The 55,844-nt window shown below is 67.9% G+C and carries 59 protein-coding genes, 1 tRNA gene and 1 pseudogene (2 of these 61 running past the window's edge); 28 read left to right on the top strand and 33 right to left on the bottom strand.

Annotation, left to right across the window (positions count from 1 at the left end):
- The 4 genes from ponA2 to AC5Y7E_RS03035 form a co-directional block, all read left to right on the top strand.
- A protein-coding gene (gene ponA2, locus AC5Y7E_RS03050; RefSeq protein WP_499947379.1) for a transglycosylase/D,D-transpeptidase PonA2 crosses the window boundary here: on the top strand, positions 1-189 show its final stretch. It extends 2,241 nt beyond the left edge of the window; only the last 189 of its 2,430 coding nucleotides appear in the window; the start codon falls outside the window, past its left edge; its stop codon occupies positions 187-189.
- 57 nt (positions 190-246) lie between these two features.
- Positions 247-1,206, top strand: coding sequence for a metallophosphoesterase (locus AC5Y7E_RS03045; RefSeq protein WP_499917112.1), 960 nt, complete (start codon positions 247-249; stop codon positions 1,204-1,206).
- Positions 1,203-2,318: an L-cysteine desulfhydrase Cds1 gene (cds1, locus tag AC5Y7E_RS03040; protein WP_499947378.1), complete on the top strand. Its 1,116-nt coding sequence runs from the start codon at positions 1,203-1,205 to the stop codon at positions 2,316-2,318. The genes AC5Y7E_RS03045 and cds1 overlap by 4 nt, the downstream gene beginning before the upstream one ends.
- A 60-nt stretch (positions 2,319-2,378) precedes the next feature.
- Positions 2,379-2,452: transfer RNA gene (locus tag AC5Y7E_RS03035), tRNA-Pro, on the top strand.
- A 52-nt stretch (positions 2,453-2,504) separates the two neighbouring features.
- Here the strand turns inward: AC5Y7E_RS03035 and AC5Y7E_RS03030 are convergent.
- On the bottom strand, positions 2,505-2,738 hold the full coding sequence (locus AC5Y7E_RS03030) for a DUF7218 family protein (RefSeq protein WP_075234960.1): 234 nt from the start codon (positions 2,736-2,738) through the stop codon (positions 2,505-2,507).
- 304 nt (positions 2,739-3,042) lie between these two features.
- On the opposite strand from AC5Y7E_RS03030, the gene AC5Y7E_RS03025 reads away from it, so the two are divergent.
- Complete coding sequence (locus AC5Y7E_RS03025) at positions 3,043-3,732, top strand: GAF and ANTAR domain-containing protein (RefSeq protein ID WP_499947377.1); 690 nt, start codon at positions 3,043-3,045, stop codon at positions 3,730-3,732.
- A 55-nt stretch (positions 3,733-3,787) separates the two neighbouring features.
- Here the strand turns inward: AC5Y7E_RS03025 and AC5Y7E_RS03020 are convergent, their stop codons facing one another.
- From AC5Y7E_RS03020 to AC5Y7E_RS03010, 3 genes are all read right to left on the bottom strand, one after another.
- Positions 3,788-4,438 carry a restriction endonuclease gene (locus AC5Y7E_RS03020; protein WP_499947376.1) on the bottom strand — a complete coding sequence of 217 codons (651 nt, stop codon included), beginning with the start codon at positions 4,436-4,438 and terminating at the stop codon, positions 3,788-3,790.
- A 106-nt stretch (positions 4,439-4,544) separates the two neighbouring features.
- Positions 4,545-4,847, bottom strand: a complete 303-nt coding sequence (locus AC5Y7E_RS03015; RefSeq protein WP_499917116.1) for a DUF4193 domain-containing protein — start codon at positions 4,845-4,847, stop codon at positions 4,545-4,547.
- 237 nt (positions 4,848-5,084) lie between these two features.
- Positions 5,085-5,402, bottom strand: coding sequence for a hypothetical protein (locus AC5Y7E_RS03010; protein WP_499917117.1), 318 nt, complete (start codon positions 5,400-5,402; stop codon positions 5,085-5,087).
- Between the two features lie 240 nt (positions 5,403-5,642).
- On the opposite strand from AC5Y7E_RS03010, the gene AC5Y7E_RS03005 reads away from it, so the two are divergent.
- Positions 5,643-6,326: an HAD family hydrolase gene (locus tag AC5Y7E_RS03005; RefSeq protein WP_499947375.1), complete on the top strand. Its 684-nt coding sequence runs from the start codon at positions 5,643-5,645 to the stop codon at positions 6,324-6,326.
- Between the two features lie 13 nt (positions 6,327-6,339).
- Here the strand turns inward: AC5Y7E_RS03005 and AC5Y7E_RS03000 are convergent, their stop codons facing one another.
- Both AC5Y7E_RS03000 and AC5Y7E_RS02995 read right to left on the bottom strand, forming a co-directional pair.
- Positions 6,340-6,840, bottom strand: a complete 501-nt coding sequence (locus AC5Y7E_RS03000) for a DUF6328 family protein (protein ID WP_499947374.1) — start codon at positions 6,838-6,840, stop codon at positions 6,340-6,342.
- A 174-nt stretch (positions 6,841-7,014) separates the two neighbouring features.
- Positions 7,015-7,383 (bottom strand): STAS domain-containing protein, encoded by a 369-nt coding sequence (locus AC5Y7E_RS02995; protein WP_499917120.1) that lies wholly within the window; start codon positions 7,381-7,383, stop codon positions 7,015-7,017.
- 170 nt (positions 7,384-7,553) lie between these two features.
- On the opposite strand from AC5Y7E_RS02995, the gene AC5Y7E_RS02990 reads away from it, so the two are divergent.
- The 6 genes from AC5Y7E_RS02990 to AC5Y7E_RS02965 all read left to right on the top strand — a co-directional run bounded on the left by AC5Y7E_RS02990 (position 7,554) and on the right by AC5Y7E_RS02965 (position 13,224).
- Positions 7,554-8,456, top strand: a complete 903-nt coding sequence (locus AC5Y7E_RS02990; protein WP_499917121.1) for an STAS domain-containing protein — start codon at positions 7,554-7,556, stop codon at positions 8,454-8,456.
- 22 nt (positions 8,457-8,478) lie between these two features.
- Positions 8,479-8,883, top strand: a complete 405-nt coding sequence (locus AC5Y7E_RS02985; RefSeq protein ID WP_499917122.1) for an STAS domain-containing protein — start codon at positions 8,479-8,481, stop codon at positions 8,881-8,883.
- Complete coding sequence (locus AC5Y7E_RS02980) at positions 8,873-9,283, top strand: ATP-binding protein (protein ID WP_499917123.1); 411 nt, start codon at positions 8,873-8,875, stop codon at positions 9,281-9,283. The genes AC5Y7E_RS02985 and AC5Y7E_RS02980 overlap by 11 nt, the downstream gene beginning before the upstream one ends.
- A 46-nt stretch (positions 9,284-9,329) precedes the next feature.
- A complete protein-coding gene (locus tag AC5Y7E_RS02975) occupies positions 9,330-9,902 on the top strand; it encodes a SpoIIE family protein phosphatase (RefSeq protein ID WP_499947373.1) in 573 nt (190 codons plus the stop codon).
- Entirely contained in the window at positions 9,899-12,115 is a 2,217-nt protein-coding gene (locus tag AC5Y7E_RS02970; protein WP_499947372.1) for a SpoIIE family protein phosphatase, read from the top strand. The genes AC5Y7E_RS02975 and AC5Y7E_RS02970 overlap by 4 nt, the downstream gene beginning before the upstream one ends.
- A 68-nt stretch (positions 12,116-12,183) precedes the next feature.
- A complete protein-coding gene (locus AC5Y7E_RS02965) occupies positions 12,184-13,224 on the top strand; it encodes an iron-containing redox enzyme family protein (RefSeq protein ID WP_499947371.1) in 1,041 nt (346 codons plus the stop codon).
- On the opposite strand, the gene AC5Y7E_RS02960 is transcribed toward AC5Y7E_RS02965, so the two are convergent.
- The 6 genes from AC5Y7E_RS02960 to AC5Y7E_RS02935 form a co-directional block, all read right to left on the bottom strand.
- Positions 13,151-13,405 (bottom strand): CDGSH iron-sulfur domain-containing protein, encoded by a 255-nt coding sequence (locus tag AC5Y7E_RS02960; protein WP_499947370.1) that lies wholly within the window; start codon positions 13,403-13,405, stop codon positions 13,151-13,153. The genes AC5Y7E_RS02965 and AC5Y7E_RS02960 overlap by 74 nt on opposite strands.
- Positions 13,402-14,091, bottom strand: a complete 690-nt coding sequence (locus AC5Y7E_RS02955) for a HemK2/MTQ2 family protein methyltransferase (RefSeq protein ID WP_499947369.1) — start codon at positions 14,089-14,091, stop codon at positions 13,402-13,404. Before AC5Y7E_RS02955 ends, AC5Y7E_RS02960 begins: the two co-directional genes overlap by 4 nt.
- A gap of 103 nt (positions 14,092-14,194) precedes the next feature.
- Complete coding sequence (locus tag AC5Y7E_RS02950; protein WP_499947368.1) at positions 14,195-14,749, bottom strand: type 1 glutamine amidotransferase domain-containing protein; 555 nt, start codon at positions 14,747-14,749, stop codon at positions 14,195-14,197.
- 65 nt (positions 14,750-14,814) lie between these two features.
- The gene (locus tag AC5Y7E_RS02945; RefSeq protein ID WP_499947367.1) at positions 14,815-15,192 is read right to left on the bottom strand and encodes a malate dehydrogenase; all 378 of its coding nucleotides are present in this window, start codon (positions 15,190-15,192) and stop codon (positions 14,815-14,817) included.
- Between the two features lie 187 nt (positions 15,193-15,379).
- Complete coding sequence (locus tag AC5Y7E_RS02940; protein ID WP_499947366.1) at positions 15,380-16,366, bottom strand: LLM class F420-dependent oxidoreductase; 987 nt, start codon at positions 16,364-16,366, stop codon at positions 15,380-15,382.
- Positions 16,367-16,509: 143 nt separating this feature from the next.
- Complete coding sequence (locus AC5Y7E_RS02935; protein ID WP_499917130.1) at positions 16,510-16,974, bottom strand: GatB/YqeY domain-containing protein; 465 nt, start codon at positions 16,972-16,974, stop codon at positions 16,510-16,512.
- Between AC5Y7E_RS02935 and AC5Y7E_RS02930 the strand changes: the two genes are divergently transcribed.
- Genes AC5Y7E_RS02930 through AC5Y7E_RS02910 form a run of 5 tightly spaced genes read left to right on the top strand, consistent with a single transcriptional unit; the run spans position 16,973 to position 22,404 of the window.
- Positions 16,973-18,292, top strand: a complete 1,320-nt coding sequence (locus tag AC5Y7E_RS02930) for a DUF7847 domain-containing protein (RefSeq protein ID WP_499947365.1) — start codon at positions 16,973-16,975, stop codon at positions 18,290-18,292. The two genes, AC5Y7E_RS02935 and AC5Y7E_RS02930, sit on opposite strands and share 2 nt — an antisense overlap.
- Before the next feature lie 23 nt (positions 18,293-18,315).
- Entirely contained in the window at positions 18,316-18,969 is a 654-nt protein-coding gene (locus AC5Y7E_RS02925) for a DUF4129 domain-containing protein (protein ID WP_499917132.1), read from the top strand.
- Positions 18,969-20,108 carry a DUF4350 domain-containing protein gene (locus tag AC5Y7E_RS02920; RefSeq protein ID WP_499917133.1) on the top strand — a complete coding sequence of 380 codons (1,140 nt, stop codon included), beginning with the start codon at positions 18,969-18,971 and terminating at the stop codon, positions 20,106-20,108. Before AC5Y7E_RS02925 ends, AC5Y7E_RS02920 begins: the two co-directional genes overlap by 1 nt.
- On the top strand, positions 20,105-21,082 hold the full coding sequence (locus AC5Y7E_RS02915) for an AAA family ATPase (protein ID WP_499947364.1): 978 nt from the start codon (positions 20,105-20,107) through the stop codon (positions 21,080-21,082). The genes AC5Y7E_RS02920 and AC5Y7E_RS02915 overlap by 4 nt, the downstream gene beginning before the upstream one ends.
- Positions 21,082-22,404 carry a DUF58 domain-containing protein gene (locus AC5Y7E_RS02910; RefSeq protein ID WP_499917135.1) on the top strand — a complete coding sequence of 441 codons (1,323 nt, stop codon included), beginning with the start codon at positions 21,082-21,084 and terminating at the stop codon, positions 22,402-22,404. The genes AC5Y7E_RS02915 and AC5Y7E_RS02910 overlap by 1 nt, the downstream gene beginning before the upstream one ends.
- Positions 22,405-22,430: 26 nt before the next feature.
- Here AC5Y7E_RS02910 and AC5Y7E_RS02905 read toward each other — a convergent pair whose 3' ends face one another.
- Entirely contained in the window at positions 22,431-23,423 is a 993-nt protein-coding gene (locus tag AC5Y7E_RS02905; RefSeq protein WP_499917136.1) for a stage II sporulation protein M, read from the bottom strand.
- An 80-nt stretch (positions 23,424-23,503) separates the two neighbouring features.
- Here AC5Y7E_RS02905 and AC5Y7E_RS02900 point away from each other — a divergent pair, with 80 nt between their 5' ends.
- On the top strand, positions 23,504-24,436 hold the full coding sequence (locus AC5Y7E_RS02900; RefSeq protein WP_499917137.1) for an RDD family protein: 933 nt from the start codon (positions 23,504-23,506) through the stop codon (positions 24,434-24,436).
- Here AC5Y7E_RS02900 and AC5Y7E_RS02895 read toward each other — a convergent pair.
- On the bottom strand, positions 24,433-24,822 hold the full coding sequence (locus AC5Y7E_RS02895) for a hypothetical protein (RefSeq protein ID WP_499917138.1): 390 nt from the start codon (positions 24,820-24,822) through the stop codon (positions 24,433-24,435). The genes AC5Y7E_RS02900 and AC5Y7E_RS02895 overlap by 4 nt on opposite strands.
- Before the next feature lie 202 nt (positions 24,823-25,024).
- Between AC5Y7E_RS02895 and AC5Y7E_RS02890 the strand changes: the two genes are divergently transcribed.
- On the top strand, positions 25,025-25,735 hold the full coding sequence (locus AC5Y7E_RS02890; RefSeq protein WP_499917139.1) for a PadR family transcriptional regulator: 711 nt from the start codon (positions 25,025-25,027) through the stop codon (positions 25,733-25,735).
- A 43-nt stretch (positions 25,736-25,778) separates the two neighbouring features.
- On the opposite strand, the gene glpK is transcribed toward AC5Y7E_RS02890, so the two are convergent.
- Positions 25,779-27,305, bottom strand: coding sequence for a glycerol kinase GlpK (gene glpK / locus AC5Y7E_RS02885; protein ID WP_499917140.1), 1,527 nt, complete (start codon positions 27,303-27,305; stop codon positions 25,779-25,781).
- A 136-nt stretch (positions 27,306-27,441) separates the two neighbouring features.
- On the opposite strand from glpK, the gene AC5Y7E_RS02880 reads away from it, so the two are divergent.
- Positions 27,442-28,914, top strand: coding sequence for a glutamate-cysteine ligase family protein (locus AC5Y7E_RS02880; protein ID WP_499947363.1), 1,473 nt, complete (start codon positions 27,442-27,444; stop codon positions 28,912-28,914).
- A 10-nt stretch (positions 28,915-28,924) separates the two neighbouring features.
- A pseudogene (locus AC5Y7E_RS02875) lies at positions 28,925-29,002 on the top strand (SAM-dependent methyltransferase); the annotation flags it as partial.
- 43 nt (positions 29,003-29,045) lie between these two features.
- On the opposite strand, the gene egtE reads toward AC5Y7E_RS02875, so the two are convergent.
- The 12 genes from egtE to AC5Y7E_RS02815 all read right to left on the bottom strand — a co-directional run bounded on the left by egtE (position 29,046) and on the right by AC5Y7E_RS02815 (position 41,866).
- On the bottom strand, positions 29,046-30,152 hold the full coding sequence (gene egtE / locus AC5Y7E_RS02870; RefSeq protein ID WP_499917641.1) for an ergothioneine biosynthesis PLP-dependent enzyme EgtE: 1,107 nt from the start codon (positions 30,150-30,152) through the stop codon (positions 29,046-29,048).
- A gap of 47 nt (positions 30,153-30,199) precedes the next feature.
- On the bottom strand, positions 30,200-31,165 hold the full coding sequence (gene egtD / locus AC5Y7E_RS02865; RefSeq protein WP_499917142.1) for an L-histidine N(alpha)-methyltransferase: 966 nt from the start codon (positions 31,163-31,165) through the stop codon (positions 30,200-30,202).
- A complete protein-coding gene (egtC, locus tag AC5Y7E_RS02860) occupies positions 31,165-31,887 on the bottom strand; it encodes an ergothioneine biosynthesis protein EgtC (RefSeq protein ID WP_499947362.1) in 723 nt (240 codons plus the stop codon). Before egtC ends, egtD begins: the two co-directional genes overlap by 1 nt.
- The gene (gene egtB, locus AC5Y7E_RS02855; protein WP_499917642.1) at positions 31,887-33,203 is read right to left on the bottom strand and encodes an ergothioneine biosynthesis protein EgtB; all 1,317 of its coding nucleotides are present in this window, start codon (positions 33,201-33,203) and stop codon (positions 31,887-31,889) included. The genes egtC and egtB overlap by 1 nt, the downstream gene beginning before the upstream one ends.
- A 92-nt stretch (positions 33,204-33,295) precedes the next feature.
- Positions 33,296-34,609, bottom strand: a complete 1,314-nt coding sequence (gene egtA / locus AC5Y7E_RS02850) for an ergothioneine biosynthesis glutamate--cysteine ligase EgtA (protein ID WP_499917144.1) — start codon at positions 34,607-34,609, stop codon at positions 33,296-33,298.
- Positions 34,610-34,790: 181 nt separating this feature from the next.
- A complete protein-coding gene (locus AC5Y7E_RS02845; protein ID WP_499917643.1) occupies positions 34,791-35,438 on the bottom strand; it encodes a sensor domain-containing protein in 648 nt (215 codons plus the stop codon).
- Positions 35,439-35,476: 38 nt separating this feature from the next.
- Complete coding sequence (locus tag AC5Y7E_RS02840) at positions 35,477-36,925, bottom strand: catalase (RefSeq protein WP_499917145.1); 1,449 nt, start codon at positions 36,923-36,925, stop codon at positions 35,477-35,479.
- Positions 36,926-37,154: 229 nt separating this feature from the next.
- Positions 37,155-37,655, bottom strand: a complete 501-nt coding sequence (locus tag AC5Y7E_RS02835; protein ID WP_499947361.1) for a hypothetical protein — start codon at positions 37,653-37,655, stop codon at positions 37,155-37,157.
- Between the two features lie 149 nt (positions 37,656-37,804).
- Positions 37,805-38,230, bottom strand: a complete 426-nt coding sequence (locus AC5Y7E_RS02830; protein ID WP_499947574.1) for a hypothetical protein — start codon at positions 38,228-38,230, stop codon at positions 37,805-37,807.
- Between the two features lie 170 nt (positions 38,231-38,400).
- A complete protein-coding gene (locus tag AC5Y7E_RS02825) occupies positions 38,401-39,549 on the bottom strand; it encodes a DUF4185 domain-containing protein (RefSeq protein WP_499947360.1) in 1,149 nt (382 codons plus the stop codon).
- A gap of 7 nt (positions 39,550-39,556) precedes the next feature.
- Entirely contained in the window at positions 39,557-40,600 is a 1,044-nt protein-coding gene (locus tag AC5Y7E_RS02820; RefSeq protein WP_499947359.1) for an aspartate-semialdehyde dehydrogenase, read from the bottom strand.
- Positions 40,601-41,866, bottom strand: a complete 1,266-nt coding sequence (locus AC5Y7E_RS02815) for an aspartate kinase (RefSeq protein ID WP_499917149.1) — start codon at positions 41,864-41,866, stop codon at positions 40,601-40,603. It lies immediately after the preceding gene.
- A gap of 290 nt (positions 41,867-42,156) precedes the next feature.
- Here AC5Y7E_RS02815 and leuA point away from each other — a divergent pair, with 290 nt between their 5' ends.
- Entirely contained in the window at positions 42,157-43,959 is a 1,803-nt protein-coding gene (gene leuA / locus AC5Y7E_RS02810; protein ID WP_499947572.1) for a 2-isopropylmalate synthase, read from the top strand.
- Here leuA and AC5Y7E_RS02805 read toward each other — a convergent pair whose 3' ends face one another.
- The gene (locus AC5Y7E_RS02805; RefSeq protein ID WP_499947358.1) at positions 43,960-44,952 is read right to left on the bottom strand and encodes a DEDDh family exonuclease; all 993 of its coding nucleotides are present in this window, start codon (positions 44,950-44,952) and stop codon (positions 43,960-43,962) included.
- Positions 44,953-45,166: 214 nt separating this feature from the next.
- Here AC5Y7E_RS02805 and AC5Y7E_RS02800 point away from each other — a divergent pair, with 214 nt between their 5' ends.
- Genes AC5Y7E_RS02800 through AC5Y7E_RS02790 form a run of 3 tightly spaced genes read left to right on the top strand, consistent with a single transcriptional unit; the run spans position 45,167 to position 48,475 of the window.
- Positions 45,167-46,396, top strand: coding sequence for a MurT ligase domain-containing protein (locus AC5Y7E_RS02800; RefSeq protein WP_499947357.1), 1,230 nt, complete (start codon positions 45,167-45,169; stop codon positions 46,394-46,396).
- A gap of 4 nt (positions 46,397-46,400) precedes the next feature.
- Positions 46,401-47,096 (top strand): type 1 glutamine amidotransferase, encoded by a 696-nt coding sequence (locus tag AC5Y7E_RS02795; RefSeq protein WP_499917645.1) that lies wholly within the window; start codon positions 46,401-46,403, stop codon positions 47,094-47,096.
- Between the two features lie 59 nt (positions 47,097-47,155).
- Positions 47,156-48,475, top strand: coding sequence for an MFS transporter (locus tag AC5Y7E_RS02790; RefSeq protein ID WP_499917153.1), 1,320 nt, complete (start codon positions 47,156-47,158; stop codon positions 48,473-48,475).
- Positions 48,476-48,490: 15 nt separating this feature from the next.
- Here the strand turns inward: AC5Y7E_RS02790 and recR are convergent, their stop codons facing one another.
- Complete coding sequence (gene recR, locus AC5Y7E_RS02785; protein WP_499917154.1) at positions 48,491-49,102, bottom strand: recombination mediator RecR; 612 nt, start codon at positions 49,100-49,102, stop codon at positions 48,491-48,493.
- A gap of 14 nt (positions 49,103-49,116) precedes the next feature.
- Entirely contained in the window at positions 49,117-49,461 is a 345-nt protein-coding gene (locus AC5Y7E_RS02780; RefSeq protein ID WP_082971177.1) for a YbaB/EbfC family nucleoid-associated protein, read from the bottom strand.
- A gap of 98 nt (positions 49,462-49,559) precedes the next feature.
- Between AC5Y7E_RS02780 and AC5Y7E_RS02775 the strand changes: the two genes are divergently transcribed.
- Positions 49,560-50,321: an Rv3717 family N-acetylmuramoyl-L-alanine amidase gene (locus tag AC5Y7E_RS02775; protein ID WP_499917155.1), complete on the top strand. Its 762-nt coding sequence runs from the start codon at positions 49,560-49,562 to the stop codon at positions 50,319-50,321.
- A gap of 15 nt (positions 50,322-50,336) precedes the next feature.
- On the opposite strand, the gene AC5Y7E_RS02770 is transcribed toward AC5Y7E_RS02775, so the two are convergent.
- The gene (locus AC5Y7E_RS02770; protein ID WP_499917156.1) at positions 50,337-50,774 is read right to left on the bottom strand and encodes an SRPBCC family protein; all 438 of its coding nucleotides are present in this window, start codon (positions 50,772-50,774) and stop codon (positions 50,337-50,339) included.
- Positions 50,775-50,854: 80 nt separating this feature from the next.
- Here AC5Y7E_RS02770 and AC5Y7E_RS02765 point away from each other — a divergent pair, with 80 nt between their 5' ends.
- Both AC5Y7E_RS02765 and AC5Y7E_RS02760 read left to right on the top strand, forming a co-directional pair.
- Positions 50,855-52,246: an FAD-binding oxidoreductase gene (locus tag AC5Y7E_RS02765; RefSeq protein WP_499917157.1), complete on the top strand. Its 1,392-nt coding sequence runs from the start codon at positions 50,855-50,857 to the stop codon at positions 52,244-52,246.
- Positions 52,243-53,553 (top strand): class I SAM-dependent methyltransferase, encoded by a 1,311-nt coding sequence (locus tag AC5Y7E_RS02760; protein WP_499917158.1) that lies wholly within the window; start codon positions 52,243-52,245, stop codon positions 53,551-53,553. The genes AC5Y7E_RS02765 and AC5Y7E_RS02760 overlap by 4 nt, the downstream gene beginning before the upstream one ends.
- Before the next feature lie 4 nt (positions 53,554-53,557).
- Here the strand turns inward: AC5Y7E_RS02760 and AC5Y7E_RS02755 are convergent, their stop codons facing one another.
- Positions 53,558-55,393, bottom strand: a complete 1,836-nt coding sequence (locus tag AC5Y7E_RS02755; RefSeq protein WP_499947356.1) for a DNA polymerase III subunits gamma/tau — start codon at positions 55,391-55,393, stop codon at positions 53,558-53,560.
- An 87-nt stretch (positions 55,394-55,480) separates the two neighbouring features.
- Positions 55,481-55,844, bottom strand: partial view of an aspartate aminotransferase type Ic gene (locus AC5Y7E_RS02750; protein WP_499947567.1) — the 3' portion only. 929 nt of this gene lie beyond the right edge of the window; the window shows 364 of its 1,293 coding nt (coding positions 930-1,293); the start codon falls outside the window, past its right edge; the stop codon is at positions 55,481-55,483.

Raw genomic sequence — 55,844 nt, 5'->3', positions numbered from 1 at the left:
GGGGCGACGATCCCTGGCTCGATCATCACCATCCAAGTCAGCAACGGCATACCGCCTGCCCCGCCGCCACCGCCGGAAGGCGCCCCGCCGCCGGTCGGCTCGCAGGTCGTCGAGATTCCGGGGCTGCCGCCGATCACCATTCCGCTGCTGGCGCCACCGCCACCGGCACCCGGCCAGCCACCCCCATAGGCGTCGCGACGCCAAGAGTCACGTTGCCGGTCGGCGAGCGGCAGTAGGCTTGCCGGCATGGCTGACGTTTTGCCCGTCCTGATACGTGCTGGCGCCGCCGCGCTCGGTTCGAGCGTCGCCGGCCTTGGCTATGCCGCGGTCATCGAGCGCAACGCGTTCGTCCTGCGCGAGATCACCATGCCCGTGCTGACCCCGGGCTCGACCCCCTTGCGGGTGCTGCATATCAGCGACCTCCACATGACGCCCGGCCAGCGCCGCAAGCAGGCGTGGCTGCGCGAGTTAGCCGGCTGGGAACCGGATCTGGTGGTCAACACGGGTGACAACCTGGCCCACCCCAGGGCGGTGCCGTCGGTCATCCAGGCCCTGGGCGACCTGCTATCGCGACCGGGCGTCTTCGTGTTCGGCAGCAACGACTACTTCGGGCCGCGGCTGAAGAATCCGCTGAACTACGTGACCAACCCGTCGCACCGCGTTCGGGGCGAACCGCTTCCCTGGCAGGACCTGCGGGCGGCGTTCACCGAGCGGGGCTGGCTCGACCTCACCCACACCAGGCGCGAGTTCGAGGTGGCGGGTCTGCACATCGCCGCCGCGGGCGTGGACGACCCGCACATCGATCGCGACCGCTACGAAACCGTCGCCGGCCCGGCCAGTCCGGCCGCGAATCTGCGGCTGGGACTGACCCATTCGCCGGAGCCGCGGGTGCTGGACCGCTTCGCCGCCGACGGCTATCAGCTGGTGATGGCCGGGCACACCCATGGCGGTCAGGTGTGCCTGCCGCTCTACGGCGCACTGGTGACCAACTGCGGTCTGGACCGCTCCCGCGCGAAGGGGCCGTCCCGCTGGGGCGCGAACATGCGGTTACACGTTTCCGCCGGGATCGGCACCTCGCCGTTCGCGCCGGTGCGCTTCTGCTGCCGACCGGAGGCCACGTTGCTGACGTTGATCGCCGCCCCGATGGGTGACCGCGACGCGGCCAGCGATCTGAGCCGTTCGCAGCCAACAGCATCGGTGCGTTGACCGGCCAGACCCGGATCGCGGGCCGCAACCGGTCGCGCTGCTGGACAGACGACGCGATCCGGCTGATCCAGGCCGATGCGCGCCGTAGCGCCGACACCCATCTGCTGCGCTATCCGCTGCCCTGCTCGTGGAGCGCGGGCGGCCCCGGCGCTCAGGTCGCGCTGTACCTGAAAGACGAGACGACACACATCACCGGCAGTCTCAAGCACCGGTTGGCCCGCTCGTTGTTCCTCTACGCGCTGTGCAACGGCTGGATCGACGAGGGCACCACGGTGGTCGAGGCGTCATCGGGCTCGACGGCGGTCTCAGAGGCCTATTTCGCGGCACTGCTCGGCTTGCCGTTCGTCGCCGTGATGCCCGCGGCGACGAGCGCGTCGAAAGTGGCGCTGATCGAAGCCCACGGTGGCCGTTGCCATTTCGTGCAGAGCTCCGGCGAGGTCTACGCCGAGGCCGAGCGGGTCGCGCGCGAAACGGGCGGGCACTACCTGGACCAGTTCACCAACGCCGAGCGCGCCACCGACTGGCGGGGAAACAACAACATCGCCGAGTCGATCTTCGACCAGATGCGCGAAGAGCGTTACCCCGTCCCGGACTGGATCGTGGTCGGAGCGGGCACCGGCGGAACCAGCGCCACGATCGGCCGCTACATCCGCTACCGACGCCACGCCACCCGGCTGTGCGTCGTCGACCCGGAGAACTCCGCGTTCTTTCCCGCCTACGCCGAGGACCGCTACGACATCGTGATGCCCACCTCGTCGCGCATCGAGGGCATCGGCCGGCCGCGGGTGGAGCCATCGTTTCTGCCCGGCGTGGTCGACCGCATGGTGGCCGTTCCGGACGCGGCTTCGATCGCGGCCGCCCGGCACGTGAGCACCGTCCTGGGGCGCCGGGTCGGGCCGTCGACGGGCACCAACATGTGGGGGGCGTTCGGCCTGATCGCCGAAATGGTCGCCGAGGGCCGCGCCGGCTCGGTGGTGACGCTGCTCGCCGACAGCGGCGACCGCTACCGCGACACCTATTTCAGCGACGAATGGGTAGCGGAGCAGGGATTGGATCCGACGAGCGCGGCCCAGGCCCTGGTCGAGTTCGAGCGATCGTGCTCCTGGAAGTGATCGGGGCACCGCGATTTGGCCAGCCGACCGCCCGGTGCGATAGGCTGTCGAAGCTTCAAGCGGGGTGTGGCGCAGCTTGGTAGCGCGCTTCGTTCGGGACGAAGAGGCCGTGGGTTCAAATCCCGCCACCCCGACCCAGGAAGCCTGACCAGCAGTACTACGGTCAGTGCTTCTCCGCGATCAGGTCTAGCTCGACTTCTTGCCGCCTTTGCGCCCTGCGGCCTTCTTCTGGGACTGGTTGCCGCCGCTACCGCTACCGCTGCTACGGCTGCTCTGGCTGCTGCCCGAACTCTTGCCGCCCCTGCTGGAGGCGCCAGGCGAGTTCGATATCGCCGCCGCACGCGACTTGCTCATACCCTTCTTGCGCAGCCCCTCATATTGTTTGTCGTTCTTGACGCTCGACCCATGATCTTTCGTCACCTCGGACTCCTTTACCTCACGCAGCGGATACCCGTTTCCACCGCGGAGAACAGTTTTTGCGGAGTCGCGCCTCGAACACATCGCGTAGGTCGAGCCCCGGCACATCGAGCACTGATCAAAGCGCTGAGTCGGGCGCAATCACCCGAAACCGGGCCGATATAGTGGATCTCACCGTAATGCTGAGCAAACAGCATTGACATTCGTCGCCGTCAAAATCCGAAGTGATCGCCTCGCGAGACCGCAGGCTGCGCAAACGGCACGGGGTAATGCCTGCACCGGTCTCGAAGCAAGAGGGCGACACTCAGTGACCAATTTCGACGATCTCACCCTGCTCACCGACGTCTTGCGCGCCATCTATTCGGCGGACGCCGGGGCATTCCCCCGGGTGCTGGACGACCTGACCAGCGCCGCCGCGCGCTGGGTGCCGGGCGCGCAGGAAGCGGGGATCACCGTCACCAGCCGGCAGAACGAGGTCAGCACCCCGTCGGTCACGCACGAGTGCGCCCGGTTGCTCGACGAGTTCCAGCAGCGCCACCTCGAAGGGCCCTGCCTTCACGCCGCATGGACCCGCAAGGTCGTCGTCATCGACGACCTTGAAGCCGACGCCCGCTGGCCCAGGTATCGGGCCGACGCGCTCGCGCACACACCGATTCGCAGCGTGCTGTCGCTGCCCATGTTCGCCGACGAGTTGAGCATGGGTGCGCTGAACTTCTACGCCGAAAGCCCGCAGTCGTTCTCCGAAGACTCTCGCCGGGTCGCCGCCATGTTCGCGACGCTGGGCGCCCTGGCATGGAGCAACGTCGTGCGGACCCAACAGTTTCGGGAGGCGCTGAGCACCCGCGACACGATCGGACAGGCCAAGGGCATCCTCATCGAACGCTACGACCTCGACGATCAGACCGCCTTCAACACCCTGATCAAACTCTCGCAGAGCATGAACACCCCGCTGCGGGATGTCGCGCGCCGGGTGATCGAGGACGCTACTCGGCGGTGACGTCGCGGCGTGGCCGCCTTACCGGGCCGAACATGCTGTGACCCAACCTATCTCGCTAGGCTTCCCATTCCGGTTCAAGCCGCTGTGTCTTGACGTGCGGCGGCGAGATCCCCTGCGCCCGCCGCGAACCCCGCACGGCGATGGGCTGAATGCGCGTCCAGCTTTGCAATTGCGTGCGCCCCACCAGCCGGCACTGGTGGGTGCGTGCCAATCGGCGGGCCGCCTTCGTGAAGGTCTGGTTGGTGACGACGACAGTCCGGTTACAGCCGTGCTGCAGCGCCCCGGCCACGACCTGTTGGACGGCGGCGACACCGACGGCCTTGATCAGCCTTTTGCATTGGACCGCCATCCGGACGCCGTCTTTTCTGGCGATCAGATCCACGCCGTAGTCACCGGTGCTGGCCGTGGGTGCGACGCTGTAGCCCGCGATGCGAAGCTGTGCCGCAACGAATTCCTCGAACTCGATGCCGGACATCCGGTCGATTGCCCGCAGCCCCGACTTCGCGTATTTGAGATCGCGTCGCCGGTGCGCGTCGACCTCGTAGCGGTCCCGTTGCAACGAGAGCCACCACAGGAGGGCCACCGAGGCGGCGAGCCCACCGATCCCGGCCAAGCAACCAGCCGGCAGACTGCCGGTGGCGTTCTGCGTGAAATACCAAGGGAGCACTAATCCCAGCACGAGGAGCGACCCGAGTACCTTCTCCATTGGTCGCTGAACCTAGCGGATACCACTGACAATTCGGCGCAATCGGCGCACGTTCGCGGGGTCGGGCCACCGCATCGGGCGGCTCGGCCCGCCTAAGGAGCGGGTGTCAGGCGCAGTCGGCGCACACCGGTAGACCGGAGCTGGAGGCGCGCAGCCGGCTACGGTGCTGTACCAAAAAGCAGCATGAGCACGTGAACTCGTCGGCGCGTTGGGGGATCACCGTCACCGACAGCTCTTCCCCGGACAGGTCGGCGCCCGGCAGTTCGAAGAAGTGCACATCGTTGGGGTCCTCGTCGACCACGCCGGTCACGGACCCCTGCAGGGTCGGCGCCAGTTCGCGAAGCGAGGGCTTGTCCTGGGTGTCGGCGTCGGATACACGGCGTGCGTCGTAGTCAGTGGTGGTCGCCATCGGAGTTCCTTCCTGCTAGGAAAACGGGCTGACGCACTTTCCTGTACTCACCCGTGGCGCAGGCAGTACCCAGTTCGCGGGCGGACTACACCGATGCGGCCCGAAAAAGTTGCGGCGACCGAGAAACGGCCGACGGCGACGTCTCGCCCGGTGCTTGCCCGGGGAAGCGCGTCAGCGCCTGCCGATGATCGTTAGCTCGCGCGCGGTGCGTCGCACGCGCGGCAAACATTCGGATGCTCAGCTGCTGGGCGGCGGCGCGGGCTCATCGGAATGCGCAGCGTGCCACCGGAGTTCGGCGTCGCGGACCTTGCGGTGGGCACGCACCAGCCACGCTGCGCTCAGCGCACCGAGTGCGACCGCCACGATCAGGGCGATGGCGCCGGTCGCCAAATGCCCGGCCGCCACGGAGAACAAGCCCACGGTCAGCGCTATCACCGCGAGGGCCGAACCGGCCAGGCCGGGGACGTTGGCGCCGTTCTTGAGGGACTCGCCGGCGTGCTGACGAGTGGTCCGGGCGTGGTCGACTGGGGCGTCCTTGCGGTAATCCAACGTCATTCCTCGTCGAAGTCATTGTGTGCCAACCATTTTCGTCCCGCACATGGCTGTGGTCGGCTCCGCCCGCTAGGCGAGCCGGACCCCCGTGATGCGCGGATCACCATCGAGGTGTACCCGTCGGCCCGGTGGTCAAACGAAGCCACGGCCGTGTCAGCGATGGCAGGCATGGTATGCCGGACACATGACTTCACGATCGCACGCGGAAAACCGCCCCGAAACCGACGCAGGGAGCCCGCACTGATGGCGCGTGGGGACACACCCGCCGTCCTGTTCGACGTCGACGGCACCCTGGTGGATTCCAACTATCTGCACGTTCATGCCTGGCAGCGCGCATTCGACGACGAAGGCATGATGATGCCGTCCTGGCAAATTCATCGGTGTATCGGCATGGACGGATCCCGGCTGGTCCGGAAGCTTTCCGATGACGCCCCCGACGACGTGCGGGAGCGGCTCAGCGACAAGCACAGCGAGTACTACCGGGAAATCACTCCGCTGCTGCAGCCGTTGCCCGGCGCCCGCGACCTGCTGCACCGCGTCGCCGGCCTGGGCTTACAGGTCGTGCTGGCCAGCTCGGCGCCCGAAGACGAACTGGAAATTCTGCGCAAGGTGCTCGACTGCGACGACGTCATCTCCGAGACGACGTCCTCGCGGGACGTCGACACCGCCAAACCCGAACCCGGGATAGTGCAGGTGGCCCTGGACCGCGCCGGCGTCGATGCCGAGCACGCCGTGTTCGTCGGCGACGCCGTCTGGGACGCACACGCCGCGGCCGGTGCGCGATTGCCGTGCATCGGGCTGCGCAGCGGCGGCATCGCCCGCGCGGAGCTGCAGGAGGCCGGCGCCGACCCTGTCTTCGACGACCCCCGCGACCTGCTCGAGCACCTGGAATCCACCCGAATTGCCGCACTTGCGCAGCGAGGCTGACCGGCGACCTCGCTCACTCGCCGTGCGTGCGCAGCACCAGCGGCAGCACCCACCAGAAGAAGACGAACAGCGGCAGCGCGCACGCTCCGGCTATCAGGCCGACATTTGGCCCTGCCACCGCGGCGAAGATGATCGTGGTCAGGCCGATCACCGCCAGACCGAGCAAACCCAGGCCGGCGAAGGCACAACGGTGTGCGGCCGACACGAGGACCTGGAGCCGGTGGCGCCGAAAAAGCATCCGGTGCATGGCGACCGGCGCGATCAGCAACAAAGTCGCGCACACCGCGGATACCACGGTCGCCAGATAGATGATGCGCATCGGCGGTCCCAATACGTCGAAGCGCTGCTGGAACGGCAGTGTCAACAGGAATCCGGTCAGTAGCTGCACCCCGGTCTGGACGACCCGCAGCTCCTGCAGCAGGCTGTTCCAATTGCGGTCCAGCCGTTGAACTTCGGTTTCGTCCCGCTCACGGCGATCCCACCGCTGGTCTTCTTGCGGATGGTCGACGTCCATACCCTGATCATCGCACCTGAGTCGGGTGTGAACACCGGATCGGACGGGCCCGGCCTCGGTCAGCCCCGAAATCGATGCCATGCGCAACCGTTTTCGGCGTGCGTGCGCCAAACATGGTGTCAGGCAAGCGATGCATGCGGCATGCGAGACGGCGCGCGCCCGAGGGGCGAATCGCTAGCCGTTGAGTTGGCCGTCCCGAACCCCGGTCAACGCGTCGTCGAGCGTCGGGTACAGCGGGAAGGTTTTGTCCAGACCGGTCAGATGGATCGGCCTGCGGGTGGCCGGGCCTCGTGCGACCACCCCGAAGCCGGTCTGCTTACCCAGCTTCTCGTAGGTCGCCGCCAGGATCTTCAGCCCGACCGAACCGAGAAACTCGACAGCGGAAAGGTCGATGATCAGTGCCGTCGGGCTGTCTGCGACGACCGCGCTGATGGCTTGTTCCAGGGCCGGAGCCGTGACCAAGTCGATTTCGCCGCTGACGCTGACCACCGACACCCCGTCGTGGTCCTCAACCAACGTGGTAATCGAATCAGGAGCTGACAATGGCAATCCTTTGTCCTGGGCCTTGCGTGCCGTAAGCGTGCTACAACCCTAGCCTGCCGTTACGAACTGCGGGAAGAATATGCCCTCTATACGTGCCCCGCGACAACCCACGCTAGTCTCGCAAAAAGAACTGCACACCGCAGGGCGCGACGTGGCACTCGGGAGGCCAGATGTCAGATTCGCCGTCGGATTTCAACAGTACCGGCCCTGCGGCTCAGACCGTGGGCGTGTCCAGCGAGGGGCTGCTGCCACAGCTGGTTCAGCATCTGCGGCAGAATCGAACCGTTCTGCGCGAGGAGTGGGCTCGCCGGATCACCGAGGCCGAGCTGCTGACCGCGATGACCCCGGAGGAGCTCTTCTCCGAGGCGACGGCCGTCTACGACAACTACGTCGAGGTGCTCGAGACCGGTAGCGTCGAGGCGTTGCAGGCCTATGCGCGTGACCTGTCCGAACGCATCATTCCGCGGGGCGTCGAGACCGACGAGGTGCTGGGCATCGTCTTGCTGCTGCGCGACGTGCTCGCCCGCTCGCTGTTCGAGAAGTACCAAGCCGAGTTCGAGATGCTCAACCGCGTCCTCGACGCCTACGAGCCGGCGGCCAACCGCATCGCCAATACCGTGGGCGTGTCGTTCGTGCAGGAACGCGAGCGCATCATTCGCCAGCAGCAGGAGGCCATCCGCGAACTGTCGACGCCGGTGCTGCAGGTGCGTGAGCAGCTGCTCATCCTGCCGATCATCGGCGTGCTGGACTCTCAGCGCGCCCGCCAGGTCACCGAACAGCTGCTGCGCGCCATCCGCGCGAACCGCGCCAAAGTGGTGGTCATCGACATCACCGGTGTTCCGACGATCGACTCGACGGTGGCCAACCACCTGGTGCAGACGGTCGACGCGTCGGGGTTGATGGGTGCCAGCGTGATCATCACCGGCCTGTCCTCCGAGATCGCCCTGACGCTGGTGACCATCGGGCTGGACCTGTCCAAGATGAACGCCGTCGGTGACCTGCAAGGCGGTATCGAGGAAGCCGAACGCCTGCTGGGGTACGAGGTCACCCGCACGGGCGAACAAACCGGATAACCACAATCGACACGAGCGCCCCATGCCAGTACCGATCCTGAAACAGGGCTCGATTCTCATCGCGTCGGTACAGGCCGCCCTCACCGACTCCGACGCCGAACGCCTGCGCTACGACCTGATGGAACGGGTCAGCCAGTTCCGTGCCCAGGGCATCATCGTCGACGTCACCGCCATCGACGTGATGGATTCCTTCGCGGCCCGGTCGCTGCGGACGATTGCGCACATGACCCGACTGCGCGGCGCGGACACGGTGATCGTCGGGTTGCAGCCGGAGGTGGCCTTCGCGATGGTTCAGCTCGGTTTGGCGTTCGACGACATGAACACCGCGCTGGATCTTGAAGAGGGTCTCGCCCTGCTGAATCGCCAAGCTCTGAATCGCCAAGGCGGCGTGGGGAAATCAACGATCGGGCCCGACGGTGGCGGCTGATATCGTCGTCGCCATCGATCACCCCGACGACATCGTCGAAGCCCGCAAAGCCGGTCACCAACTCGCGCTTGATTTGGGATTCTCCCTCACCGACGTCACGATGATCGCCACGGCGATCTCGGAGATCGCAAGGAACATCACCAGTTACGCCGGCCGTGGCGCCGTCTCCGTTGCGATCGCCGACCGGGAAGGGCGTAAAGCCCTGGTGGTGCGCGCCGAGGACCAGGGCCCGGGCATCGCCGACATCGAGCGGGCGATGGAAGACGGTTACACCACCGGGCGCGGGCTGGGGCTGGGCCTGCCGGGTGCGCGCCGCCTGATGGACCGGTTGGTCGTCGAGTCCACGCCCGGTCGGGGAACCGTCATCGAAATGTGGAAATGGGTCCCCCCTCGTGCATAAAAACGGCCGCTTCGGACCGATCGAATGGGCAAGGGCGGGGCGGCCTTTGCCCAGCGAGTACACGTCTGGCGACCGCGGTATCGCGGTCGATGTCGACGGCGGGGCGGCGCTGTTCGGGGTGGTGGACGGGCTCGGCCACGGGCCCGCCGCCGCGGAAGCCGCGCTGCGCGCGGTCGATGTGGTCACACGCGCCAGGTTCGAGCCGGTCGAGGTTTTGATCCAGCTCTGCCACCGTGCGTTGGTCGGCACCAGGGGGGTCGCAATGACGTTGGCGCGCATCGATTTCGCCGCTAACACCGTCACCTGGACCGGCGTCGGTAATGTCACCGCGGACCTGGTGGCCAAGGCCCCCACCGGTATCCAGGTTCGGTCCAGTGCACTGCTTGCCGGGGGTATCGTCGGCTACCGGATACCGGAAACCACACCGGCACACGTGGTTTCCATTCGCCCCGGAGATCTGCTGCTGATGAGCACTGACGGCATCGCCGAAGACTACCTCGACCACATCGACTTCTCGGCCACCGCTGTCGCTATCGCCGAAGGGCTCCTCGGCAAGGACGCGAAAGAGACCGACGATGCGATGGTGCTGACGGCGCGTCACAGGGGAGCAACGATTTGAGCGGCGACAGTGACTTCCACGGTCAGTACGAGGCTGCGCTGCGCGCCTATCTGAACTCGCACGACGAGGCCGACCTGTCGATCGGCAACGAGCTCGGGCGCAGGGCCTTGCAGGAACAGATCAGCCTGCTCGACCTCGTCGAACAGCACGTCCGGCTGGTCTTCGAAATCTCGCAGGACGTGCGCCTGGATGCGCCGATCGCGCTGGAATTCCTGCTGCAGCTGCTGGTCCCGCTCGACGTCGCGACGCGCGGCTTCATCGACGGCAACCGACGCTATGCCGAACAACGCGCCCGCGCCGAAGGGCTGGCCGACCGCGACAAATTCCGCACCGCGCTGGTCAATTCGCTACAGGAAGGCTTCTTCGTCGCCGATCACCAGGGCTCGGTGGTCGAGATAAACAGCGCCTTTATCGAGATCCTCGGATATCCCAGCGAGGGCTTACCGTACAAATGGCCGCACCCCTGGCTGGTCGACACGACCACGGCGGCCGAACAGACGTCACGGGTGATGGCGCAGGGCAGGGCCGACTACGAGACGCCCATTCGTCATGCCGACGGGCACCTGGCATGGGTCAAGGTGAGCATCAACGCGGTCAAGGAAGCCGGCAGCGATCGGGACGTCTTTGTCGGAACGATCCGCGACGTCACCGCCGAGCGTGCCTTCGCGGCCCGGGAGACCGCGGTGCTGCGGTTGGCCACCGCCGTCGCGGTGGCCAAGACCGTGGACGAGCTGCTGTCGATCACGCTCGACGAGTGCAGTGCGGCAATCGATGTGCAACGGGTGATCGCGGTCTCGTGGCCCAACGGCGACGGCGATCCCACGGTCCAGGCTGCCGGCGAGCCCTCGGCCGCGTCGTGGCGCAAGCTGGATCCGTGGCTGCGCCATACCTTTCAAGATGCGCGCCATCAATTGCCGCTGACGACGAAAACAATTGAGGCGCCGGATAATCCCGGCAAGGTTCAGGGGCTGGTGGCGGTGCTCTCCGGTACCGGCGACCTGGCGTTGTGGTTGGAGCTGCGCACGCCTCGCTGGGTCAGCGGCGAGGATCGCCTGTTGGTCACTGTGCTGATCGGTCACCTGAGTCTGGCCATGCAGCACGTGCGTCAGTTCGAAAGCGCGCGTGAGACGTCGCTGACGTTGCAGCGTGCCATGCTGCCGCCGGTTCAGCCGCCGGCGGGGTTCACGGTTCGGTACGAACCCGCGGTGCCGCCCTTGGAGATCGGCGGTGACTGGTATGACGTGCTACCGATCGGTGAGCACCATATCGGCATCGTCGTCGGAGACTGCGTGGGGCGCGGCCTGCCCGCGGCCGCGATCATGGGCCAGCTACGGAGCTCGGCGCGCGCACTGCTGATCAACGGGGCCGAGCCCGCGGTGCTGCTCGACCAGCTCGACTCGGCGGCATCGCTCATCCCGAACGCGTACTGCACGACGGTCTTCCTGGCGATTCTGGATACCGAAACCGGGGTGCTGCAGTACAGCAACGCCGGCCACATGCCGGCCGTGCTGGCCGGACCGCAGGCCGGCACCACGATGCTGTTGACCGATGCCGCATCGGTGCCGCTCGCTGTGCGCCGCAATGAGCCGCGACCGCAAGCCACCCAAGTGCTGCCGCCCGGCTCGACACTGATGCTGTTCACCGACGGGCTCGTCGAACGCAAGCACGAGTCGATTGACGACGGAATCGCCCGTGCGGCAGACGTTCTGGCGCAGACCATGACATCGCCTCTGGACACCGTCGCCGATGTGGTGCTTCGCGAACTGGCGCCCGCCGCGGGGTACGACGATGATGTCGCGATGGTGATCTACCGGCATCAGCAGACCCCGCTACGCATCGAAAGCGACGCCACCGCAGACCAATTGGTCCGCATCCGGCATCGGCTGGCGGACTGGCTGCACGCCGGTGGCGTATTGGAAGACCAGGCCGCCGACATTGTGCTGGTCGTCAACGAGGCGTGCACCAACTGTGTCGAACACGCTTACCGTGGTTTCGCGGCCGGGGCCATGTTGCTCGAAGTCAGCCTTGCCGACGGCGAAGTGCGCACCCGGATCACCGATTACGGATCGTGGAAGGCGCCGGCCGCCGTCCCGGGCAACGGCGGGCGCGGCTTGCCGCTGATGCGAATGCTCAGCGACTCGATGGAGCTCGACACCACCGAAACCGGCACCACCGCCGACATCACCTTCCGCCTGCCCGCAACGGCCCGCTGAGGCGGATTGCGACCGTGGAAGCTGCCGCCCGCCCGTTTGCCCATCCCGTACAGCGGGTAGACATCGGCGTGACCCACACATCGACCTTGACCGAACCCGTCCTGCCTGCGGCGCACGGGCCGCTGTCGACAGCCGTACGTTGCGCGCTGGCGGGTCCGCCATCGACCTACCACCTGGCGCGCATCGGCGCCTCTGTGCGGGATTCCGATCCGTACGGTCTGGATCTGCAACTGGCGCTGTCCATGTGCTATGAGCTGCACTACCGCGGGCTTGCCGGCGTCGACCCCGCCTGGGAGTGGAATCCAACGCTGCTGGGTCTGCGCGCCGAACTGGAACGGGTGTTCCTGGCCGGCGTGCGCCGCGACGTCGGTCACATCGATCCAGACCAGACCGCGGCGGCCGAGATGGAAGCGCTCACAATCGAACCCGTCGACGGCACGGGCCCGTCGTATTACCTGCGCGACACCGGAACCTGGCAGCAGATGTGCGAGTACTTCGTGCACCGCTCGCTCTATCACCTCAAAGAGGGCGATCCGCACGCTTTTGCCATCCCGCGTCTGACGGGTGTGGCGAAAGCGGCTTTTGTGGCAATCGAATTCGATGAATACGGCGCCGGACGGGGCTCACGGCTGCACCAGCAATTGTTCGCCGATCTGCTCGCGGCGGCCGGCCTGGATGCGACGTATTGGGCTTACGTCGACGCGGTGCCGGCCGAAGCGCTGGCGGTGGTCAACCTCATGTCGCTGTTCGGTCTGCACCGCTCGTTGCGCGGCGCCGCGATCGGGCACTTCGCCTCCACGGAGATCACCTCACCGCCGGGATCGCAACGCATGGTGCAGGCGCTGCGGCGGCTGCAGGCACCGGCGGCGTGCATCGAGTTCTACAGCGAGCACGTCGAGGCCGACGCGGTGCACGAACACGTCGTGCGCAACGACGTGGTGGGCGATCTGGTAGCCCAGGACCCGCGACTGGAACACGACGTCGTCTTCGGCATCCGCGCGCACGCGGCGGTCGAAGACCGCTTGGCGCAACGGATTATGACGTCGTGGAAGAAGAATCAGACGTCGTTGCGGAGGCCGCTGGAGCAGATGAGCGTGCCGGCGTCTTGAGGCGCCGGCACCGGCGGTGACTGGTGTCGCAGAGCGGGTAGCGGTCGCTGCGTCGGCAGGTACAGATCGCCACCATGAACCGGTCGGACTCGACGACCTCGCCATTGGGCATCTCGATTCGCACCGGGCCCGACACCAGCACGGGCCCGTTCGGCACCACCTGCACCCGGGTTGTGGTCATCGCTTTTCCGCGCGGATCACGATCAGTTCTTCTTCCCGGCGTCCGCGCGGTATCAGGCCGACTTCCTCCAGCCACGTGGCCCGGGACGACATCACCGGTCCGAACGGTATCCATTTGGAGGCAATCACTTTCGCATCCATGCCCGCCCATTTGAGCGAATCCAGCGACTCCTGAACACCAGCGAGCGCCGAATGCACCAGCAGCAGGGATCCCCCGTCGCGCAAGAGCTTTGGCGCCGTTTCGCACAGCGGGTCGAGGATCGTCCGGCCGTCGACCCCGGCGTTCCACGCCCACGACGGTCCGGCCGCCGGGCAGATCTCTTCCAGCTCGGCGCCGGGCGGCGTGGGCACATACGGCGGGTTGGACACGACGACGTCGAACGGCGCGCAGTCCACCGCAGCGATCCACGATCCTTCGCGAACGTCCACCTCCACACCGGCGGCCGCCGCGTTCTCCCGAGCGCACCGCACCGCCTGCGGGCAGATGTCGAAGGCCGTTGCGCCGGCGCACCCCATGGCGGCGGCAGCGATCGCTACGAAACCGCTGCCGGTGCACAGATCGAGGACCCGCCGCCCCGGGATCAGGCCGGTGTCATGCATCACGTCCACCAGCAACCGAGAGTCCTCTTGCGGCTGATACACGTTGGGGACGGACGAAACGGCGGGCTCGGGATACGTGGTTGTCACTGTTGGCCTTTCGAGAACCCTATAAAATTTGCCGCTGATCACGGCTTGGCGGGATAATGCCCGCAAACCGGCGCTTTCAAACGAACGAGCCGGAAATCCGCGGTCAACCCGCCGTCGCATGCGCGAACTGTTCGAGGATGGTCGCGCAGAACGCCGGGAGGTCCGATGGCGAGCGGCTGGTGATCAGATTGCCGTCGACGACGACCTCCTCGTCGACGACGTGGGCGCCGGCGTTACGCAGATCGGTGCGAATACTGGCATACGACGTCAGCGTCCGGCCCACTGCCACACCGGCTTCGACCAGCGTCCAGGGGCCGTGACAGATGGCCGCGACCGGCTTGCCCGACCCGACGAAGTCGCGGACGAAGGACACCGCGGAGCTGTCCATGCGCAGCTTGTCCGGGTTCACGGTGCCGCCCGGGAGCACCAGGCCGTCGTAATCGTCCACCGAACTCTCGGACACTTTGCGGTCGACGGCAAAGGTTCCGGCCGGTTCGAGATCGTGGTTGCGCGCCTGTATTTCGCCATCCTTCAACGACAGCAGCTGCACTTGCGCGCCGGCCTCCTGCAACGCCGCACGAGGCTGTTCGAGCTCCACCTTCTCCACACCGTCAGCCGCAAGGATCGCTATTTTCTTGCCCTGCAATTCATTTGACATCGTCACATCCCTTTCCTGCGATCGCCGACTTCCGTCGGATCGAAGAGCTCTCAACTGCAGCCGCGTCACGCCCCGGTCGTTCGCAACGCCGTATAAAGGTCCAGTCCGCCGATCCCCGAAAGAACGACGGCCGCGATGGTGCCCCGACGCCGGCGCCCGGGCCCGCGGGCGACTACTCCCGCGATCAACAGCGCCATGTCCAGGACGTCGCCGGCCACCCGGGTCCACACCAGCGTGGGTGGACCGCCCAGCAGCGCCGCGCCGTGACCGCATTCACGCACCCCGAGAGCGCGGATGACCCGCCGCGACCGGCTGGTGTCGTCGACGCCGGCAATGGCGGCGACCTTCCCCGGGGCTACCAGTTCGCTGACGCCCAGCCCGAAGCTGGCGCCGCTGAGTGCCCTGACCAGCGTGGTCGTAGTGTCACCATCGCCATCGGTCATCGTTCACTCCCCCTGCTTAGCCGGAATGCGCACACTTGCGAGCCGGCTGTGCGTCAGCGGTTTTGATCGGACCAACGCGCGCCGGAACGCCCGTTCACGTCCCAGCTCTACCGGCGTCCGGCGCGCGTTGGTTGGCTGCGCACGACTGCGACCCGGGTACCCGGGCGAAAAGCGGTCAAACCTGTGCTCAGTTTGCTGCGTCGCGCAGGGCCGCGAGCAGCGGCTCAGCGGCTTCGGCGAGGAACCTTTCCTGGGTGTCCCCGCCGATCTGCACGAGCGCGATGTCGGTGAAACCGGCTTCCCAGTAGGGCCGGACGCTCTCGACGATGGCATCGAGGTCAGGGCCGCACGGGATCGTCTCGGCGACGTCTTCGGGTCGCACGAACTGGGTCGCACCGGCGAAGCCGGCCGGCGTCGGCAGGTCGGCGTTGACCTTCCAGCCGCCGGCGAACCAGCGGAACTGCTCGTGCGCACGTTTGACGGCGGTCTCACGGTCGGGATCCCAGGACACCGGTATCTGCCCGACGACCCGGCCGCCGCCGGCGAGATTGGCCGCCTGGCGGGCGCCGTGCCAGGCGTCGACAAGCTCCGTGCTGGGTTCCACTGCGATCAGATGGTCCGCCAGCTTGGCGAACTTGTCGACCGCCTGGGTACCCCCGATCGCCACCCCGATGCCCACCGGAACGTCGGGCACGTCCCATAGGCGCGCCGAATCGACCTGGAAGTAGTCGCCGGTGAAGTCGACCAATTGGCCGCCGAACAGCTCCCGGATGATTTTGATGGCCTCGCGCAGCATGTCTTGCCGGCGCGCGACGGCCGGCCAGCCCTTGCCCACGACGTGTTCGTTCAGGTTTTCACCGCTGCCCAGGCCCAAGGTGAACCGGCCGTCGGACAGGATCTGCACGGTGGCCGCCTGCTGGGCGACGATCGCGGGGTGATATCGCATCGTCGGGCACGTCACGTAGCTGTAGAGGTCGACCCGCTCGGTGGCCTGCGCCACCGCACCCAGCACCGCCCAGGCGTTCGGAGCGTGTCCTTGTGCGGCGAGCCACGGCGAAAAGTGGTCGCTGCACACGTGAAAGTCGAAGCCCCGCTCCTCGGCCGAAACCGCATACTGGACAAGGTCTTTGGGTCCACTCTGCTCGGTCATCAAAGTGTAGCCAAAACTGGTCATGCGTGACGGAGTACCCGACTGCCCCGAGCGCAAACCGGCGCGCGGTGTCACCGCTATCCGGTGAGGCGTCTGGTGTTGCGGCGCAACGTGTTTGGCTCGACGAGCCGGGCGCCGGGCCGTTTTCGCCGGCCGACCCTCCCGGGCTACAGACGCTCTTTGACGGCGGCCGAGAGCCGCGCGCCGTCGGCCTTGCCGGCGGCGATCGCCGTCGCGGCCTTCATCACCATACCCATCTGTTTCATCCCCGGCCGCTCGCCGATTTCTTCGGCGACCTGCGCGATCGCGGTGTCGGCAACGTCGGCCACCTCGGCCTCGGTGAGCGGGGTGGGCAGGTATTCGTCGATGATCCGCCCCTCGGCGTGCTCGTTGGCGGCGAGCTCCCCGCGCCCGTTCTGGGTGTAGATCTCCGCTGCTTCGCTCCGCTTGCGCGATTCCCTGGCCAGCACCTTGATGACCTCTTCGTCGTTGAGGTCTTTGGCCTCCTTACCGGAGACTTCCTCGGTTTGGATCGCAGCCAACAGCATGCGCAGGGTGGCCGTTCGCAACTTGTCCTGGGCCTTCATCGCCGCGGTCAGGTCCGTCCGGATCCGGGATTTGAGTTCCGCCATGTGGGAGACGCTACGCGCCGGGCGGGGGGTCAACGTTGTGAAATGCCCCGGCCGCCGACAGGATGGAGCCCATGACATACGAGGCGCCCGGCTGCAAAGGCCGCGGGGTTCGGTGAGCGCGCCGCCACCTGGTTATCCGGCTGGTCCGCCACCGGCATACGGCCCACCACCCCAATACGGTCCACCCGCAACGTATGGCCCGCCCCCGGCTTACGGTCCGCCCCCGCCATACGGCCCCCCGCCTGGCTACCAGCCCCCGCCCGGTTACGGACCACCTCCTGGCTACGGGTCGCCATCCGGCTACGGGCCCGCGTGGGGCTATGGATCGCCGCCACGCTTCGGCGGTTACGGAGCCGTCAAACCAGGCATCATCCCGCTACGGCCGCTGACCCTGGGCGACATCTTCAACGGCGCGGTCGGCTACGTTCGGGCGAACCCGAAAGCGACGCTCGGCCTGACGGCCGTCGTCGTGGTGATCATGCAGATCATAACCAAGGTCGCATTCTTCGGGCCCCTGGCCGCGGCGGACCGATTCCCCAGCGATCGACCCGGCGAACTGAGCTCGGCGGTCCTGGGGGCCTGGTCCGCGTCGTTGATCGGCGGCCTGCTGGTCAGCTGGCTGGGCGGCATGCTGCTGTCCGGGATGCTCACCGTCATCATCGGGCGAGCGGTTTTCGGGTCACCCATCACCATCGGCGAAACCTGGGCCAAGATCCGCGGCCGCCTGCCGGCCCTGCTCGGCCTGGCCCTGCTGGAAGCCGTCGCGGTGGCGGCCCTTGCCGGGTTGGTCGCGGTGATCATCGGCGTGCTGGCGGCGATCGGTAACGCCGCGGCGGCCGTAGTGCTGGGCATCCCGCTGGCGCTGGCCGTCCTGGCGTTGCTGGTCTACCTGTACACGGTGGTGCTGTTCGCCCCGGTGCTGATCGTGCTGGAGCGGCTGCCGGTCATGGACGCGATCACCCGATCGTTCAAGCTGGTTCGCCACGGCTTTTGGCGAGTGCTGGGCATCCGGGTGCTCGCGTTGCTGGTGACATCCGTCGTCGCCAACGCCGTTGCGGTGCCGTTCAGCATCGCCGGCCAGTTCGTCCAGATCAACTCGTCCGCCGCGGCGTTTGTGGTCAGCACGGCGATTCTGTCGGTGGGGGCGGCGATCGGCGAGATCATCACCGCGCCGTTCAACGCGGGCGTCATCGTCCTGCTGTATACCGACCGCCGCATGCGCGCCGAGGCATTCGACCTGGTGCTGCAAAGCGGAGCGGCCCAGGGTCCCTACGCGGCCGCGTCCACCGACAACCTCTGGCTGACGCGGCCCCGGTAGGGCCGAGCGAGGACTAGCTGACGATGCCTTCCATCGACATCGACCGCGATGCCGCTCATCGTGCCGCGCAGGACGAGCTTGACAAACCGATCTATTCGAAGGGCTCCCCCGGGGAACAGCTCATCAACTGGATCAGCGATCAGTTTTACCGGCTGCTGCAGAAGATCTCCTCGGTTCCGGGCGGATGGTTCACCGCAACAGTGCTTTTCACCCTGCTCGTGATCGCACTGATCGTCGGCATCTATATTCTGCGACGCACCATGCGCACCCGCCGCGGCGGTGACCACTCGCTGTTCGAAGCCGCCCAGCTGACCGCCGCCCAGCATCGCGCTACCGCCGAAAACTCTGCGGCCGAGGGTAATTGGGCTGCCGCGATTCGTCACCGGCTGCGCGCCGTCGCCCGCCAGCTCGAGGAAACCGGAGTGCTGATACCCGCCCCCGGCCGGACGGCCAACGAGCTGGCTCGCGATGCCGGTGCGGCGTTACCGCACCTGCTCAGCGAATTGAGGCGAGCCGCAATGGCTTTCAACGACGTCACCTACGGCGAGCAACCCGGAACCCAGGCCGCCTACCAGATGGTCGCCGACCTCGACGATCATCTGCTGACCCGCTGGCAGGGCGGTCCGCTCGAGCCCGGCCAGCCTGCCGCTAGCGAGTCGTGGGCGCAGGTGCGGTGATGGCGACGATCACCGGCGCCGGTCCCGAAGCCGCACCGCGCCGCTGGCGCGCCTGGCGCTGGGTGCTCGTCACGGTGTTGGTGCTCGCCGTCATCGCCGGCGTCGACGCGTATCTGAACGCACCGCGACCCGGGCCCCGGATGGACCCGTCGTCGACCAGCCCCGACGGTGCGCACGCCCTGGTGGAGTTGCTGCGCGGCGCCGGAGTCGACGTCGTCGTGGCCAACAACATCGCCGACGTCGAAGCTGCGGCACGCCCGGACGCGCTGATCCTGGTGGCCCAGAGCCAATACCTCACCGATGCGCTTTTAGACCGGCTGGACAACGTCCATTCGGATCTGCTGCTGGTGGAACCGACGGCGCGGGCCCGCGGGGCGCTGCTGCCCGGTGTGCGGGTCTCGCACGCCAAGGGTTTCGACCTCGACCCCAATTGCACACTGCGCGAGGCTGTTCGCTCCGGGCCGGTCCGGTTCGGGGTGAGCAGCACCTACGAGTCCGAAGACGGTCGCGAGATGACCCGCTGCTATGACGGCGCGTTGATCCGCTTCCGCAACGACGGGCGCACCATCACAACCGTCGGCAACACCGACTTCATGACCAACAGCAGCCTGCTGCAAGCGGGCAACGCCGCGCTGGCGATGAACCTCGCGGGCGACCGGCCCCGGCTCGTCTGGTACGCACCGCACGCCGTCGAGGGTGAATCTTCGCCCAAGTCAACACTTTTAGAATTGCTTCCGTCCAAGGTGTTCTGGCTGGTCGGACAACTGGCGCTGGTGGTGCTGCTGGTCGCCGTGTGGAAGGCCCGCCGGCCCGGACCGCTGGTGGCCGAGGAGTTACCGGTGGTGGTGCGCGCGTCGGAGACCGTCGAGGGCCGCGGCCGGCTGTACCGGTCCCGGCGGGCGCGCGATCGCGCGGCCGCCGCATTGCGTGCGGCCACCCTGGCGCGGCTGCTGCCGCGGCTCGGCTTGGGTGCGGGCGCTTCGCCGTCGGCGGTGGTGGCCACCGCGGCCGGGCGCATCGGAGCCGATCCGGCGTTCGTCTCCTACCATCTGTTCGGTCCGCCCCCGACGACCGACAACGACCTGTTACAACTTGCCCGTGCGCTCGACGACATCGAAAGGCAGGTCGCACACCCGTGACACAACCCACTACCACCGAATCTCCCACCGCTGAATCGGCGCGCGAGGCGCTGCTGGCGTTGCGCGGTGAGCTGGCCAAGGCCGTCGTCGGACAGGAGGGTGTGGTCAGCGGCCTGGTGATCGCGCTGCTGTGCCGCGGCCACGTGCTGTTGGAAGGCGTTCCCGGAGTGGCGAAGACGCTGCTGGTCCGGACGCTGTCCGCGGCGCTGCAGTTGGAGTTCAAGCGGGTGCAGTTCACCCCCGACCTGATGCCCGGCGACGTGACGGGCTCGCTGGTGTACGACGCGCGCACGGCCGCGTTCGTTTTCCGCGCCGGTCCGGTGTTCACCAACCTGTTGCTCGCCGACGAAATCAACCGCACCCCACCCAAGACCCAGGCCGCGCTGCTCGAGGCGATGGAAGAGCGGCAGGTCAGCGTCGATGGCGAACCGCGGCCGCTGCCCGACCCCTTCATCGTGGCCGCGACCCAGAACCCGGTGGAATACGAGGGCACTTACCAGTTGCCGGAGGCCCAGCTGGACCGCTTTCTGCTCAAACTGAATGTGACGCTGCCGCCCCGCGACGCCGAGATCGCCATCCTGCATCGGCACGCGCACGGCTTCGACCCGCGCGATCTGTCGGCGATCAAGCCGGTGGCCGGGCCCGCGGACCTGGCGGCCGGTCGCGACGCCGTGCGAAACGTGCTGGTTGCCGACGAGGTGCTGGGCTACATCGTCGACATCGTCGGGTCCACCCGCTCCTCCCCCGCGCTGCAACTCGGCGTGTCGCCCCGCGGCGCGACCGCCCTGCTGGCGACGGCGCGCTCCTGGTCCTGGCTGTCCGGGCGCAACTACGTCACGCCCGACGACGTGAAGGCCATGGCCCGCCCGACGCTGCGGCACCGCGTGATGTTGCGGCCCGAGGCCGAACTCGAGGGGGCCACACCCGACGGGGTGCTCGACGGGATTCTGGCGTCGGTTCCGGTGCCCCGCTAGTGGTCCTGACCGGACGCACCGGCTTGGTCGCACTGATCTGCGTCCTGCCTATTGCGCTGTCCCCTTGGCCGGCAACAGCTTTCGCGGTCCTGCTGATAGCGCTGGCGATCGTGGTAGCCGTCGACGTCGCACTGGCGGCCAGCCCCGCCAGGTTGCACTACGTGCGTTCCCCGGATCGCTCGGCCCGGCTCGGGCAGCACGTGGAGTGCGGCCTGCTGATCCGCAACGATGGCCCGCGCCGGTTCCGGGGCCAGATTCGCGACGCCTGGCCGCCCAGCGCTCAAGCGCAGCCGCGCATCCATCCCATCGACATTCCCGCCGGGCGAGACCAGCACGTCCAGACCCAGCTCCAACCGGTTCGCCGCGGCGACCAGCGAGCGACGGTGGTGACCGCCCGATCCATCGGCCCGCTGGGGCTGGCGGGTCGCCAGGGTTCGCGACCGGTGCCGGGGCAGCTGCGGGTGCTCCCCCCGTTTCTGGCCCGCAAGCACCTGCCGTCGCGGCTGGCCAAGCTACGGGAGATCGACGGCCTGCTGCCGACGCTGGTCCGCGGTCAGGGAACCGAATTCGACTCGCTGCGAGAGTATGTCGTCGGCGACGACGTGCGCTCGATCGACTGGCGCGCCACCGCGCGTCGCGCCGATGTGGTGGTGCGCACGTGGCGACCCGAACGCGACCGGCGGGTGGTGATCGTGCTCGACACTGGCCGCACGGCTGCGGGTCGGGTCGGCGTCGATCCGACCGCGTCCGATCCCGCGGGCTGGCCGCGGCTGGATTGGTCGATGGACGCCGCACTGTTGTTGGCGGCGCTGGCATCGCGCGCAGGGGACCATGTCGACTTCCTCGCCCACGACCAGGTGAGCCGGGCCGGTGTGTTCGGCGCCTCGCGCACCGAGCTGCTCGCGCAGCTGGTGGAGGCGATGGCGCCGCTGCAACCAACGCTTGTCGAATCCGACTGGCGGGCAATGGTTTCCGCCATATTATTGCGCGCCCGCCGGCGCTCACTCGTGATATTGCTGACCGACCTCAATGCGGCCGCCCTCGAAGAGGGACTGTTGCCGGTGTTGCCGCGGCTGTCGGCCAAACATCACCTGCTGCTGGCCGCGGTCTCCGATCCGCGCGTCGACCACATGGCCGGGGGGCGATGGGATGCCGCGGCGGTGTACGACGCGGCGGCCGCCGAACGCTCCCGCAATGACCGTGGCGCGATCGCCACCCGGCTGCGCCGCAGCGGGGTGGAAGTCGTGGACGCCCCTCCCGCCGAACTGGCGCCCGCCCTTGCCGATCACTATCTCGCGATGAAGGCGACCGGGCGCCTGTAGCTGCCGGCCCCGGGCCGCCGGGACGCTCAGCGAGTCGGAACGACGTCGGGCGACTCTTCCATATCACCGCTCTCGCCGGCCTGCGCAGCGCGGCGGCCGAAGTAGACGATGTAGGACAGGAAAGCGACCTCGGCGATGACGCCGATGCCGACTCGCACGGACGTCGGCAGTGGCGAAGGGGTCACCAGCGCTTCGATCAAACCGGAGACCAAGAGCACCGCAACCAGACCCACGGCGACCGAGACGACGGCACGGCCCTGTTCGGCGAGTACCTGGCCGCGAGGCCGCTCACCCGGCGAGATCACCGACCAGCCGAGCCGCATTCCCGTTGCGCCCGCAAGGAATACGGCCGTGAGTTCCAGCAGTCCATGTGGGGCAAGCAGACCCAGCAGCAAGGCCCCCTTCCCTGCCGGAAACATCAGGCCGGCCGTGACACCCAGGTTGGCGGCGTTCTCCAAGAGCACCAGGGGGATCGGCAGTCCCAGCACCACCGACATCGCGATGCATTGAGCGGACACCCACGAGTTGTTCACCCAGATCTTCAGCGCGAACGCCGCGGCGGGATGTTCGCTGTAGTAGGACTCGACGTCGTGGTTGATCAATTGTTCGATGTCCGTGGGTGTTCCGATCAAGGACTGCACGTCCGGGCTGCCGGCCACCCACAGCGCAATGACCGCAACGACGGCAAAGAACGCCGCCGCCGTAGCCAGCCACCACCGCCAGGTGCGGTAGGCAACCACCGGAAACGACACCGTCCAGAACCTCGTGAACGCACGGCTCAGTGGCGCATGGGCACCGGTCACCGCGGAACGGGCCCGCGCTACCAGGCTCGAGAGCCGACCGATCAACATGGAGTCCGACGATGTCGAGCGCAGCATCGACAGGTGGGTGGAGACCCGCTGGTAGAGGTCGACGAGTTCGTCGATCTCTGCGCCGGAAAGCGACCGGCGCCGCCCGATCAATCGGTCAAGGCGGTCCCAGGTAGGGCGATGGGCCAGCACGAATGCATCGACATCCACCCTCGGCAGCCTAATCGCACCGCCGGCTCGGCCAAGCGCGCAGCAGGCCACACGCAAGCCAACCTGTACCGTTCGAAGTTATGTCGGAGGTGGTGACCGGGGACGCTGTGGTGCTCGATGTGCAGATCGCCCAGCTGCCGGTTCGGACGTTGAGCGCGCTGATCGATATCGCGGTCATCGCCATCGGTTACCTGCTCGGCCTCATGTTGTGGGCTGCCACGCTGACTCAATTCGATAGCGCACTGTCTCAAGCGATCCTGCTGATCTTCACGGTGCTGGTGGTCGTGGGCTATCCGCTGATTCTCGAAACGGCAACGCGGGGACGCTCCGTGGGCAAGATCGCGATGGGCCTGCGAGTCGTGTCCGACGACGGCGGCCCGGAACGCTTCCGCCAGGCGTTGTTTCGCGCCCTGGCTTCGTTGGTGGAGATCTGGATGCTGTTCGGGAGCCCCGCGGTCATCTGCAGCATCTTGTCGCCCAAGGCCAAACGAATCGGCGACGTCTTCGCGGGCACGGTGGTGGTCAACGAACGCGGACCTCGACTCGGACCACCCCCGATGATGCCGCCCTCATTGGCGTGGTGGGCGTCGTCGCTGCAGTTGTCGGGGCTGTCCGCCGGCCAGGTCGAGGTTGCCCGTCAATTCCTTTCCAGGGCAACGCAGCTCGACCGTCAGCTGCGCGTACAGATGGGATACCGGATCGCCGGCGACGTGGTGGCCCGCATCGCGCCGCCGCCACCGCCCGGCGCTCCGCCGGAACTCGTGCTCGCCGCGGTCCTCGCCGAGCGGCACCGCCGCGAACTGGCCCGGCTGCGGCCGGTCATGCCCGGGCCGGGGCAACCAATGGGTCCGGCGACGTGGCCACCGCCCGGCCCCCCTTATCAGGGCCCCCCGGCCTGGCCAGGTCCGCCGGCCGCAGCACCACCACAGGCCACGGGATGGCCGGGACCGCAACCCGGTCCATCCGGCCCGGGAGAAGCCGACACGCCCGACGGTTTCTCACCCCCGAGCTAGCCGGCCACACTCGCCGCCATGAGCAGCACGTCGGCGACCAGCAACGCCCATCCGCACAGGGGAACCGCGATACCGCCCCGGCGTTTGGCGGTGAAGAACGAGATGACGATGACGACGACGGCGACGGCGGGCGCACCGTAGAACGCGACGCCGAAGTCGATCCCGCCATGACCCAGGTTGGGACAGCCGCCATCGCTGCAGCCGTCGGTGCTCATGATGGCGCCGAGCGCGAACAGCATCACAAGTGCGGCGGCCGGCACCGTCGCCAGCGCCAGTCCCCAGTTGATCCACGGCCAGGTACTGCGGGTCCGGGCACCATCTGGTCGTCCGGCTGCGGTCGCGCCGGCGCCACCGCTATTGACCCTCAGGTCGTTGTCGGGATCCATCCCGATAGTTCCTACCCGTCGCTTCGCCCGTGCAAACCGCCTGGCGGACCGGTCGTTGGCAGATACGGCCAGGATTTCCCAGTTCAGGCGGGGTTCGCCGAACTTCTTCGACACTCTTAGTTGCATCGCGTTAGTTTCCGATATATCGTGATGTTTCGTAGCGCACGACCGGTGCGCGACCCACAAACGTAAGGACAGAACATTGACTAACCCATTCACTCCCCCCGATGGCCCCTTCGGCGGCCGGCCCGGCTTCGGATTCGGCTCCGGCCCAGTTGACCGGCGCGCCCTGCACGAGGCACGGCGCCAGGCCCGTCGGGACTTCCGCGAGCATCTGCGCGATCATGCCGGCGGCCACGACGGCCCGCTCGGCTTCGGACCCGGGTTCGGACCGGGATTTGGTCCCGGATTCGGTCCCGGATTCGGCTTCGGCCCCGGTGGCCGGCGCGGCGGATGGCGCCGTGGCGGCCCGGGGCGCGGCAAGCGCGGCGACGTGCGAGCGGCGATCCTGAAGCTGCTCGTCGAGCGGCCGATGCACGGCTACGAAATGATCCAGCAGATCGCCGAACGCAGCAACGGACTCTGGAAGCCGAGCCCCGGTTCGGTGTACCCGACGTTGCAGCTGCTCGACGACGAAGGGCTGATCACCGCGAGCGAAACCGAAGGCAGCAAGAAGCTTTTCGAGCTGACCGAGCAGGGTCGCGCCGCGGCCGACAAGATCGAGACCCCACCCTGGGACGAGATCACCGAAGGGGCGGACCCCGGTCATATGAACCTGCGGGCCGCCGTGGGCCAATTGTTCGGCGCGGTCGGGCAGTCCGCCCACACCGCTTCGGCCGAGCAGCAGCAGCGCATTGTCGACATCCTCAACAATGCGCGGCGTGAAATCTACGGCATCCTCGGCGAAGACTGAGTGCCTTCGGCGGGCCCTGGATCGGGCGGCGTCACGTGACCCCTCAGGTTACGGAGACCCAATCCAGGGTCCGCTGCACGGCTTTTCGCCAACCCACATAACCCGCGGCCCGCTGCTCGTCGTCCCACGCCGGAGCCCAGCGCCTGCCCTCCTGCCAGTTGGCACGCAGATCGGCCGGATCGGCCCAGAACCCCACCGCCAGACCGGCCGCGTAGGCGGCGCCGAGCGCCGTCGTCTCGGCGACGACGGGCCGGACCACGTCCACCCCCAGCACGTCAGCCTGAATCTGCATGCACAGGTCGTTGCCGGTGATACCGCCGTCGACCTTCAAGACCTCAAGGCGCACACCGGAATCCGCCGCCATGGCGTCCACCACATCGCGGCTTTGATAGCAGATCGCCTCCAGCGTCGCGCGCGCCAGATGCGCGTTGGTGTTGAATCGCGACAGCCCGACGATCGCGCCGCGCGCATCGGATCGCCAGTAGGGCGCGAACAGCCCGGAAAACGCGGGGACGAAGTAGACGCCACCGTTGTCCTCGACCTGGCGCGCCAGCGATTCGCTTTGGGCGGCACCGCTGATGATGCCCAGCTGATCGCGCAGCCACTGCACGGCCGCCCCGGTCACCGCGATCGAACCCTCGAGCGCATAAACGGGTTTCGCGTCACCGAACTGATAGCAGACAGTGGTGAGCAACCCGTTTTCGGACCGCACGATCGTCTCACCGGTATTGAGCAGCAGGAAATTTCCGGTGCCGTAGGTGTTTTTCGCTTCCCCTTCGGACAGGCACACCTGACCCACCATCGCCGCATGCTGGTCACCGAGGATCCCGGTGATCGATACCTCGCCACCGGCCGGCCCCGCCTCCGACGTCACGCCGTAGGGCTGCGGCGACGACGACGGGCCGATCGTCGGCAGCATCGCGCGAGGAACGGAGAAGATCGACAGCAGCTCGTCGTCCCAGTCCAGGGTCTCCAGGTTCATCAGCATGGTCCGGCTGGCGTTCGTCACGTCCGTCGCGTGCACACCGCCCCGCGGCCCCCCGGTCAGGTTCCACAACACCCAGGTGTCGGGGGTGCCGAACAACGCGTCGCCGCTTTCGGCGGCCTGACGCACGCCGTCGACGTTCTCCAGAATCCACTGCAGCTTGGCGCCGGAAAAGTAGGTGGCCGGCGGGAGACCGGCCTTGCGGCGGATGACGTCGCCGCGACCGTCGCGGTCCAGCGCCGACGCGATCCGGTCGGTGCGGGTGTCCTGCCAGACGATCGCGTTGTAATACGGCCGCCCGGTCTTGCGGTTCCACACCAGGGTCGTCTCGCGCTGATTGGTAATGCCCAGCGCCGCAATGTTTTCCGGACTCAGATCGGCCCGGTTCAACACCGACGTCAGCACCGAGGAGGTGCGCTCCCAGATCTCGACCGGGTCGTGCTCCACCCACCCGGCCCGGGGCAGGATCTGTTCGTGCTCGAGTTGATGGCGGGCCACTTCGGCACCATCGTGATCGAAGATCATGCAGCGCGTGCTGGTGGTCCCCTGGTCGATGGCTGCGACGAATTCGGCGAACTCGGCCAACTGTTCTCCTCCACCCGTGAGGTCGGACACGTTTAGCGGCAAAAGTCCATCATGGTCTACCCGGGAGACCGACGGTGCAGGGACTGCGACACGTGAGAGCTTGCGTTACGGGCGGTAACCCTGTTGCATCTGCGTTGTGGGCGAAGAGGTCAAGCGCACCACGTACGACAGCGCGCATCGACGGGAATACCGCCGCAAGGTACAGCTGTGCCTGGACGCCTTCGAGACGATGCTGGACCGCTCATGCTTCGAGTCCGAGCAGCCGTTGACCGGCATGGAGATCGAGTGCAATCTCGTGGACGCCGGCTACCAGCCGGCCATGTCCAATCGTCACGTGCTCGACGCCATCGGCGATCCGGCGTATCAGACCGAATTAGGCGCCTACAACATCGAATTCAACGTTCCGCCGCACGCTCTGCCCGGACACACCACGCTGGATCTCGAGGCCGAGGTGCGGACCAGCCTGAACGAGGCCGAGAAGAAGGCCAGCGCCGACGGTGGCGCCCACATCGTCATGATCGGCATCCTGCCCACGCTGATGTCCGAACACCTCGACCACGGCTGGATGAGCGAGTCGACGCGATACGCCGCCCTCAACGACTCGATCTTCACCGCCCGCGGCGAAGACATTCCGATCGACATCTCCGGGCCCGAGCCACTGAGTTGGCACACCGCCACGATCGCGCCCGAATCCGCTTGCACCAGCATGCAATTGCATCTGCAGTTGGCGCCCGAGGCGTTCGCCGCCAACTGGAATGCGGCGCAGATCGTGGCCGGCCCGCAGCTGGCGCTGGGCGCGAACTCGCCGTTCTTCTTCGGGCACCTGCTGTGGGCCGAAACCCGCATCGAGCTGTTCACCCAGTCCACCGACACCAGGCCCGAGGAGCTGAAAACTCAAGGCGTGCGCCCGCGGGTGTGGTTCGGCGAGCAGTGGATCAGCTCCGTCCTGGACCTTTACCAAGAGAACATTCGCTACTTCCCGTCGCTGCTGCCCGAGGTGTCCGACGAGGACCCGGTCGCCGAGCTGGCCGCCGGGCGCATCCCACAGCTTTCCGAGCTGCGCCTGCACAACGGGACGGTATACCGGTGGAACCGCCCGGTGTACGACGTGGTCGACGGTCGCCCCCACCTGCGACTGGAGAACCGGGTGTTGCCGGCCGGGCCGACCGTCGTCGACATGCTGGCGAACTCGGCGTTCTTCTACGGCGTGCTGCGCAGCCTTTCCGAAGCGGGCAACCCGCTGTGGGACAGCATGGAATTCGGGGTGGCGGAAGCCAATTTCCTGGCGGCGGCGCGCTACGGCATCGACGCCCGGCAGCGTTGGCCGGGGCTGGGTGAGGTGAGCGCACGCGAACTCGTGCTCGACACGCTGCTGCCGATCGCCGACGAAGGCCTGCAGCGCTGGGGCGTGGACACCGAGGTGCGCGACCGGTTCCTCGGGGTCATCGAGGGTCGGGCCCGAGCCGGACGCAACGGCGCCAGCTGGCAGGCGTCGACCGTGCGGGCGCTGCAGGACGGCGGCATGAGCAGGCCCGCGGCGCTGGCAGAGATGCTGCGCCGGTATTGCGGCCACATGCATGCCAACGAACCGGTGCACACCTGGGACTAGGTTCGCAATCATGTCGTCTGCCGAGGTCATGGACTGGGACAGCGCATATCGCGAGCAGGCCCACTTCGAGGGGCCGCCGCCGTGGAGCAGATGAAGATGCCTGCCTACCTGTTAACCGCACACAAAGCCGGCTAACTGGTCGCGGTCGCCGCGGTGGCGGCGATGAGCGCCTCGGCGAACGTCTCCAGGTCTTCGGCCGTGATGTCCACGTGCGGCGAGATCCGCAGCACGGGTTCCGTCAGCTCCAGCGGCGCGCGTTGCACGCCGGCGAACGTGGTCAGGATCCGCCGTTCGGCGAGTAGCCAGTCGCGCACCGCTTGCGGGTCGGCGCCGTCGTTGGGCGCCAAAGTGGTGATGGCGCTGGGTTCTTCGACCTCTTCGACCACCGTCCAGCCGGTCACGTCGGCCAACACCGTACGACTCAGGCTGCCCACCTCGGCCAGACGCGCGCGCACCGCCTGCGGCCCGTACGCCAGATGCTCGCCCAGCGCAAGCGAAAAGCCCACGCGCGCGGCAACATTGGCCTCACCGAACTCCAGCTGTTCGGCTACCGTCGGCGAGCCGTCTGTGCGGGCCCACTCCGGCGCGGACAGCCGGGGGTGCAGGCTTTCCATCAGCTCGCGGCGCACAGCGAGCATCCCGACACCGCGCGGGCCGGCTATCCATTTGCGCGACGACGAGTAGGTCACGTCGGCGTCCGCCGCGCAGTCGATCTGGCCCAGCGCCTGCGCCGCGTCGACGACGAGCGGCAGCCCCAACTCTCGGCAGAGTTGGGCGGCCATCGAAAGCGGTTGCACCACACCGCAATGGCTGGCCACCGCCGTCAGGTGCACCAGGTCCGGCGGATCGGCGTCCAAGGCCAGCGCCGCGTCGTCGAGCGCGACCCGCCCATCCTCCAGGGTAGGCAGCAGCTGCCGGTCGAACCCGTGGGCGGCCAGCAGGGCAAGGTTGGGCCCGTACTCGCCGGGCAGGCAAGCCACCGTTGCGCGTTTCGCCGGCCAGCTGCCCAGCAGCAGATCCAGAGCGTTCAGCGAGCCGGTGGTGAAAACCACTTCGGCATCGGGCATTCCGGCCAGCGCGGCGAATGCGACGCGTCCGGCATCGAGCACCGGTGCGGCGGCCTCGGCTGCGACATAGCCACCGACCTCGGATTCATTGCGGGCGTGCTGCGCGGTCGCCTCGATCACCGCCAGGCTCTGACGGGAACACGCCGCGTTGTCCAGGTGCAGCCCCGCCATCGGCGGGCGGGCTGACCGCCATCGCTCGGCCAGCGCGCTGGGGCCGGTCACTTCACGGCCAACGACAACCCGAAGTCGCCCGCCTCGTCGGTCCACCACCGGGTGCGACGCAATCCCGCGGCGGCCAATTCGTCAGTCACCTTGTCGGAGTGGAACTTACACGACACCTCGGTGAGCATCTCCTCACCCTCGTCGAAGTCGACGGTCAGCTCGAGAGCACCGACCCGCACCCGCTGCTGACGATCGGACCGCAGCCACATCTCGATGCGTTCTTCGGCCGCGTTCCACCGGGCCACATGCCGATAGGCGTCGACGTCGAAGTCGGCGTCGAGTTCCCGGTTCACCACCGCGAGCACATTGCGGTTGAACGCCGCCGTCACACCGGCGGCGTCGTCGTAGGCGCGCACCAGCCGCCCGGTGTCCTTGACCAGGTCCGTGCCCAGCAGCAGGCTGTCGCCGGGCCGCATCTGGGCGGACAGCGCGGCAAGGAATTCCGTGCGCGGTCCGGGCGTGAGATTGCCGATCGTGGACCCCAAGAACACGAACAGCCGTCGCCCGCCTTCGGGGATCTCGGTCAGGTGCTCTTCGAAATCGCCGCAGACGGCCCTGATTTCGACGCCCTCGTATTCCCGCTGGATGGCCGTGGCGGCGGTCGACAGGATGCCGGCGTCGACATCGAACGGGACGAACCTGCGCAGCGAATCCCGCGCCCGCAGCGCGTCCAGAAGCAGCCGCGTCTTCTCCGACGTGCCGCTGCCCAATTCCACCAGGGTGTCGGCCTCGCTGGCCGATGCGACCTCGGCCGCACGGGCGCGCAAGATCTCAGCTTCGGCGCGCGTCGGGTAGTACTCCGGCAGCCGGGTGATCTGATCGAACAGATCGCTGCCAACCGAATCGTAGAACCATTTGGGCGGCAACGCCTTCGGCGTCTTCTGCAGGCCTTCCAGCACGTCGCGGCGCAACGCGTGGTACGCCGAGTCGGCGGCCAGGTGGTTCGACAGCGACAGCGTCATCAAGATCCTCTCGACTGGTCCAGCGGCGTCAGCGTGACACCGTTCGCGGTGACTTCGACGAGGTGGCGGTCCGGCACGTCCTCCCAGTCGGAGTCGTTGTCGTAGGGTTCGCTGGCCAGCACCACGCCGTCCCGGCGGCGCAGGATGGACAGCGTGTCGCCCCAGGCCGTCGCCAACAAGCGAGACCCGTTGGCGGCCAATATGTTCAGCCGGGCATGTGGATCGGCCGCGGCGACCTCTTCGATGATCTGCCCCAGCGCGTCGAGTCCGCGCTCGAAGATTGTGGCCGCCAGTATCGCGCTGTCACAGACCGATTCGGCGCGCGCCGTCGTCGGCAACACGGCTCGGTCGACGATTCCGTTGTGCGACAACAACCACTGCCCGTCGGTGAACGGCGCGCACGCGCTGGCCTCGATCGGCATGCCGACGGTGGCCGAACGCACGGCGGCCACCACGCAGTGGCTGCGCAGCGCGGGCGCGATGGAATCGAACGACACGTCGCCCCACAGCGGCGCCTGGCTGCGCCAGCGGCGCGGCGCCCCGCCCTCCGGGGAGCCCTGCGCGGAGGTGTCGAAAAACCCGACGCCCCAACCGTCGGCGTTGAGCAGGCAGTGCTTTTGGCGGCGCGGCGCATAGGACTGCACGCGCAGCCCGAACGGCGGCTCGAGCACCAACGAGGAAACCGTGACGTCGGCCCCCAGCCAGCCCAGGTGCCGGCACATCAGGCGCGACCCCGGGCCTCGGGGACGTCCCACGCCAACCGGACGCCGGAGAAGATCTGGCGCCGGTAGGGGTGGTCCCAGTTGCGGAAACTCGGCCGGATGATGCCGGGTTCCACCGCCCACGAGCCGCCGCGCAGCACCCGGTAATCGCCGTCGAAGAAGGGCTGCGAATAACGCTCGTAGAGCATCGGGACGAACCCGGGCCAGGGCCGCAGCGGGGAGGCGGTCCACTCCCAGACCTCGCCGAGCATCTGCTCGGCCCCGTACGCCGACGCGCCGCCGGGGTAGGCGCCGACGGGCGCGGGCCGTAACGCGGTGCCGCCCAGGTTGGCCAGCGTCTCGTCCGGTTTGCGCTCTCCCCAGGGGTAGCGGCGCCGGGTCGCGGTGGACGGGTCCCAGGTGCAGGCCTTCTCCCATTCCATCTCGGTGGGCAACCGCGCACCGGCCCAGGCCGCATAGGCCTCGGCCTCGAAATAGCTGACGTGCTGGACGGGTTCGTCGGCGGGAATGTCCTCGACGTGGCCGAATCGGGTGCGAGTCGTGCCGTCCGAACTCCAGAACTGCGGCGCGGTCAGGCCCGCGCCCTGGCGGTGCTGCCAGCCGCGCTCCGACCACCACCGCGGCTGGTCGTAGCCGCCGTCGTCGATGAACCCGCGCCATTCGCCGTTGGTGACGGGAACCCGCCCGATCCGGAAGGCGGGCAGGTCGACGACGTGGGCCGGACGCTCGTTGTCCAGCGAGTGCGGTTCGCTGGCGGCGTCCACACCGAGCACGAACTCGCCGCCGGGCACCAGCACCGACGTGCCGGCCAATCCCGCCCGGCCGCCCGGTAGCCCCGGGGCGTCTCGCAAAAGCGGTGTGCCGCTGCGCAGGTTCAGGGCCTGCAGCATCGTTTCGTCGTGCTGGTTTTCGTGGCTGACCACCATCGCGTACACGAAGGCCGCCTCGTCGCCGGCGGGATCGTCGGGCAGCACGTCGAGCGCGTCGAGCACGGCGGACCGCACGGTTCGGCAATATGCCCGCGCCTTGTCCGGCGACAGCAGCGGCAGGTCGACGCGGCTGGCGCGGGAGTGCACGAAGGCGTCGTAGAGCCCCTCGACCGCCGGCGGCAACATCCCGGGCCGCGCGGGATCACCACCGCGCAACAGCCACAGCTCTTCCTGTTGGCCGATGTGCGCGAGGTCCCACACCAGCGGACTCATCAACGGGTCGTACTGCCGGCAGAGCTCCGCGTCGTCGAACTCGACCAGACGCAACGTCCGCGTGCGCGCCCGCGCCAAGTCCTGGGCGATGCCCTCCCGGCATGACGACCGCAAGCGCGGCGCTGGGGGCACTCCCCCGCGAGCGGGAGGTGCCCCCACCCGCTTGCGGGGGACCGGGCGCAGCGGGTCGGAATCATCAGGAGACGTCACAGCTCTCCTTGAGCCAGTCGCGCCACCGTTGGCGCGAGGCCGTGCTCGATCACCTGGTCGGAGAACTCGTCGCCGGGGCAGCGGCCCCGGTCGACAAGGCGGACCAACCGCTGCATCGAATCACCCAGCTCGGCCGGGGCTTTCGCGGCGGCGACGGCCACGCAGGCGTTGGCCGCCGCATACAGCCGCCGATCCCGCAGCCCCACCCGGGCGGCGGTATCCCAGGCGGTGGCAACCGGTTCGACCGCCTCGGCCGCGATGTCGGCCGCGGCCGGGTCATCGAGCAGGACCGCCAGGGTGAACGCCACAGCGGGCCACAACGCGTCCGGCACGCTGTCCAAATACCGGATCTCCAGCCACTGCCTGGGCCGCACCGGCGGGAACAACGTCGTCAGGTGATACTCCAGGTCAGCGACGCTGGGCCGGCGATCCGCGAGCAACACGCGGCCGTCGACCCAGTCGGCAAAGGGCACCCAATACGTGACGGCCTCGGCGTCGGGGTTGTGCACCAGCATCACCGGGGCCTTGAGCGCATACCGGGCCCAGTCGGTGCCCGGGTCATCACCGCTCGCCCCCAAGATGGGTCCGCAGCGCGCCGAGTCCATCCGACCCCACACTCGCTGCCGGCTCGACACCCAGCCGGTGAATTCACCGCCCAGCATCGGCGAGTTCGCCGTTATCGCGATCATGGTGGGCCCCAAGGCATGTGCCAGGCGCACTCGCGCCGCCCAGCCGTCCCGCGGCCCAGCGTCCACATTGACTTGGATCGATGCGGTGGACGTCATCATCGCGGCACCCGCGTCCCCCGACTCGCTGGTCGCGAAGAAGCGCTCCATGGCGCGATACCGGGCGCCGGGGTTGATGCGCCTGGGTGGACGCAGCGGGTCGGCGCCGAGGAAGACCAGGCCCAGCCCGGCCTCAGCAAACGCCGGCTGCAGCACGGCCTGATCGCGGCGCATGGCGTCGATGGCCGGCAGCACGCCGTCGGCCGGCGGCCCGGACAGTTCGACGGCGCCGCCCGGCTCCACGGTGATCCTGCTGCCCCCGGGCAACGCGGGGAGCGCGTCGAGCACGGCGGCGATCTCGTTCCACCCCGGTCTGCGGTGCGGGTCGGCCGGGTCGTGGCAATGGGCCTCCAGCTCGAGGCCGATACGGCCCAGCGGGGCGTCCACCAGACATCCGTCGGCGATGTACTGCGCGACGGCCGCGGAGTCGGCCAGCTCGGCGACGTCCAGCTGCGGGGCGGGGTCAGCGCCGGCCACCCGCGACTCCGACTGCGAAGCCGCGGAGGTGATCGGCGCGAACGTCATATCACGATCCCTTCGGGTTCGGGCAAGCCGGAACATGGACTTGCGGACCGCTTCCCTGCGGCAGCCAATCGAACGATAATCGGCACAACTTCGTCTAGTGCTTCATCTATCAGATGACCCCGACATATTCCCTTCTCGCACCTGCGCGTGCACGGGGAAGACGGATACCCAAATCGGCCGATTATTGACCCAGGGCGTTCTGCATCGCCCCGGCCAGCACGTTCACCGCGGGCCCGGCGTTGCCGGATTGGCACACTTTCGCCTGCAGCAACACGTTTTCGCGCAGCCTGGTTTGATTGAAACACCGGCGGTCGGTGCCCGCCTCCTGCTTGGTCCAGTTCTCGTCGGCGGGGCCGGCCGGCCCACCGTCGAAAGACCAGACCTGGGTGCTGCCGTTGTCCAGGTGAAGCGCGGTCGTCTGTCCCGAACAGCCCACCGTTCGATCCACCACCCGATGAAAAGCCCGGCCCGCGGCCTCATTGGTGGCGAACACCCCGACGGCCTGCTTGACCAGATGTGTCTGGTCGGTGGCCGACGTCTGGGTGAGGGCTCCGTTGAACGAGGCCAGGTCGGGATCGTTGTACACCTCGGGCAAGCCGATGTCGGCCCAGTTGTTGCACTCCGGGAGGTCCACCCAGTCGCCTTGCCCGGGCTGGGTGAAGACCGACTCCCACCCCATGGGTCCGCCGACGATGTTGCCGACCGAGCCTTTGCCCAGGACCGCGTAGTTCACCACGCCCGGCTCCGACGGGCGCGCTGCCGCCACTGGAGGGGCGGCCGCGCCCGCGATGGCCAGGGCGACGGTGATCGCGGTGGCGCGAACCCGCATGGTCATGCAGCGATCATGCCAGGCGCACGGACGTGCGGTCAGCCCCCGTTGCCCCGGACGCCGTCCTCGACCTTCTTCCCGAGGTCGGGGTCGACGTTGCGCCAGTACTCGAACACCCGCGACAGCACCGGCTCCTTCACACCCTGGGACACGTGGCCAATGATGTTGCCCGCCAAGCGTTCCCGGGCCGCGTCGTCGAGGACTTCGCGGACCATGGTGCCGGCCTGCCCCCAGTCGTCGTCCTCGGCGTGCAGCGTGTACGCCGACCGGACCATGTCACCGTCGGCATGCCAGCGGATCTCGGCGGCGCGTGCCGGGTCGGCGTGCGGCCCACCATAGGAGTTGGGCGCATAAACGGGGTCGGAGACGTTGTTCATCCGCATCGCCCCGTCTTTGGAGTAGCTGTTCACCTCGACTCTGGGGGTGTTGACCGGGATCTGCCGGTAGTTGGTCCCCAGTCGGGCGCGATGCGCGTCGGAGTACGAGAAGCCCCGCGCCTGCAGCATTTTGTCCGGGCTCAAGCCGGTGCCGGGCACGGTGTTGTTCGGCTCGAATGCCGCCTGCTCGATCTCGGCGTGATAGTCGGTGACATTGCGGTTCAGCGTCATCCGGCCGACGTCGATCAACGGGTAGTCGCCGTGCGGCCACACCTTGGTCAGATCGAACGGGTTGAACCGGTAATCCTTGGCTTCCTCGTACGGCATGATCTGCATCTTCAGCGTCCAGCTCGGGTGATCCCCGCGTTCGATCGACTCGAACAGGTCGCGCTGGTGGTAGTCGCCGTCCTCGCCGGCCAACCGGTCCGCGTCCTCCTGGGTCAGGAACTCGATGCCCTGGTCGGTGATGAAGTGGTACTTCACCCAGAAGATCTCGCCGGCCGCGTTGATCCAGCTGTAGGTGTGGCTGCTGTAGCCGTTCATGTTGCGCCAGGTCTTGGGGATTCCCCGGTCGCCCATCAACCAGGTCACCTGATGCGCCGACTCCGGGGAGAGACTCCAGAAGTCCCACTGCATGTTGTGGTCGCGAACGTTGCTTGCCTGCAAGCGCTTCTGGGAGCGGATGAAGTGCTGGAACTTCAACGGGTCGCGCATGAAGAAGACCGGGGTGTTGTTGCCGACGAGGTCGAAATTGCCTTCGCTGGTGTAGAACTTCAGCGCGAAGCCACGCGGGTCGCGCCAGGTGTCCGGGCTGCCCCGCTCGCCGGCGACGGTGGAAAACCTGGCCAGCATGTCGGTCTTGGTGCCGGGCTGGAAGACCGCGGCCCTGGTGTACTGGCTGACGTCATTGGTCACTTCGAACTGACCGAACGCGCCACCACCTTTTGCGTGCGGCTGACGCTCCGGGATGCGCTCGCGGTTGAACATCGCCATCTGCTCGATCAGGTAATGGTCCTGCAACAGAATCGGCCCGTCTGGGCCGATCGTCAGCGACTGATCGTCGCTCGGCGCAGCGATACCGGCGTCATTGGTCGTGAAACGCTCTGTCATTACGCTCTCTCCTCGTCACCGGCTGAAGGCCGCAGTATCCGAAGTCGCACACCGCCTCGCCGAATCTGCCCGCACGGCAAGCATTCTCATTGTGGTGTTGAACGCCCCGGATCTCCCGACCCGCGACCGGGTGTCTCCTCGTCTTGATGTGGCCACGAAAATGCGGGCAACTCTCGGTCGGCCCACTACGGGTTAGTACCCATTCCGGGCGTGGCTTAAGTGAGCGCTATCAAGGACGCGGCGCGGGCGCGCCGGGGGGTGGGCTGGCAGGCGGCTGTCCGGGGCCGCTGACGCCCGGGCCGGCATGCGGTCCGCCGGGACCGCCCGGACCGCTCGGGGGCATCGGAACGATCAACCCGGGCCCGCCGGGCCCATATCCGTTGTCGGGTCCCGGACCACCGGGTCCGCCGTAATACGGTCCGTAGCCGCCGCCGGGGCCGCCGGGCCCCCAGGGCCCGTTGCCCGGCCCGGGATTGCCAGGGCCGCCGGGGTGGAACATGCCGTGGTGATGCTGGCACGGGTGCTGGTGCTTCCAAATGAAGGCACCGACGAAGAACAGCGACGTAAGGATGAAGACCACGCCGGCGACGATCACCACCCAGGCCGCCGCCGTGTAGAGCCGCGGCGGTGTCACCCGGTGCGGGGGTGGTTGCGACGGTGGCCCGGCGACTGATGCGGCTGGCGTCGCCTCGGTGGTCGGCTCATCTCGTGGTTCGGGTGTCTCGCTCATGCCTTGCCATATTGCCCCGCACACCTGTGCTCTAACAGGTTTCGGCGACAAAAATGTGGCGAATCGAGATGCGGCGGTCAGTGTCGGTGACCGCAAACAACAGGCGGCCCGGCGCTCGTGAAGCGCCGGGCCACTGGTTGACAAGGGATTCAGTTGGTCAAAACGACGACGCTCGGAACCTGTCCCAGCGCGGCGGCCGAGTGCAAGACCGACGGCGGCAGCTGACCCGGGGCCATGCCACTGGGGCGAACGCCCGACGGGGTCGGAGGCGCGGTGGTGGCTCCCGGACCGTTCTGTCCGTTCTGTCCACCCGGCGCACCCGGTGCGCCTGGGCCACCGAAGTTTCCGGGTCCGCCCGGACCGCGGTGGTGAATCATCGCGTGGTGGTGCTTGTGGTGGTGACCGTGATGCCCGCCGCGGTGGCCGAGGATGAAGCCGGTGAAGAAAATGACCGCGACGATGAACACGATCCCGGCGACGATGGCGACCCACGCGGCGATTTGGAAGACCCGCGGGGCCCGGTAGGCCGCCGCCGCTTCCGCGGCGGCCGGCGCAGTTGCGGTCGAGTGCCGCACAGTGGGGGTTTCAGATGTTTCACTCATGAGACAAATGATGAAGCCGTTAACAGTAGTGGCCGCTATGCGTTACTTAGGTAACAGCTGTGAACTAAAAGTCCCGCTCAGCGCATGAAACGGCCCGCGTGACCCGGCGCATCGCGGCCGAAACAGGCCGATTGGAAAGGCTGCTATTCGGGCTGCAGCGGGTTGACCGCAAACTGGATCACCCGGTACGGCGCGGCAACGCGCGCCCGAGTGTCCCACTGGCTCACGAAGATTCGCAGCTCGTCAAGTGTCGAACCGGGCGAGATATAACCGCCATACGGCTGCGCGAGCCGGTTGTCGTAGGGCGGCGGCAGGCTTTCCGCCGGCTCGGGCCACTCGTCGTGTTGCACCACCGTGGTGACCGGCGCGTCGCCCAGCGACGTCGGGTCGTTGGCCACCCGGACCTCCATGTTGCCGGTGACGGCATTGAAATAGGACAGCACGGCCTTGCCGTCGATCTGCCGAATGCACAACTCGCCCACCGCGTCCGGCCACAGCGGCGTCGGCGGCTTGCCCCAGCCCCCACCCGGCCCCGCCGCCCAACCCTGCCACCGCGACCGGTCGGTGAACGTCTGCGGCGTGGCCCGATACAGCAGCACCGGATCCCTGCGGGTGAAACTGTCGGCGACGATGTACACCCACCCGCTGGGTGAGTCCGCCGTGGGAATCGGGTCGTAGTAGCCGCTGATCTGCGTCTGCGAGCCGCCCTGGTACGACGCGGGTCGCTTGGATCCCGGGATCGTCTGCCAGCCCGCGCGCGCCGGTTCGGCGGTCACCAGCCGTGAGGTCTGCGGCTCGAGGTTCTTGGTCGTCGTCACCATCAGGTAGTTGCGCCGGTTGATCTGCACCACACCTGCCGGTAGCTGCGAGGCTCCCGGCGGGGTGGGCTCGGCGAGCAACGGTTTGTTGATGCCGGTCACCCCGGTGTAGCGCACCCCGGCGGGGTCGTCGACGGAAGCGGTGTCGACGCGCAGCGCGACGGGTGCGTACCAACCGCCGAATCCGACCCCCTGCCCGGCGAAGCTGTCGCCGCAGACCTGGAGCAATTCGGCGGGAAACTCGACGAACTCGCACAGGTCTGTCGCGCCAATGCCGTAATCCACGGTCGGCGTGCCGGTTCCGGCACTGGGACCGATGCGTAACACCTGACCGGGCGCCAGCGGCTGCAACACGGGCTCGGGGGCCGGCGCCGCCGGGTCGGCGTGCGCGACGCTAAACCATTGCGGCAGAACCAAACACACCGCGGCGAACAATGAGCACCGCGCGGCCAAGCGAGTGGGGGTGGTGCTCACCCGCTTGTCACCGCTGGGCGGCCAGCAGCTCGGCGATCTGGATGGTGTTCAGCGCCGCCCCCTTGCGCAGGTTGTCACCGGAGATGAACAGTGCGAGGCCGCGGCCGTCGGGCACCCCGGGGTCGCGCCGGATCCGGCCGACCAGGGATTCGTCGACGCCGGCGGCCGCCAGCGGGGTCGGCACGTCGACCACCTTGACGCCGGGCGCGCCGTCCAGAAGCTCGCGGGCCCGCTGGGGCGACAGCGGCCGCGCGAATTCGGCGTTGATCGACAGCGAGTGGCCGGTGAACACCGGTACCCGCACGCACGTGCCGCTGACGGCCAGGTCGGGAATGCCGAGGATCTTGCGGCTCTCGTGGCGCAGCTTCTGGTCCTCGTCGGTCTCACCCGAGTCGTCATCCACCAGCGATCCGGCCAGCGGCACCACGTTGAAGGCGATCGGCGCCACATAGGTCTTGGGCGGCGGGAACTGCGCCGCACCGCCGTCGTGCACCAGCTGCTCGGCGCCGTCCATGACCGCGCGCGCCTGCGTCGCCAGCTCCTCGACCCCGGCGATCCCGCTGCCGGACACGGCCTGATAGCTGGACACCACCAGGCGCTGCAGCCCGGCTTCCTCGTGCAGCACCTTGAGCACCGGCATCGCGGCCATCGTGGTGCAGTTCGGGTTGGCGATGATGCCCTTGGTCAGCGAGCGGGCGTCCCGGACGTCCCGGTCGAAGTTCACCTCGGAGACGACCAGCGGCACTTCCGGGTCCTTGCGCCAGGCCGAGGAGTTGTCGATCACGGTCACCCCGGCCGCGGCGAATCGCGGCGCCTGCACCAGCGACATCGTCTTGCCGGCGGAGAACAACGCGATGTCCAGGCCGGTGGGGTTCGCCGTCGCGGCGTCCTCGACCTCGATCTCCTGGCCGCGGAATTCCAGCTTGCGGCCCTGCGAGCGCGACGACGCGAAGAACCGCACCGACGTCGCGGGGAAATCCCGCTCGTCGAGCAACCGGCGCATCACCTGGCCGACCTGGCCGGTGGCGCCCACAACTCCAATCGCAACCATTTATCTACCCGTCCCCGCGTACACCGTCGCCGACTCCTCGCCGCCGAGCCCGAACGCCTCGTGCAACGCCACAACGGCCTTGTCTAGTTCGGTGTCGCGGCACAGCACCGAGATGCGAATCTCGGACGTGGAGATGAGCTCGATGTTGACGCCCACCTCGGCCAGGGACTCACAGAACGTGGCGGTGACCCCGGGGTGGCTGCGCATGCCCGCCCCGATCAGCGACACCTTGCCCACGTGGTCGTCGTAAAGCAGTTGGCTGAACCCGATCTCATCCTGGAGCGCGTCCAGCCTGGCCACCGCGGTGGGTCCGCTGTCGCGCGAGCAGGTGAAGGTGATGTCGGTCTTGCCGTCCTCGACCTTGGAGACGTTCTGCAACACCATGTCGATGTTCACGTCGGCATCGGCGAGCGCCCGGAAGACCCGAGCGGCGTATCCGGGGATGTCGGGAATGCCGACAACGGTCACCTTGGCCTCGCTGCGGTCGTGCGCGACTCCGGTCAGGATGGGGTCTTCCATGGCTATGTCCTTGATCGATCCGACGACGATGGTGCCTGGGTTTTCCGAATAGGAGGACCGGACGTGCACCGGCATGTTGTAGCGGCGTGCGTATTCCACGCAGCGCAGCATCAAAACTTTGGCGCCGCACGCCGCCATCTCGAGCATTTCCTCGAAAGTGACCGTGTCCAGCTTGCGGGCGTTGTGCACGATCCTCGGGTCGGCGCTGAAGATGCCGTCGACGTCGGTGTAGATCTCGCAGACGTCGGCGTGCAGCGCCGCGGCCAGCGCCACCGCCGTGGTGTCCGAGCCGCCGCGGCCCAGCGTGGTCACGTCCCGGGTGTCCTGGCTGACACCCTGGAATCCGGCGACCAGCACGATGCGCCCTTCGTCGAGCGCGGTCCGCAGCCGTCCCGGGGTGACGTCGATGATCTTGGCGTTGCCGTGCGTGCCGGTGGTGATCACCCCGGCCTGCGAACCGGTGAACGAGCGCGCCTGCGCACCCAGCGATTCGATCGCCATCGCGACCAATGCATTGGAGATTCGCTCACCGGCGGTCAGCAGCATGTCGAGTTCGCGCGGTGGCGGCGCCGGGCACACCTGGTGGGCCAGATCCATCAAGTCGTCGGTGGTGTCGCCCATCGCTGAGACGACGACGACTACGTCGTTGCCCTGCTTCTTGGTAGCGACGATGCGCTCGGCCACCCGCCGGATCCGGTCGGCGTTCGCCACTGAGGATCCGCCGTACTTCTGCACGACGAGCGCCACGTTATTCCTGCCTCTCCGGCCTCGGCATTTGACGATTTCGGGTATAAGTCCACAACAGAATACGTGCCACCGCATGGTGATTTACGTCGCGATACCGCTGCACCCCGTCATGCGCATTCGCCGCGGTCTCGGCGCAATTTTTGCCAATGCGCCAAAAGCGGTAAAGTCTGGGACGTGCAGCGGGTGCTCCTCCTCGGACGCCGCGACGGGGTCTGATCCAGACCGGCTTCCCGTCGCGGGTGTTCGCGATGCGCCGGTCTGAAGTTTCCCTTCTGAATCCCCGGAGCAATATCGTGACTTCCAATCCCGACGCATTCAGCTCGACACGAACCATCGTTCAGCCCGCGGGCCCACCCGCGCCCGGACAAGCCGCCTGGAACCCGCAGCGTGGTTCGTCGATGCCGGTCAACCGGTACCGACCGTTCGCCGACGAGGTCGAGCCCATCCACTTGCCCGACCGCACTTGGCCCGACCGCGCCATCGCTCAGGCGCCGCTGTGGTGTGCGGTGGATCTGCGCGACGGCAATCAGGCGCTGATCGACCCCATGAGCCCGGCGCGCAAGCGCCGCATGTTCGATTTGCTGGTTCGCATGGGCTACAAGGAAATCGAAGTGGGATTCCCGTCTGCCAGCCAGACCGACTTCGACTTCGTCCGCGAGATCATCACCGACGGGGCGATTCCCGGCGACGTCACCATCCAGGTGCTGACCCAGTGCCGGCCCGAACTGATCGAGCGCACCTTCGAGGCATGCGACGGCGCACCTCAGGCCATCGTGCACTTCTACAACTCGACCTCAATCCTGCAGCGCCGCGTCGTTTTTCGCGCCGACCGGGCCGCCGTACAGGCCATCGCGACCGAGGGCGCGCGCAAGTGCGTCGAAGAAGCCGCCAAGCGCCCGGGCACGCGGTGGCGGTTCGAGTATTCGCCGGAGTCCTACACCGGCACCGAGCTGGAGTACGCCAAGCAGGTGTGCGACGCCGTCGGCGAAATCATCGCGCCGACACCGGACAACCCGATCATCTTCAACCTGCCCGCCACCGTCGAAATGGCCACCCCCAACGTCTACGCCGACTCGATCGAGTGGATGAGCCGCAACCTGGCCAACCGGGAATCGGTAATCCTGAGCCTGCATCCGCACAACGACCGCGGAACCGCCGTCGCCGCAGCGGAATTGGGGTATCAGGCCGGGGCCGACCGCATCGAGGGCTGCCTGTTCGGCAACGGCGAGCGCACCGGCAACGTCTGCCTGGTGACGCTGGGGCTCAACTTGTTCTCCCGCGGCGTGGACCCGCAGATCGACTTCTCCAACATCGACGAAATCCGCCGGACGGTCGAGTACTGCAACCAGCTGCCGGTGCACGAGCGTCACCCCTACGGCGGGGACCTGGTCTACACCGCGTTCTCCGGCAGCCATCAGGACGCCATCAACAAGGGCCTGGACCAGATGAAGATCGACGCGGACGCCGCGGACTCCGACGTCGACGACATGCTGTGGCAAGTGCCGTATCTGCCGATCGACCCCAAAGACGTCGGGCGCACCTACGAGGCGGTGATCCGGGTCAACTCGCAGTCCGGCAAGGGCGGCGTGGCCTACATCATGAAGGCCGATCACGGCCTGGCGCTGCCGCGGCGGCTGCAGATCGAGTTCTCCCAGGTGGTCCAGAAGATCAGTGAAGGGGAAGGCGGCGAGGTCAGCCCCAAGGAGATGTGGGACGCCTTCTCCGAGGAGTATCTGGCGCCGGTGGTGCCGCTGGAGCGGATGAAACAACGCGTCGACGCTTCCGAGGACGACAGCGGCGTCACCCGCCTCACCGCGACCGTCAAGATCAACGGCGCGGAGACCGAGATCAGCGGGGAGGGCAACGGCCCACTTGCCGCATTCGTCCACGCGCTGGGCGGTGTCGGTTTCGACGTGGCCGTCCTGGATTACTCCGAGCACGCGATGAGCGCCGGTGACGACGCGCAGGCGGCCGCCTACGTGGAGGCGTCGGTCGACGGTCGCACGGTCTGGGGGGTCGGCATCGCGCCGTCGATCACCTCCGCGTCGCTGCGCGCGGTCGTCTCGGCGGTCAACCGCGCCGCTCGCGGCTGATCAGAACAGCGCCAGCTGCTGGTCCAGGGAGCTGGCGTCGGTGAATTCGTCCATGCTGGTGCCCCCGATGACGGCGCCCACGCAGTCCATGAACTGCGCGTCGCCGATCACCGGCACCCCCAGCTGCCGGGCGAGGTAGCCCTTGCCCTGCTCGGGCGCGGGGTCGTTGCAGACCACCAGCGAGGTTTCCCGGTCGACGGCCTCGGTGTAGGCCAGCCCGGCGTGCAGGATGCGTTCCACGAGTTCCTCGTGGGTGCGGCCGACCTCGGCCGCCAGCGCCACCCGCATGCCCTGCACGAGCGGTCGGCCGCCCACGTAGGGGCCCGGGTTGAGATACGGGCAGGGCATCCGGGACGCCAGCACCTTGAGCGGTCGCAGCTCGTCATGGGTGACGCGGCCGTTGGGCCAGCGGCGCCGGGTCACCGGATGTATCGGCAACCAGATGTCGCCCGCGCGGGCCAGCTTGAGCGCCGAGGCCAGCACGTGGGTCAGCACCATCGCGTCGTCGAAGGCGTCGTGGGGGCGCTCCTGGGTGACGCCCCAGTGCGCCGCGAGCGTCTCCAACCGCAGGTTGTCGATGCCGAGGTCGAGCCGTCGGGCCAGCTCGACGGTGCACATGACGCTGTCGACGGGCAGTTCGGCGTCGGCCAGTTCGGCTTCGGCGGCAAGAAACGCGTAGTCGAAAGCCACGTTGTGGGCTACCAGCGTGCGGCCGCGCAGCACCTTGGCCACGTCACCGACGATGTCGGCGAACTGCGGCTGGTCTTCCAGCATTGCGGCGGTCAGGCCGTGCACGTGGGTGGGGCCAGGGTCCACGCCGGGGTTGAGCAGGCTGACCACCGACTGTTCCACGTTGCCGTCGGGGTCCAGGCCGAGCGCCGCAACGCTGATGATCCGTGCCTGACCCGGCCGAAAGCCCGAGGTCTCGACGTCGACGACGGCCCAGCCCGCGTCCGGCTCGCTGGCCGGCCGACCCCAGGAAGCCCCGCTCATGCACTGAGGATGGCACGGCCGACCGACATCGCCCGTTCGCTGCGGGTCGTGTCGGGCTGAATTCGATGCGGGCGACCCGCCGCGCCCGGCGTCAACGCCGCGCTTGCGATCGCCCGGAATTCGATGCGGGCGACCCGCCGCGCCCGGCGTCAACGCCGCGCTTGCGATCGCCCGGAATTCGATGCGGGCGACCCGCCGCCCTTAAACTTCCCGGGTGATTACCACCCGCGCCCGTCTGGCGCTCGCCGCAGGAGCGAGCGCGCGCTGGGCGTCGCGGGTGACCGGACGCGGGGCCGGGGCGATGATCGGCGGGCTCATCGCGATGACGCTGGACCGCTCGGTTCTCCGGCAACTGGCCGCCGGACGGCGCACCGTGATCGTCACCGGCACCAACGGCAAGTCCACCACCACGAGGATGACGTCGGCCGCGCTGGCGACGCTGGGTGCGGTTGCCACCAACGCCGAGGGCGCCAACATGGACGCCGGCCTGGTCGCGGCGCTGGCCGCCAACCGCGATGCCCCCCTGGCGGCCCTCGAAGTCGACGAAATGCACGTCCCGCACGTCTCCGATGCCGTCGAACCCAGCGTCGTCGTGCTGCTCAACCTCTCGCGCGACCAGCTGGATCGGGTCGGCGAGATCAACGTCATCGAGCGGACCCTGCGCGCGGGCCTGGCCCGGCACCCCGGGGCGGTCGTCGTGGCCAACTGCGACGACGTGCTGATGACGTCCGCGGCGTACGACAGCCCGAACGTGGTGTGGGTGGCCGCGGGCGGTTCGTGGTCGAACGACTCGGTCAGCTGCCCGCGCAGCGGCGAGGTCATCGTCCGCGAGCGGGGTCATTGGTATTCCACGGGTGCGGACTTCAAAAGGCCCAGCCCGCAATGGTGGTTCGACGACGACACCCTCTACGGGCCCGACGGCCTGGCCGTGCCGATGCGGTTGGCGCTGCCCGGCGCGGTCAACCGGGGCAACGCCGCCCAGGCCGTCGCGGCCGCGGTCGCGTTGGGCGCCGATCCCGCGTCGGCGGTGGCGGCGGTCTCGACGGTCGACGAGGTCGCCGGGCGCTATCGGACCGTCCGCGTCGGCGCGCACGAGGTGCGCATCCTGCTGGCCAAGAATCCGGCCGGCTGGCAGGAGGCGCTGTCGATGGTGGACAAGCATGCGGCCGGGGTGGTCATCTCGGTCAACGGCCAGGTGCCCGACGGGGAAGACCTGTCGTGGCTCTGGGATGTGCGATTCGAGCACTTCGAGGAGACGGAAGTCGTGGCCGCCGGCGAGCGCGGCACCGACCTGGCGGTGCGCCTCGGGTATGCGGGCGTGGAGCACACCCTGGTGCACGACACCGTCGCCGCGATCGCATCGTGCCCGCCGGGAACGGTGGAAGTCGTCGCCAACTACACCGCGTTCCTCCAGCTGCAGCGAGCGTTGGCGCGCCATGGCTGACTCGGTGGTGCGGATCGGGTTGGTGCTGCCCGACGTGATGGGCACCTACGGCGACGGCGGCAACGCCCTGGTGCTGCGGCAGCGGCTCCGCCTACGCGGCATCGCCGCCGAAATCGTCGAGATCACGCTGGCCGACCCGGTGCCCGAGTCGCTGGACCTCTACACGCTGGGCGGGGCCGAGGACTACGCGCAGCGCCTGGCCACCCGGCATTTGATCAAGTACCCCGGCCTGCAGCGCGCCGCGGAACGCGGCGCCCCGGTGCTGGCCATCTGCGCGGCCGTTCAGGTGCTCGGGCACTGGTATGAAACGTCGGCCGGGGAGCGCGTCGACGGTGTGGGGATGCTGGACGCGACGACGTCACCGCAACCGGCACGCACCATCGGCGAGCTGGCGACCAAACCGCTGCCGGCGGGCTTGACCGAGCGTCTCACCGGTTTCGAGAACCACCGCGGCGGCACCGTGCTGGGACCGGCGGCGTCGCCGCTGGGCGCGGTGGTCAAGGGCGCGGGCAACGTTGCCGGCAACGGCTTCGACGGCGCGGTGCAGGGCAGCGTGATCGCGACCTACATGCACGGGCCGTGCCTGGCCCGCAACCCGCAACTGGCCGACCTGCTGCTGAGCACGGTGGTGGGCGAGCTGGCGCCACTGCCGATGCCGGAGGTGGACCTGCTGCGCCGTGAACGGTTGGCCGCCCGCTAGGGCCTGGTTGGGGGAAACGCATGCTTGCGGGCACTGATTCCCGAGATACCGATGCGGCGATGCGGCGGGACACCCTCGCGACGGCCATCGGCAATTTCATGGAGTGGTACGACTTCGGCGTCTACGGCTATATCGCGACGACCATCGCGCAGGTCTTCTATCCGGGCAACAGCGTCAGCGCTGTCCATCTCATCGCCACGTTCAGCACGCTGGCGGCGGCGTACGTGGTGCGCCCGCTCGGCGGGTTCGTCCTCGGCCCCCTCGGTGACCGCGTCGGGCGCAAGCGGGTTTTGGTGATCACGATCCTGCTGATGGCGGTGGGGACCACCATGACCGGCCTACTGCCCGGCTACGGCACCATCGGCATCTGGGCGCCGATCCTGCTGCTGGTCGCCCGGGTCTTTCAAGGCTTGTCCACCGGTGGCGAGTTTGTCGGCGCCATGACCTACCTCGTCGAGCGGGCCCCGGACCGCAAACGCGGCAGGATGGTTGGGTTCCTGCCGTTGGGCAACTTGGTCGGGTTCGTGCTCGCCGGATTGCTGGTGACCGCGTTGCAGGCCTGGCTGCCCAGCCGCGACATGCTGGCGTGGGGCTGGCGGATTCCGCTGTTGCTGGGAGCGCCCTTCGGCGTGCTCGCCCTTTACTTGCGGCTGCGGATCGAGGAGTCACCGGCCTACACGCAGGCGCGCGGCAACACCGATGCGCCGGTTGACCGCGGGTGGCGGCAATTTCGGCGCACAGTGGTCGAGCAGTGGAAGCCGATGGTGGTTTGCGCGGCAGTCGTGGTGGCCTCGCAGGTGCCGGACTTCATGCTCACCGGATACCTGCCGACATACCTGAAAGTGGTTGTGCGCGTGGGTAACACGGCCGCACTGGTGATCATCGTGGCGACCTTGGCGATCCTGATGGCCGCGGTGGTTTTCGTCGCCATGTTGTCCGACCGTATCGGCGTCAAGCCGATCATGTGGACGGGCTGCGGATTGCTCGTTCTGGCGTCGGTCCCGGCGTTCTTGCTGATGCGCTTCAGCGGCGTCGTTCCGTTGATCTTCATCGGCGTGCTGCTGGTCGGGCTGATGGAACTGTGTTTCGACAGCACCACCCCCCAAGCCCTGCCGGCGCTGTTCCCGACCAGGGTGCGCAGCGGAGCGCTGGCCATCTCGTACAACATCGCGCTATCGACCGTCGGCGGAACTACTCCTGTGATCGCTCAGGCGCTGATATCCGCCACCGGCAGCGCCATGGTGCCGGCCTACATGCTGATCTTCGCCGGCTTGGTGGGGACGGTCGCCCTTCGATTCATGCCGGAAGTCGCGGGCAGGCCGCTGCCGGGGTCCGGGCCCGCAGCCGAACGCGAGGCAGGCGAGCTGGCCGGCGCGTGAGAGCCTGCTGGCGCCTCACACCATGGCCCGGCGGCCGGCGAGCGCGCGACCCAGCGTCAGCTCGTCGGCGAACTCCAGGTCGCCGCCCATCGGCAGTCCCGACGCGATTCGCGTGACCGTCAGCCCAGGGATGTCGCGCAGCATTCGCACCAGGTAGGTGGCCGTCGCCTCGCCTTCGGTGTTCGGGTCGGTCGCGATGATCACCTCGGTGATGTCGACGTCGTCGACCCGCTCCCCGATCCGGCTCAGCAGCTCGCGGATCCGCAGCTGTTCGGGCCCTACGCCGGACAACGGATCGAGCGCACCGCCCAGCACGTGGTAGCGGCCGCGGAATTCGCGGGTGCGCTCGACGGCCTGGATGTCTTTGGGCTCCTCGACGACGCACACCTGCGAGCCGTCCCGGCGGGGATCGGCGCAGATCCGGCAGCGCTCGTTGTCGGAGACGTTGCCGCACACCGCACAGAACCGCACGCCGTCGCGGACCTTGGCCAGCACCGCGGTCAGCCGGTCGATGTCCGGCGGCTCAACCGATAGCAGGTGGAAGGCGATGCGCTGGGCGCTTTTGGGTCCGATGCCCGGCAGCTTGCCGAGCTCGTCGATCAAATCCTGGACGGGTCCTTCGAACATGTCGGTCGCGGAGTCTAAAGCCCCTGCGCGGGCGCGGGCGGTTGCCCCGGCGGCGGGCCGAAGCCGCCGGCCAGCGACCCCAGCCGTTCCTGGGCCATCCGGGTGACCTGCTTGGACGCGTCACCCATGGCGCCGACGATCAGGTCCTGCAAGGTCTCGACGTCCGACGGGTCCACGACGGACGGATCGATCTTCACCGCGACCACCTCGCCGCTGCCCTTGACGACGACCTCGACCAAGCCCCCACCGGCCTGACCGCGGACCTCAGCGTTCGCCAGTTGTTGCTGCGCCTCCATGAGCTTCTGCTGCATCTGCTGCGCCTGGGCCAGCAGCGCCGACATATCGCCTCCGGGTTGCATGACAATCCCCTCGCATCTTGGTCTCGAGTTGGTTTCGCTCGTGAGTCTCCGGCGATTCGAAATACCCAGCGTAGACCGCGCGGCGCTAGCTTTGCGCCGTGGACCTACGAGTGAGCAGGCGTGTCGGCCTCAGGACGATCATCTGCATGATCGTTGCTGCGTCGGCCATCGTCATCCCGAACGCAATGGCAGCGCCATCCAGCATCGCCGGCATGGTGGTCTTCATCGATCCGGGCCACAACGGCTCCAATGACGGCTCCATCAACCGCCAGGTGCCGACCGGTCGCGGCGGCACCAAAGACTGCCAGACCAGCGGGACGGCCACCAACTCCGGCTACATGGAGCACACCTTCACCTGGGACACCGCGCTGCGGGTGCGCGCCGAGCTGAACGCCCTGGGGGTGCGGACCGCGCTGTCCCGCGCCAACGACAACGGCCTGGGACCCTGCGTCGACGAGCGCGCCAACGCGGCCAACGCCCTGCGCCCCAACGCGGTCCTGTCCATCCACGCCGACGGCGGCCCGCCGTCGGGCCGAGGCTTTCACGTCAACTATTCGGCCCCGCCGCTCAACCAGGTGCAGGCGGGCCCGTCGGTGCAGTACGCACGGATCATGCGCGACCAGATGCAGGCCTCGGGGATCCCGCCGGCGAACTACATCGGCCAGAACGGCCTCTACGGCCGCTCGGATTTGACCGGCCTGAACCTGGCGCAGTACCCGTCGATCCTGGTCGAGTGCGGCAACATGAAGAACCCCGCGGACTCGGCGCTGATGGAGTCCGCCGAAGGCCGGCAGAAGTACGCCGACGCACTGGTCCGCGGCGTCGCGGGCTTCCTCGCCTCGCAGGGCCAGGCGCGCTAGACCCGCGACGCTAGCTCAGCTCTCCAGTTCCTTTTTCAGGTTGGCCAGCACCTCGCCCTGAATCCTCTTGAGCCCCAACGGCGCAAAGGTCTTCTCGAAGAAACCCTTCACACCGCCCGCGCCGTCCCAAGTGGTCTTCACGGTGACGCTGGAGCCGGGTCCGGCGGGAGCGACCGTCCAGTTGATCACCATCGACGAGTTCGCGTCCTTCTCGATGACCGTGTGCCCGGCCACGTCGACGTTGGCCTGCACGTCGCGCACCCGCGATTTGGTGGCCTGCAGCTTCCACTTGGCGACCGTGCCGGCCCCCTGCCCACCCTGCAGCACCTGGTAGTCGCTGTACTGCGGGGACAGAATTTTCGGACGGACGGTCTGATAGTCCGCGACGGCGGCAAGGGTTGCCGCGGGCTCCGCGTTGATCAAGATGGTGCTTTCCGCGCTCACCGGTGCCAAAGCGACCCCTCCTCATGATGATTTCCCCGACGCGGCCCTTCCGACGGGTGCACGGGTTGTTGTCGAAGACTAGGGTATATGTGGTGCCTGTCCTTGGATCTGCACTCTCGGCCCACAAGTCCGGCGTTGACCGGATGCTGGCAAGTTATCGATCCATTCCCCCAACTTCGGCCGTCCGATTGGCAAAGCCGACGTCAAATCTGTTCCGCGCCCGCACCAAACGTGATGCGCCCGGTCTGGACACGTCCGGACTGACCGGCGTTCTGGACGTGGATCCCGAATCCCGCACCGCCGATGTGGCCGGCATGTGCACCTACGCGGACCTGGTGACGGCGACGCTGCCGTATGGCCTCTCGCCGCTGGTAGTCCCGCAGCTGAAGACCATCACGCTGGGCGGCGCGGTCAGCGGCCTGGGCATCGAGTCGTCGTCCTTCCGCAACGGGCTGCCCCATGAATCGGTGTTGGAGATGGACATCCTCACCGGCGCTGGCGATTTGCTCACCACCTCGCGCACCCAGCACCCCGAGCTGTTCCGCGCCTTCCCGAATTCCTATGGGACGCTTGGTTATTCAACCCGGCTCCGCATCGAGCTGGAGCCCGTCGCGCCGTTCGTGGCGCTGCGGCACATCCGTTTCCGCTCGCTGCCCGATCTGGTTGCGGCCATGGAACGCATCATCGACACCGGCGGGCAGGGCGGGACGCCCGTCGACTACCTGGACGGCGTCGTCTTCAGCGCCGACGAAAGCTACCTGTGCGTGGGCCGGCGGACCACCACTCCCGGCCCGGTCAGCGACTACACCGGCCGCGACATCTACTACCAGTCCATCCGGCACGACGCCCCGGGGGTCGAAGCCACCAAGGATGACCGGCTGACCATGAACGATTACTTCTGGCGCTGGGACACCGATTGGTTCTGGTGCTCACGCGCGTTCGGCGTGCAGAACCCGCGGCTGCGGCGCTGGTGGCCGCGCCGCTACCGGCGCAGCAGCTTCTACTCGAAGCTCATCGCGATGGATCGGCGGTTCGGCATCGCCGACCGGATCGAGGCGCGCAACGGCCGCCCACCCCGCGAACGGGTGGTGCAGGACGTCGAGGTGCCGGTCGAACGGACCTGCGACTTCCTGGAGTGGTTCCTAGACAGCGTGCCCATCACGCCAATCTGGTTGTGCCCCTTGCGTCTACGCGACCACCAGGGCTGGCCGCTGTACCCGATGCGGCCGGATCACACCTATGTCAACGTCGGCTTCTGGTCATCGGTGCCGGCCGGCTCATGCGAGGGCGCCACCAATCGGATGATCGAAGCCAAGGTGAGCGAACTCGGTGGCCACAAGTCGCTGTATTCCGAGTCCTACTACTCCCGCGAGGATTTCGACGAGTTGTACGGCGGCGAGGCCTACAACACCGTCAAGAAAACCTATGACCCCGATTCTCGTTTACTCGACCTCTACGCGAAGGCGGTGCAACGGCGATGACGACGACGAAAGAACCCCACCGCTCGCCGACCGGCAAATTGAGCATGGCCGAGATCCTGGAGGTCTTCGCCGCGACCGGACGACATCCGCTGAGGTTCACCGCCTACGACGGCAGCACGGCGGGAAGCGAAGACGCCGAACTGGGCCTGGATCTTCGGACGCCTCGCGGGGCCACCTACCTGGCCACCGCGCCCGGCGAACTCGGCCTGGCTCGCGCCTACGTGTCGGGCGACCTGCAGGCCTACGGCGTGCATCCGGGTGACCCGTACCAACTGCTCAAGACGCTGACCGATCGGGTCGAATTCAAACGGCCGCCGGCGCGGGTGCTGGCCAACGTCGTGCGTTCGCTGGGCTTCGAGCGGTTGTTGCCGGTGCCACCGCCACCCCAGGAAACCCGGCCGCGGTGGCGCCGGGTCACCGAAGGGCTGATGCACAGCAAGACCCGCGACGCCGAGGCCATCCACCACCATTACGACGTCTCCAATGCCTTCTACGAACTGGTGTTGGGCCCGTCGATGACCTATACCTGCGCGGTGTATCCCGACGCCGAGGCGACGCTGGAGGATGCGCAGCAAAACAAGTACCGGCTGATTTTCGAGAAGTTGCGGCTGCAGCCCGGCGACCGGCTGCTCGACGTCGGCTGCGGGTGGGGCGGCATGGTGCGGTACGCCGCGCGGCACGGTGTCCGGGCGATCGGCGCCACCCTGTCGGCCGAGCAGGCGAAGTGGGCGCAGCGGGCGATCGCCGACGAGGGGCTGGCGGAGCTGGCCGAGGTGCGACACTGCGACTACCGCGACGTCGGCGAGACGCAGTTCGACGCCGTCTCCTCGATCGGTTTGACCGAGCACATCGGCGTCAAGAACTACCCGGCCTACTTCGGATTCCTGAAGTCGAAGCTGCGCACCGGCGGGCTGCTGCTCAACCACTGCATCACCCGCCACGACAACACCTCCACCTCGTTCGCCGGCGGATTCACCGACCGCTACGTTTTCCCGGACGGCGAGCTGACCGGCTCGGGCCGCATCACCTGTGCGGTCCAGGATGTGGGCTTCGAGGTGCTGCACGCGGAGAACTTCCGCCATCACTACGCGATGACGCTGCGCGACTGGTGTCGCAACCTGGTCGAGCACTGGGACGTGGCGGTCAGCGAGGTCGGCTTGCCGACCGCCAAGGTATGGGGCCTGTACATGGCGGCTTCACGAGTGGCGTTCGAGCAGAACAACCTTCAGCTCCATCACGTGCTGGCAGCCAACACCGACGCGCGCGGGGATGACGACCTGCCACTGCGGCCGTGGTGGACGGCCTGACGCGCTAGCCGTTGTCGATGCGGCGGGCGCCCAGCTCGTTCTGCAGCAGTTCGAGCGCGACCTCTTCGGGGTCGCGGCGGGGCGCAGACGACTCGTCGCGGACCGCCTCGGCGAGCATGTGTTCCTCTTCGTCGCGGCGCGCGGAATCGACGTCGGGTGCGGGCTCGGCGACGTTGGGAACCGCGCGCCCGGCTTCCTCGCCGGCGAGGGTGGGTGACGCGGCCGACACCGGGGCGCCGGCCTCACACCGCACTCGCCAATCGACACCGAGCGCGTCTTTGAGCGCCTCGGCGATGACGTCGGCGTTGCGCTGTTCGCAGAGCCTCTTGGCCAGCGGCGCCGATTCGTGGCTCAGGACCAACGTGTTGCCCTCGATGGCCCGGACGGTCGCCCCGGCCAACATCACCTCGGTGGTACGGCTCCGCTGACGCACCTTTTCGCGCACCGTGGGCCACATGCTGCGCACCGCCGCGGTGTTGAGTTCGCCTGGCGCCGAAGCTGATTCGGCCGCCGGCGCGTCGACGGGTGCGGGCGGAGGCGACTCGGGTTCGGGCTTGGGCTTCGGTTCCGGTTGCGGTTCGGGCTTGCGAGCGGGCGCCGCGGAGGGCCGGGTGAACCGGGCGGGTTGTGCTTCGGCCTGGGCGCTGCGTGGCGTCGCAGTGGAAACTTCCGAGCCGGGGATCGACATGTCCAGCCGGGTCTCGATTCGCTCGACGCGTTGCAGCAGCGCCGATTCGGTGTCGCTGGCCGAGGGCAGCAGCAGCCGCGCGCACACGACCTCGAGCAGCAGGCGCGGCGCCGTGGCTCCCCGCATCTCGCCCAGCCCCGCCTGCACCACCTCGGCGTAGCGGGTCAGGGTCGCCGGCCCGATCCGGGTCGCTTGCTCACGCATCCGTTCCAGCACGTCCTCCGGCGCGTCCACCACGCCACGGCTGGCCGCATCCGGGACGGCCTGCAGCAGGATGAGGTCGCGAAACCGTTCGAGCAGATCGGTGGCGAACCGCCGCGGGTCGTGGCCGGCGTCGATCACCGACTCCACCGCGCCGAACAGCGCCGCGGCATCGGCGGCGGCAAGCGAGTCCACCGCGTCGTCGATCAGCGCCATGTCGGTGGCGCCCAGCAGGCCCAGCGCCCGTTGATAGGTCACGTGCGCACCTTCGGCGCCGGCGACCAGCTGATCCAGCACCGACAGGGTGTCGCGCGGCGAGCCGCCGCCGGCGCGGATCACCAACGGGTAGACGGCGTCGTCGACGGCGACGCCCTCCTGCTCGCAGATCCGCGCGATCAACGCCCGCATGGTCTTCGGCGGCAACAGCCGGAACGGGTAGTGATGGGTGCGCGATCGAATCGTCGGCAGCACCTTCTCCGGCTCGGTGGTGGCGAAAATGAAGATGAGGTGCTCGGGGGGCTCCTCCACGATCTTGAGCAGCGCGTTGAACCCGGCCGTGGTGACCATGTGCGCCTCGTCGACGATGAACACCCGGTAGCGCGACTGCGCGGGCGCGTAGAAAGCGCGGTCCCGCAGCTCGCGGGTGTCGTCCACGCCGCCGTGGCTGGCGGCGTCGAGTTCCACCACGTCGATGCTGCCGGGCGCGTTCGGCGCCAGCGCCTGGCACGAGTCACAGACCCCGCACGGGTTGGCGGTCGGGCCCTGTACGCAGTTCAGCGAGCGGGCCAGGATGCGCGCCGACGACGTCTTCCCGCACCCGCGCGGGCCCGAGAACAAATACGCGTGGTTGATCCGGCTGGCTTCCAGCGCGATCGACAGTGGTTCGGTGACGTGCTCCTGCCCCACCACTTCGGCGAACGTTGCCGGTCGGTACTTGCGGTAGAGGGCCACGGTCAGCAGGCTACCGGCGTCGGGTGACTAGGGCCCGCGGGGCGTCGAGCGTGAACGAGGGGCGCGATTTCGGCGATTTTCTCGACGTCAGTTCACGCTCGACGCGGACGACGCCAGCAGCGACTCCGACGCCGCCAACAGCGCGCAGGTGGCCAGGCCGTCGACGGCGTCGCGCAGGTCCGGCAGCGACGGGAAGGTCGGCGCGATCCGGATGTTGGTGTCCTTCGGGTCTTTCCGGTACGGGAACGACGCACCCGCCTCGGTGACCGCGATGCCGGCGTCCTTGGCCAGCGCGACGGTCCGCTTCGCGGTGCCGGGCAGCACGTCGAGGCTGATGAAGTAGCCGCCCTTGGGGTCGGTCCACGACGCGATCTTGGAGTCGCTGAGCCGCTGATCCAGGATCTCGGCGGCCAGCGCGAACTTCGGCGCCAGGATCTGCTGGTGCCGCAAC

The organism is Mycobacterium sp. NGS17 (assembly GCF_059813205.1).
This window is presented reverse-complemented; position numbering and strand designations above follow the sequence as displayed.

Bases quoted from the DNA above. Each gene is read 5' to 3' on its own strand.
- egtE (WP_499917641.1), bottom strand. From the start codon at position 30,152: ATGGCGGGGCTGCACCTGGACAACGCGGCGTGTTCCCGTCAGAGCCTG.
- AC5Y7E_RS03005 (WP_499947375.1), top strand. From the start codon at position 5,643: ATGGCGCGTGGGGACACACCCGCCGTCCTGTTCGACGTCGACGGCACC.
- AC5Y7E_RS02925 (WP_499917132.1), top strand. From the start codon at position 18,316: ATGCCTTCCATCGACATCGACCGCGATGCCGCTCATCGTGCCGCGCAG.
- AC5Y7E_RS02820 (WP_499947359.1), bottom strand. From the start codon at position 40,600: ATGGTTGCGATTGGAGTTGTGGGCGCCACCGGCCAGGTCGGCCAGGTG.
- AC5Y7E_RS02960 (WP_499947370.1), bottom strand. From the start codon at position 13,405: ATGACCACAACCCGGGTGCAGGTGGTGCCGAACGGGCCCGTGCTGGTG.
- AC5Y7E_RS02950 (WP_499947368.1), bottom strand. From the start codon at position 14,749: ATGTCAAATGAATTGCAGGGCAAGAAAATAGCGATCCTTGCGGCTGAC.
- AC5Y7E_RS02895 (WP_499917138.1), bottom strand. From the start codon at position 24,822: ATGGATCCCGACAACGACCTGAGGGTCAATAGCGGTGGCGCCGGCGCG.
- AC5Y7E_RS02985 (WP_499917122.1), top strand. From the start codon at position 8,479: ATGCCAGTACCGATCCTGAAACAGGGCTCGATTCTCATCGCGTCGGTA.
- AC5Y7E_RS02935 (WP_499917130.1), bottom strand. From the start codon at position 16,974: ATGGCGGAACTCAAATCCCGGATCCGGACGGACCTGACCGCGGCGATG.
- AC5Y7E_RS02940 (WP_499947366.1), bottom strand. From the start codon at position 16,366: ATGACCAGTTTTGGCTACACTTTGATGACCGAGCAGAGTGGACCCAAA.
- AC5Y7E_RS03000 (WP_499947374.1), bottom strand. From the start codon at position 6,840: ATGGACGTCGACCATCCGCAAGAAGACCAGCGGTGGGATCGCCGTGAG.
- AC5Y7E_RS03010 (WP_499917117.1), bottom strand. From the start codon at position 5,402: ATGACGTTGGATTACCGCAAGGACGCCCCAGTCGACCACGCCCGGACC.
- AC5Y7E_RS02780 (WP_082971177.1), bottom strand. From the start codon at position 49,461: ATGCAACCCGGAGGCGATATGTCGGCGCTGCTGGCCCAGGCGCAGCAG.
- egtC (WP_499947362.1), bottom strand. From the start codon at position 31,887: ATGTGCCGGCACCTGGGCTGGCTGGGGGCCGACGTCACGGTTTCCTCG.
- egtA (WP_499917144.1), bottom strand. From the start codon at position 34,609: ATGACGTTCGCGCCGATCACCTCCGCGGCTTCGCAGTCGGAGTCGCGG.
- AC5Y7E_RS02930 (WP_499947365.1), top strand. From the start codon at position 16,973: ATGTGGGAGACGCTACGCGCCGGGCGGGGGGTCAACGTTGTGAAATGC.
- egtD (WP_499917142.1), bottom strand. From the start codon at position 31,165: ATGACGCTGTCGCTGTCGAACCACCTGGCCGCCGACTCGGCGTACCAC.
- AC5Y7E_RS02845 (WP_499917643.1), bottom strand. From the start codon at position 35,438: ATGCGGGTTCGCGCCACCGCGATCACCGTCGCCCTGGCCATCGCGGGC.
- AC5Y7E_RS02945 (WP_499947367.1), bottom strand. From the start codon at position 15,192: ATGACCGATGGCGATGGTGACACTACGACCACGCTGGTCAGGGCACTC.
- AC5Y7E_RS03015 (WP_499917116.1), bottom strand. From the start codon at position 4,847: ATGGCGACCACCACTGACTACGACGCACGCCGTGTATCCGACGCCGAC.
- AC5Y7E_RS02990 (WP_499917121.1), top strand. From the start codon at position 7,554: ATGTCAGATTCGCCGTCGGATTTCAACAGTACCGGCCCTGCGGCTCAG.
- AC5Y7E_RS02920 (WP_499917133.1), top strand. From the start codon at position 18,969: ATGGCGACGATCACCGGCGCCGGTCCCGAAGCCGCACCGCGCCGCTGG.
- AC5Y7E_RS02900 (WP_499917137.1), top strand. From the start codon at position 23,504: ATGTCGGAGGTGGTGACCGGGGACGCTGTGGTGCTCGATGTGCAGATC.
- AC5Y7E_RS02805 (WP_499947358.1), bottom strand. From the start codon at position 44,952: ATGAGCGGGGCTTCCTGGGGTCGGCCGGCCAGCGAGCCGGACGCGGGC.
- AC5Y7E_RS03045 (WP_499917112.1), top strand. From the start codon at position 247: ATGGCTGACGTTTTGCCCGTCCTGATACGTGCTGGCGCCGCCGCGCTC.
- AC5Y7E_RS02835 (WP_499947361.1), bottom strand. From the start codon at position 37,655: ATGAGCGAGACACCCGAACCACGAGATGAGCCGACCACCGAGGCGACG.
- AC5Y7E_RS02840 (WP_499917145.1), bottom strand. From the start codon at position 36,925: ATGACAGAGCGTTTCACGACCAATGACGCCGGTATCGCTGCGCCGAGC.
- AC5Y7E_RS02760 (WP_499917158.1), top strand. From the start codon at position 52,243: ATGACGACGACGAAAGAACCCCACCGCTCGCCGACCGGCAAATTGAGC.
- AC5Y7E_RS03020 (WP_499947376.1), bottom strand. From the start codon at position 4,438: ATGGAGAAGGTACTCGGGTCGCTCCTCGTGCTGGGATTAGTGCTCCCT.
- AC5Y7E_RS02790 (WP_499917153.1), top strand. From the start codon at position 47,156: ATGCGGCGGGACACCCTCGCGACGGCCATCGGCAATTTCATGGAGTGG.
- recR (WP_499917154.1), bottom strand. From the start codon at position 49,102: ATGTTCGAAGGACCCGTCCAGGATTTGATCGACGAGCTCGGCAAGCTG.